55 protein-coding genes and 1 pseudogene (1 of these 56 running past the window's edge) are annotated in these 57671 nt (G+C 72.1%); 33 read left to right on the forward strand and 23 right to left on the reverse strand.

From position 1 onward, the window contains the following. The 10 genes from eccCa to JEK78_RS14995 form a co-directional block, all read right to left on the reverse strand. Positions 1-2767, reverse strand: the 5' portion of a protein-coding gene (gene eccCa, locus JEK78_RS14950) for a type VII secretion protein EccCa (RefSeq protein ID WP_200259338.1). It extends 1232 nt beyond the left edge of the window; the window shows 2767 of its 3999 coding nt (coding positions 1-2767); its start codon is at positions 2765-2767; its stop codon lies beyond the left edge, outside the window. Beyond that, on the reverse strand, positions 2764-3879 hold the full coding sequence (locus JEK78_RS14955) for a MinD/ParA family protein (RefSeq protein ID WP_200259340.1): 1116 nt from the start codon (positions 3877-3879) through the stop codon (positions 2764-2766). Before JEK78_RS14955 ends, eccCa begins: the two co-directional genes overlap by 4 nt. 10 nt (positions 3880-3889) lie before the next feature. Then, positions 3890-5254 carry an EsaB/YukD family protein gene (locus JEK78_RS14960; protein WP_200259342.1) on the reverse strand — a complete coding sequence of 455 codons (1365 nt, stop codon included), beginning with the start codon at positions 5252-5254 and terminating at the stop codon, positions 3890-3892. 13 nt (positions 5255-5267) lie between these two features. Then, complete coding sequence (locus tag JEK78_RS14965) at positions 5268-5540, reverse strand: hypothetical protein (RefSeq protein WP_200259344.1); 273 nt, start codon at positions 5538-5540, stop codon at positions 5268-5270. A 30-nt stretch (positions 5541-5570) separates the two neighbouring features. Further along, positions 5571-6431 carry an immunity 49 family protein gene (locus JEK78_RS14970; RefSeq protein ID WP_200259346.1) on the reverse strand — a complete coding sequence of 287 codons (861 nt, stop codon included), beginning with the start codon at positions 6429-6431 and terminating at the stop codon, positions 5571-5573. Positions 6432-6443: 12 nt separating this feature from the next. Beyond that, positions 6444-8930 (reverse strand): hypothetical protein, encoded by a 2487-nt coding sequence (locus JEK78_RS14975; protein ID WP_200259349.1) that lies wholly within the window; start codon positions 8928-8930, stop codon positions 6444-6446. Then, on the reverse strand, positions 8927-9316 hold the full coding sequence (locus tag JEK78_RS14980) for a DUF6507 family protein (RefSeq protein WP_200259351.1): 390 nt from the start codon (positions 9314-9316) through the stop codon (positions 8927-8929). Before JEK78_RS14980 ends, JEK78_RS14975 begins: the two co-directional genes overlap by 4 nt. 51 nt (positions 9317-9367) lie before the next feature. Continuing rightward, positions 9368-9679 (reverse strand): pore-forming ESAT-6 family protein, encoded by a 312-nt coding sequence (locus JEK78_RS14985; protein ID WP_200259352.1) that lies wholly within the window; start codon positions 9677-9679, stop codon positions 9368-9370. Positions 9680-9702: 23 nt separating this feature from the next. Then, positions 9703-10035, reverse strand: a complete 333-nt coding sequence (locus tag JEK78_RS14990) for a hypothetical protein (RefSeq protein WP_200259354.1) — start codon at positions 10033-10035, stop codon at positions 9703-9705. 588 nt (positions 10036-10623) lie between these two features. After that, a complete protein-coding gene (locus JEK78_RS14995) occupies positions 10624-11823 on the reverse strand; it encodes a hypothetical protein (protein ID WP_200259356.1) in 1200 nt (399 codons plus the stop codon). An 88-nt stretch (positions 11824-11911) separates the two neighbouring features. Here JEK78_RS14995 and JEK78_RS15000 point away from each other — a divergent pair, with 88 nt between their 5' ends. The 11 genes from JEK78_RS15000 to JEK78_RS15045 all read left to right on the forward strand — a co-directional run bounded on the left by JEK78_RS15000 (position 11912) and on the right by JEK78_RS15045 (position 24742). Then, the gene (locus tag JEK78_RS15000) at positions 11912-12889 is read left to right on the forward strand and encodes an ABC transporter substrate-binding protein (RefSeq protein ID WP_200259359.1); all 978 of its coding nucleotides are present in this window, start codon (positions 11912-11914) and stop codon (positions 12887-12889) included. A gap of 89 nt (positions 12890-12978) precedes the next feature. After that, positions 12979-14166 carry an iron ABC transporter permease gene (locus JEK78_RS15005; protein WP_242483084.1) on the forward strand — a complete coding sequence of 396 codons (1188 nt, stop codon included), beginning with the start codon at positions 12979-12981 and terminating at the stop codon, positions 14164-14166. Next, positions 14163-15170, forward strand: a complete 1008-nt coding sequence (locus JEK78_RS15010) for an iron ABC transporter permease (RefSeq protein WP_200259362.1) — start codon at positions 14163-14165, stop codon at positions 15168-15170. Before JEK78_RS15005 ends, JEK78_RS15010 begins: the two co-directional genes overlap by 4 nt. 19 nt (positions 15171-15189) lie before the next feature. After that, positions 15190-16011, forward strand: a complete 822-nt coding sequence (locus tag JEK78_RS15015; protein ID WP_200259365.1) for an ABC transporter ATP-binding protein — start codon at positions 15190-15192, stop codon at positions 16009-16011. A gap of 57 nt (positions 16012-16068) precedes the next feature. Then, the gene (gene amiA, locus JEK78_RS23420) at positions 16069-16182 is read left to right on the forward strand and encodes a streptamidine family RiPP (RefSeq protein ID WP_242483085.1); all 114 of its coding nucleotides are present in this window, start codon (positions 16069-16071) and stop codon (positions 16180-16182) included. Between the two features lie 87 nt (positions 16183-16269). Beyond that, positions 16270-17124, forward strand: a complete 855-nt coding sequence (locus JEK78_RS15020) for a hypothetical protein (RefSeq protein ID WP_200259368.1) — start codon at positions 16270-16272, stop codon at positions 17122-17124. After that, positions 17121-18602, forward strand: coding sequence for a CocE/NonD family hydrolase (locus tag JEK78_RS15025; protein WP_200259370.1), 1482 nt, complete (start codon positions 17121-17123; stop codon positions 18600-18602). The genes JEK78_RS15020 and JEK78_RS15025 overlap by 4 nt, the downstream gene beginning before the upstream one ends. Next, entirely contained in the window at positions 18599-19978 is a 1380-nt protein-coding gene (locus JEK78_RS15030) for a YcaO-like family protein (RefSeq protein WP_200259373.1), read from the forward strand. Before JEK78_RS15025 ends, JEK78_RS15030 begins: the two co-directional genes overlap by 4 nt. An 8-nt stretch (positions 19979-19986) precedes the next feature. Further along, positions 19987-21183, forward strand: a complete 1197-nt coding sequence (locus JEK78_RS15035; protein WP_242483086.1) for a SagB/ThcOx family dehydrogenase — start codon at positions 19987-19989, stop codon at positions 21181-21183. Beyond that, positions 21180-22946, forward strand: coding sequence for an ATP-binding cassette domain-containing protein (locus JEK78_RS15040; protein ID WP_200259376.1), 1767 nt, complete (start codon positions 21180-21182; stop codon positions 22944-22946). The genes JEK78_RS15035 and JEK78_RS15040 overlap by 4 nt, the downstream gene beginning before the upstream one ends. An 89-nt stretch (positions 22947-23035) precedes the next feature. Further along, positions 23036-24742, forward strand: a complete 1707-nt coding sequence (locus JEK78_RS15045) for an ABC transporter ATP-binding protein (RefSeq protein ID WP_242483412.1) — start codon at positions 23036-23038, stop codon at positions 24740-24742. A gap of 73 nt (positions 24743-24815) precedes the next feature. Here the strand turns inward: JEK78_RS15045 and JEK78_RS15050 are convergent, their stop codons facing one another. From JEK78_RS15050 to sigK, 7 genes are all read right to left on the reverse strand, one after another. Further along, positions 24816-25415 (reverse strand): dihydrofolate reductase family protein, encoded by a 600-nt coding sequence (locus tag JEK78_RS15050; RefSeq protein WP_200259379.1) that lies wholly within the window; start codon positions 25413-25415, stop codon positions 24816-24818. A gap of 273 nt (positions 25416-25688) precedes the next feature. Then, complete coding sequence (locus tag JEK78_RS15055; RefSeq protein WP_200259382.1) at positions 25689-26591, reverse strand: ribokinase; 903 nt, start codon at positions 26589-26591, stop codon at positions 25689-25691. 174 nt (positions 26592-26765) lie between these two features. Further along, positions 26766-28727: a substrate-binding domain-containing protein gene (locus JEK78_RS15060; RefSeq protein ID WP_200259385.1), complete on the reverse strand. Its 1962-nt coding sequence runs from the start codon at positions 28725-28727 to the stop codon at positions 26766-26768. Beyond that, positions 28717-30240: a sugar ABC transporter ATP-binding protein gene (locus tag JEK78_RS15065; protein ID WP_200259388.1), complete on the reverse strand. Its 1524-nt coding sequence runs from the start codon at positions 30238-30240 to the stop codon at positions 28717-28719. The genes JEK78_RS15060 and JEK78_RS15065 overlap by 11 nt, the downstream gene beginning before the upstream one ends. Then, the gene (locus JEK78_RS15070) at positions 30237-31289 is read right to left on the reverse strand and encodes a LacI family DNA-binding transcriptional regulator (protein ID WP_200264187.1); all 1053 of its coding nucleotides are present in this window, start codon (positions 31287-31289) and stop codon (positions 30237-30239) included. Before JEK78_RS15070 ends, JEK78_RS15065 begins: the two co-directional genes overlap by 4 nt. A gap of 334 nt (positions 31290-31623) precedes the next feature. Next, positions 31624-32373 carry an anti-sigma factor gene (locus JEK78_RS15075; RefSeq protein WP_242483087.1) on the reverse strand — a complete coding sequence of 250 codons (750 nt, stop codon included), beginning with the start codon at positions 32371-32373 and terminating at the stop codon, positions 31624-31626. Then, on the reverse strand, positions 32370-32960 hold the full coding sequence (gene sigK, locus JEK78_RS15080) for an ECF RNA polymerase sigma factor SigK (RefSeq protein WP_200259391.1): 591 nt from the start codon (positions 32958-32960) through the stop codon (positions 32370-32372). The genes JEK78_RS15075 and sigK overlap by 4 nt, the downstream gene beginning before the upstream one ends. Before the next feature lie 346 nt (positions 32961-33306). On the opposite strand from sigK, the gene JEK78_RS15085 reads away from it, so the two are divergent. Next, entirely contained in the window at positions 33307-34869 is a 1563-nt protein-coding gene (locus tag JEK78_RS15085) for a molybdopterin-dependent oxidoreductase (protein WP_242483088.1), read from the forward strand. Positions 34870-35055: 186 nt separating this feature from the next. Continuing rightward, a complete protein-coding gene (locus JEK78_RS15090; protein ID WP_200259397.1) occupies positions 35056-35700 on the forward strand; it encodes a fasciclin domain-containing protein in 645 nt (214 codons plus the stop codon). A 237-nt stretch (positions 35701-35937) separates the two neighbouring features. Here the strand turns inward: JEK78_RS15090 and JEK78_RS15095 are convergent, their stop codons facing one another. Beyond that, the gene (locus JEK78_RS15095; RefSeq protein ID WP_200259400.1) at positions 35938-36252 is read right to left on the reverse strand and encodes a hypothetical protein; all 315 of its coding nucleotides are present in this window, start codon (positions 36250-36252) and stop codon (positions 35938-35940) included. A 384-nt stretch (positions 36253-36636) separates the two neighbouring features. Between JEK78_RS15095 and JEK78_RS15100 the strand changes: the two genes are divergently transcribed. The 3 genes from JEK78_RS15100 (at position 36637) to JEK78_RS15110 (ending at position 40793) form a co-directional block, all read left to right on the forward strand. Next, on the forward strand, positions 36637-36882 hold the full coding sequence (locus tag JEK78_RS15100) for a hypothetical protein (RefSeq protein ID WP_200264189.1): 246 nt from the start codon (positions 36637-36639) through the stop codon (positions 36880-36882). Positions 36883-36981: 99 nt separating this feature from the next. Next, positions 36982-39276 (forward strand): ATP-dependent RecD-like DNA helicase, encoded by a 2295-nt coding sequence (locus tag JEK78_RS15105; protein ID WP_200259403.1) that lies wholly within the window; start codon positions 36982-36984, stop codon positions 39274-39276. A 227-nt stretch (positions 39277-39503) separates the two neighbouring features. Beyond that, positions 39504-40793, forward strand: a complete 1290-nt coding sequence (locus tag JEK78_RS15110) for a citrate synthase (protein ID WP_200259406.1) — start codon at positions 39504-39506, stop codon at positions 40791-40793. Positions 40794-41532: 739 nt separating this feature from the next. On the opposite strand, the gene JEK78_RS15115 is transcribed toward JEK78_RS15110, so the two are convergent. Together JEK78_RS15115 and JEK78_RS15120 are read right to left on the reverse strand one after the other, a co-directional pair. Next, positions 41533-41778: a heavy-metal-associated domain-containing protein gene (locus JEK78_RS15115; protein ID WP_200259409.1), complete on the reverse strand. Its 246-nt coding sequence runs from the start codon at positions 41776-41778 to the stop codon at positions 41533-41535. Positions 41779-41912: 134 nt separating this feature from the next. Beyond that, positions 41913-42110, reverse strand: a complete 198-nt coding sequence (locus tag JEK78_RS15120) for a MerR family transcriptional regulator (protein ID WP_200259412.1) — start codon at positions 42108-42110, stop codon at positions 41913-41915. Between the two features lie 445 nt (positions 42111-42555). Here JEK78_RS15120 and JEK78_RS15125 point away from each other — a divergent pair, with 445 nt between their 5' ends. Together JEK78_RS15125 and JEK78_RS15130 are read left to right on the forward strand one after the other, a co-directional pair. Next, on the forward strand, positions 42556-45213 hold the full coding sequence (locus JEK78_RS15125) for an alpha/beta fold hydrolase (RefSeq protein WP_200259415.1): 2658 nt from the start codon (positions 42556-42558) through the stop codon (positions 45211-45213). A 242-nt stretch (positions 45214-45455) separates the two neighbouring features. After that, the gene (locus JEK78_RS15130) at positions 45456-46319 is read left to right on the forward strand and encodes an ABC transporter permease (RefSeq protein WP_200264190.1); all 864 of its coding nucleotides are present in this window, start codon (positions 45456-45458) and stop codon (positions 46317-46319) included. Positions 46320-46472: 153 nt separating this feature from the next. Here the strand turns inward: JEK78_RS15130 and JEK78_RS15135 are convergent, their stop codons facing one another. Next, a complete protein-coding gene (locus JEK78_RS15135; RefSeq protein ID WP_200259418.1) occupies positions 46473-46865 on the reverse strand; it encodes a rodlin in 393 nt (130 codons plus the stop codon). Positions 46866-47110: 245 nt separating this feature from the next. Between JEK78_RS15135 and rdlA the strand changes: the two genes are divergently transcribed. The 12 genes from rdlA to JEK78_RS15195 all read left to right on the forward strand — a co-directional run bounded on the left by rdlA (position 47111) and on the right by JEK78_RS15195 (position 55068). Then, positions 47111-47500 (forward strand): rodlin RdlA, encoded by a 390-nt coding sequence (gene rdlA, locus JEK78_RS15140; RefSeq protein WP_200259421.1) that lies wholly within the window; start codon positions 47111-47113, stop codon positions 47498-47500. Between the two features lie 280 nt (positions 47501-47780). Beyond that, positions 47781-48008: a chaplin ChpD gene (gene chpD / locus JEK78_RS15145; RefSeq protein WP_200264191.1), complete on the forward strand. Its 228-nt coding sequence runs from the start codon at positions 47781-47783 to the stop codon at positions 48006-48008. 106 nt (positions 48009-48114) lie between these two features. Beyond that, the gene (locus JEK78_RS15150; protein WP_242483089.1) at positions 48115-48825 is read left to right on the forward strand and encodes a chaplin; all 711 of its coding nucleotides are present in this window, start codon (positions 48115-48117) and stop codon (positions 48823-48825) included. Positions 48826-49220: 395 nt separating this feature from the next. Beyond that, positions 49221-49460, forward strand: a complete 240-nt coding sequence (gene chpG, locus JEK78_RS15155) for a chaplin ChpG (RefSeq protein ID WP_200259424.1) — start codon at positions 49221-49223, stop codon at positions 49458-49460. 335 nt (positions 49461-49795) lie between these two features. Next, complete coding sequence (locus tag JEK78_RS15160) at positions 49796-50383, forward strand: hypothetical protein (protein WP_200259427.1); 588 nt, start codon at positions 49796-49798, stop codon at positions 50381-50383. A gap of 228 nt (positions 50384-50611) precedes the next feature. Beyond that, on the forward strand, positions 50612-50893 hold the full coding sequence (locus JEK78_RS15165; RefSeq protein WP_200259430.1) for a hypothetical protein: 282 nt from the start codon (positions 50612-50614) through the stop codon (positions 50891-50893). A gap of 490 nt (positions 50894-51383) precedes the next feature. Next, positions 51384-51677, forward strand: coding sequence for a LuxR C-terminal-related transcriptional regulator (locus tag JEK78_RS15170; protein WP_200259433.1), 294 nt, complete (start codon positions 51384-51386; stop codon positions 51675-51677). Between the two features lie 7 nt (positions 51678-51684). Then, complete coding sequence (locus tag JEK78_RS15175; protein ID WP_200259435.1) at positions 51685-51951, forward strand: hypothetical protein; 267 nt, start codon at positions 51685-51687, stop codon at positions 51949-51951. A 122-nt stretch (positions 51952-52073) separates the two neighbouring features. Further along, on the forward strand, positions 52074-52790 hold the full coding sequence (locus JEK78_RS15180; protein WP_200259438.1) for an ABC transporter ATP-binding protein: 717 nt from the start codon (positions 52074-52076) through the stop codon (positions 52788-52790). Continuing rightward, positions 52787-54313 carry a hypothetical protein gene (locus tag JEK78_RS15185; RefSeq protein ID WP_200259441.1) on the forward strand — a complete coding sequence of 509 codons (1527 nt, stop codon included), beginning with the start codon at positions 52787-52789 and terminating at the stop codon, positions 54311-54313. Before JEK78_RS15180 ends, JEK78_RS15185 begins: the two co-directional genes overlap by 4 nt. Continuing rightward, positions 54264-54530, forward strand: coding sequence for a hypothetical protein (locus JEK78_RS15190; protein WP_200259443.1), 267 nt, complete (start codon positions 54264-54266; stop codon positions 54528-54530). Before JEK78_RS15185 ends, JEK78_RS15190 begins: the two co-directional genes overlap by 50 nt. Next, entirely contained in the window at positions 54496-55068 is a 573-nt protein-coding gene (locus JEK78_RS15195; RefSeq protein ID WP_200259446.1) for a hypothetical protein, read from the forward strand. The genes JEK78_RS15190 and JEK78_RS15195 overlap by 35 nt, the downstream gene beginning before the upstream one ends. A 7-nt stretch (positions 55069-55075) precedes the next feature. On the opposite strand, the gene JEK78_RS15200 is transcribed toward JEK78_RS15195, so the two are convergent. Together JEK78_RS15200 and JEK78_RS15205 are read right to left on the reverse strand one after the other, a co-directional pair. Further along, a complete protein-coding gene (locus JEK78_RS15200) occupies positions 55076-55315 on the reverse strand; it encodes a hypothetical protein (protein ID WP_200259449.1) in 240 nt (79 codons plus the stop codon). Beyond that, a complete protein-coding gene (locus JEK78_RS15205) occupies positions 55315-55512 on the reverse strand; it encodes a hypothetical protein (protein WP_200259452.1) in 198 nt (65 codons plus the stop codon). The genes JEK78_RS15200 and JEK78_RS15205 overlap by 1 nt, the downstream gene beginning before the upstream one ends. Before the next feature lie 453 nt (positions 55513-55965). On the opposite strand from JEK78_RS15205, the gene JEK78_RS15210 reads away from it, so the two are divergent. The 3 genes and pseudogenes from JEK78_RS15210 to JEK78_RS15220 all read left to right on the forward strand — a co-directional run. After that, positions 55966-56196, forward strand: coding sequence for a winged helix-turn-helix domain-containing protein (locus JEK78_RS15210; protein WP_200259455.1), 231 nt, complete (start codon positions 55966-55968; stop codon positions 56194-56196). Positions 56197-56942: 746 nt separating this feature from the next. Continuing rightward, the gene (locus JEK78_RS15215; RefSeq protein WP_200259458.1) at positions 56943-57392 is read left to right on the forward strand and encodes a hypothetical protein; all 450 of its coding nucleotides are present in this window, start codon (positions 56943-56945) and stop codon (positions 57390-57392) included. 25 nt (positions 57393-57417) lie between these two features. Then, positions 57418-57573 (forward strand): annotated as a pseudogene (locus JEK78_RS15220) (IS5/IS1182 family transposase); the annotation flags it as partial. Between the last annotated feature and the right edge of the window lie 98 nt (positions 57574-57671).

Here is a 57671-nt window from a genome sequence, read left to right on the forward strand (position 1 = left end):
AGTCGATGCCGTGCTCGCGGAAGAGTTCCTCGCGTTCGGCCAGCATGGCGCGTACCTCGGCCACTGTGCGGGCGGCCCGTTCGTGGTCGGCGCGCCCGGCGATCCCGCCGACGTTCGGTAGTCCGGCCAGCGCGGACAGTCCGCCGCCGACCAGGTCCAGGCCGTAGACGGCGACGTCGTACGGGGTGTGTGTGAGGGCCAGGGAGAGGGCGAGGGTGCGCAGCAGCGTGGTCTTGCCGGACTGGGGGCCGCCGATGACGGCCATGTGGCCGCCGGCGACGGTCAGATCGAGTAGCCATGGTCGCTGCCACTGTCTCGCCGGGTCGTCCAGGATGCCCAGGGGGATGCGCATGGGGCCGTCGAGGTGGGTGAGGCGGAGGCCTTCGGTGTCGGCGTGGAGAGGCCCGGCGGCGGTGTCCAGGGTGACGGCGTTGGACAGGGGCGGTAGCCAGACGCGGCGCACGGGGGCGGCGGCGGTGGCGAGTTGGCCGACGATCACGGACATGATGGTGGGCCCGGTTTCCCGTTTGGTGGCGGCGGGTGCCTCTGTCGCGTCAGTCTGTGGCGACTGCGGTGTGTTGAACGTCGGGTAGGGCCGGGCGAGTGGCTCGTTGACCTTGTCTTCCTCGCGGAGTGTGGGAGCGCGGTAGGCGCCCGAGACGTACCCTGCCTTGAAGCGCTCGTATGTCGAGGTGTCGACCTTCAGATAGCCGAAGCCCGGCAGCGGTGGCAGGTGGAAGGCATCAGTGCTGTCCAGTACCGTGCGTGATTCGTCGGCGGAGAAGGTGCGTAGACCCAGTCGGTACGACAGGTAGGTGTCCAGGCCCTTGAGTTTGCCGCCCTCGATGCGCTGACTGGACAGCAGCAGGTGGACGCCGATGGAGCGCCCGATGCGGCCGATCGACAGGAACAGATCGATGAATTCCGGCTTGGCGGTCAGCAGTTCACCGAACTCGTCGATGACGACGAACAAGTGCGGCAGCGGCTGGAGATCAGGGCGTTCGGTGGCGCGCAGGGCGGCATAGTGCCCGATGTCGGCGACGTTTCCCGCGTTCATCAATACCCGCTGGCGGCGCTCGACCTCCCCGGCGAGGCTGGTGTGGACCCGCTCGACGAGCCCGGCCTGGTTCTCCAGGTTGGTGATCACGCCGGCCACGTGAGGCAGATCCGCGAAGGGGGCGAAGGTGGCGCCACCCTTGTAGTCCACCAGGACCAGTGCCAGGTCCTCGGGGGAATGGGTGGTGGCGAGGGCGAGCACGAGGGTACGCAGCAGTTCACTCTTGCCGGAGCCGGTCGCGCCCACGCACAGCCCGTGCGGGCCCATGCCCAGTTCGGAGGACTCCTTGAGGTCCAGCAGCACCGGCTGGTTGCGGTCGGTCAGCCCGATGGGAACGCGAAGGAAGTCACGCTCGCCTCGGGGTGCCCAGAGCCGGGACACATCGAGTGCGGCCGGGTCCTCTATGCCCAGCAGCGCGGGGTAATCGACGGGGCCGGCCGCGGTCCCGCCCTCGGCGGCGGACTCGGCTGACAGCCGCAGGGGAGCCAGCATCCGAGCCAGCCCCTCCGCACCGGAGGCGCTCACAGAGTCACCGGTGCCGTGCGCCAGTCGGCCGTCCGACGTGCGTAGATCCTCGACACCGACCCGTTCGCCGTCGACGGTGATGCGGACGCTGACCTGGTCCGGCTCGTGGACCCGCCGCTCCAGCAGATGCAGCACGGTCACGCCCATCTCCGTCAGGCCGACGGCCGTGTCCGGGCGCGGCAGTTCGGCGGCCGTTCCGCCGTACGCGTCACTGACGACGAGGAGCCGGTCGGTCATGCGCAACGCGTCCTTGCCGGACAGACCTCTGCGGACTTCCGCGGCGTACGAGGCACGACGTCGCAGGTCCCGGCGCAGCAGCCGGCCCAGCCGAGCCAGGCTCGGAGCGACCCGACGGGCGGCGACCGGGCCGTCCCGCTCGACCGGATCGAGTGCGTGAGGCAGCCACTTCACCCACTCCCACTCCACGAGGCTCTCGCCGGGCACGCTGACGGCGATGGAGACATCGTCCGGCGCGTGCGTGATCGCGGCCTGGACGAGCAGTGCACGGGCCACGCGCAGCACTCCGTCCCGGTCGCCGACGACGCTGACGTTCCCCGCCCGGTCGAGCGGCACGGTCAGCGGGAATTCCGTCGACGTGGCGAACCGGCTCTGAAGGGCGCGGGCCTCGTTGAGCATGAAGGGGTCCGGCGGGGTCATCACGCCACCGGGGTTCTGCCCGATCACGAGGTCCCCTACCGGCACGTCGCCGACTCCCACACGCACCCGCAGGAAGTCCGCGTCCAGGCGGCGTCGCTCCCACAGCCGGGCCGGGTCGCGCACCACGTCGTACAGTGCCTCGGGCGCCGGGCCGAGGAGCCGCGCCTGCTCACGCCGCTCCCGTTCACCGGCCCCGAGTTCCTCGCGCAGTTCCTCCAGGTACTCCAGATAGCGCTCGCGCTGAGTGCGCCGGGTGCGCTGGGCCTTGCCCCGCTGGGAGAGGAACAGCGCGACGGCGCCCAGCAGTGCGAAGACGAGCACGACGGCGCCGACGACGGCGAACCGGCTGTTGCGGACGACGGTCATCATCACGACCGAACCCATCACCCCCGCCATGGGCAGCAGCGCGGTGGCCGCGTTGCCGATCTTTCCCTCGGGCAGGTTGGGCGGGGCCTCGATCGTACGCGGCTCCGGGGAGGCGAGCGGGCGGGTGGAGCGCGCGGGCCGGTGGATCAGCCGCTGGGTCATCGCACCCGCACCGCCCGGTGGAGCGCTTCGGCCGCCAGCCGGATGGCGGCATCGCGGGTGGCCCGGCCGAGCACAGCGGTGTGGATGGGGCCTCCCTGGGCCAGATGGCGGTCGTAGGGCAGAGCGACGACGGGTACCCCGGTCTCGCGCAGGTGCGCGCTCGCCGCCTCCAGGTCGAGGGTGGCATCGGGGGAGTGCGCGGTGAGCGCCACCACGGCGGTGGCCAGTGCGGAGTGCGGCAGTCGAGCGAGCCAGTCCAGGACGACGCGGGTGCCGTTGACGCCCTCCGCGGTCATGGGGGCGACCACCACGCGAGCGTGCGCGGTGTCCATCGCGGTGCGTGCGACCTCGCCCGGCAGGGTCTCGCAGTCGACGACGGTCACCGCGAAGTACCTGCGCAGTGCCAGAGTCACCGTGCGGTACGTCCGCATGTCCAGTGGCGCTCCGACCCGGCCCCGGCTCGCGGGCAGCAGCCAGCCGCCGTCCACCACGGGTACCAAGTAGCCGGTGATGTCGGTCAACCGCATGTCGGGAGTGAGGATGTGGGCGAGATCGGAGCAGGACCAGCGCACCGACTCCGCTCCCATCCGCACGGGCAGCGTACCCAACGCGGCATCGGCCTCCAGGGTCAACACCGGGTCGTGCCGGTAGTGGTTGAAGACGCGGCCGAGCAGGGCGGACATCGTGGTCTTTCCCACGCCGCCCCGGATGGAGGTGACGGCGACGACGCGCCCGGTGGTGACCGGCTGCTGCAACTCCTGGACCAGCCGGGTCTGGTCGGCGACCTCCTGCCCGACCGAAGTGGTGAGCTTGCGCAGCGCCCGCCCGGTGCGCCGGGCCACCGAGTCTCCGTGCCGCGGGGGGCCGAGGGCCAGCGCGAGCCGCGGGTCCACAGTGGGCACCGACTCCGGTGTCGGGACGGGGGCACGTGGATTCCGCACGCCCCGGGGCGTCGGTGGCGTGCTCGGTGCGGACTCCCGGGGCGGGTCGCGGTGTTCCGCGGGCGGTTCGGGGCGTGCTGCGGGCGGCGTTGCCGGCTGGTCCGTCTCGGCATTGGGAGTCCCGGCCAACTCCCGCAGTACGTCCTGCTGCCAGTCCTTTCCGTGGCCCATGCCGCAGGGCCTACGCGAAGGTGTCGAGCAGGCGACCGTACACACCGAACACCCCGAGGACCAGCGGGAACAGGGCGATGACGCCTATCGACTCGAGGAAGTCTCCGGCGCGGCGCAGCCGCACCCGCACATGCTCGGCCGGTTCCACCGCGAGGACCACCACGGGCCCCGCTGTCAGCACGCCGAGCGCCACCAGCGGTCCTGTGGTGCCCCCGTGCTCGAGCCACATCATGATCAGCTGGACGGTCACCGCCGCCGAGGCCAGCAGCAGAGCCAGGACTTCGGCTACCAGGGGAAAGGCCCGGGCCCGCAGCGCGAGCACCATCGCGGTGACGACCGCGAGCAGGACAGCCCACACCGAAGGCACCCGCGACACGAGCACGCCCGCCACTGCCGCTGAAACGGCCAGAAAGACTGTCGCCAAGGCCAGCCCTCGATGCGTGGCCGTCAGTGCGGTGGTCACCTGATAGCGGCTCACGGACACCCCGCCCGTCCGACGGTCGTCCAGCCCGGACAGCCCCGACGTCATCATCGCCAGCCGGGGCAGCAGGCCCAGCGACACGACCGAGACGACCGCGAGAAGCGCCCCGGTGCGCCCCAGCTCGACCAGGGTGCCCGCACCCAGCTGCTGCCAGGCGGTCACTTCCCACAGGGCGACGCATCCACCGGCCGCCGCCGCACCGATCAACGCGCCCCGACCCAGCGGGGAGAACCACCCCAGGAGCAGCAGCACCAGCACCACGACGGCCGCCACGCCCGCCAGCCGTACCGAGATCGGCCACACGTAGGCGTCCGCCGATGTCCACATCCCCAGGCCACCCAGCATCCCGCCCGCGACGATCAGCGTGGCGGCGAGCCCGTGCTGCCGCGCCCGGCCGCACAACACGGCAACGAACGCCGAAACGACGGCGATGGCGAGAAGGACGCTCCCCGCGTGCGACGAGTCGAAGTGCCCCCGTACCAGGACCCCGGTGACGAGCGCCCAGCCGACGGTCGTCGCGCCCGCGACGACACGCCGCGCCGCCGGCCTCCACCGCCACGCCCGTAGGTCCAGATCGTCGGCGACCTCGTCGGTGACGTCATGCACGACCGGCGCGGACGGCGCATCCTCCAACCTCACCAGCCGCAGCACCGCACCGTCCGGCACACCCGCCGACTCCAACGTGCTGTCGTGTGCGAGTGCCGAACCATCCGCCGCCACCAGGTGCCGCAGCTCCGGCCGAGCCGACACTCGGTCGTCCAACAGCCGCATCACTGCCGGCAGAAGGAGACCCACCGGCTCCTGGGACGGGAGAACGAGGTCGACCCGCCGCCGCTCACCGACGAGAGTGACTCGGCTCAACGCCGTACGGCTCACAGACCCCGCGGATGTCACGCGTTCGAACCTATCATCGAACCGAAGGCGCTACGGAAGGCGACGAAGAGGGCTGTACCGAAGAGCCGTACGGGCTCTGCCCGATCAACCGGTGGGAAACGAACGACCAGCCCACGCAGCCCGCGCACAGAACGGCCGCGATCACCACCCCGGCGAACACCTTCCCCAACCGCTCGTCCAGCGAACGCCGCTGCCGCTGGGTGCCGAACACCAGGGCGTCCCTCAACCGACGGCGCCGTACCGACACCGACTCCAGCAGCTGACTGTCGTAGTCCTGTGCCCCCATACCCGCCATCCCCTACGTGTGCACGCCCCGTCATGTCTCGAATTCGCCCAGCCAGGCGCGGTTGAGCAACTCACCAGGCAGGTAGTCCGACTCGACGCCGATCGGGAAGCCCGCGTCGTAGGCCAGGCAAGCGATGGCGAGAGGCCCGAGAGCGAGATAGCCCTCAACGCTCTCATCCCGTTCATCTGTGGCGGTCCAGTACGCCTTGTGCAGTTGAAGGGATTCCACCAAGGCCTGATTGAATCCGTCGTGGTCTTGACGTAGGAATCGGTGAAAGAGATTGATCGGCTGGTAGAGGATCTTCTCCAGAAGATCCCTTTCAGTGATCCGCGCCACCTCAGGATAGGACGACTCGATCGCCGCGGTCAGCTTGTCGACCAGTCCGGGCCGCTCCAGCCAGTACGCCTGCAGGGCATCCACCCAGTGGTAGATGTATTCGTCGTACTCAGCGCCCGAGGCGCGTAGTAGATCGAGTGGGATTTCGCACAGTTGAGTCATGCGGTGCTGATCGCGGCATACGATGGCAAGCCAGAATGCGGTGATCCAGTTGCCCGCGTCCGTGTGCGACTGGGGACCGGTGGCCGGGATGGTGCGCAGTTCGTGGTTGACACGGCACTGGACGGTTCCCTCGTCCTTGGTGGCCGCGGCGTACATGGCCGAGCCCACCTGCATCGCGGAGACGACGGCTTCCCAGGTGTCGATGCCGGAGGCCTCCGGGTCGACCGCCAGGCGTGCTTGCACGTGCAAGACGGCCTTAGTCAATGCGATGTCAAACATGCGAGGAGACTGCGCCAGCCTGCCGAGTGTCCTGACTACTCCTTCACCTAGGGACTGCGCATACGCCTCGTCATCAGGTCCAGGGCTGCCGTGTCGAGGCACCTTCACCGTCACCAGGTTCTCCCGTCACCCAATGTCGAACTTCTGCAGGGTGTAGCCAGCATACTGTCCGGCGTTGACGTTCCCCTTGACCAGAATGTAGTCCAGTTTGTCCAGGTCAAGGGCCTCCTCGAGTTCGTCGGCCAGCCTGGCCTCATTGGGGTTCTTTCGTCCTCGCTTGTGCATCTCCCGGATGATGTCTAGGAAGTACTCGCGGGTTCCCTGCGAGACGCGGCGGCCGTTCGGTAGATTCCGCGCCCCCAACTGCGTGCTGACGCTACTCTTTGCCTCGATCACGACATAGCCGCCGTCTTCGCGCCGCCATACCTGGTCGAATTGGTCGTTGCCGTTCGCCGGCCCGTCGAGCTTCTCTATCGTCGCATTCGGGTAGTGCTCGGGAACCACATGATACTCGGCTATGGCCTCTCCGTATGCTTCACCGGACTCCGACATCTGCTTGTGCAGTGGCTTGTGTGCGCTGTCTGCGGCGTCTACGGCAGCCTGGTTCGCCGGGGTGTCGTGGGCTGCGAGTGCATTCTGCGCGTCCTTCAGCTGGCCCTCAGCCAGTTGGTCGGCGGCGATAGCCCTGTGACGCCTTTGCGCCGCGTCGTCGAGCTTGGTGAGAGCATCCGGACTCGCGGCCGCCCGGGTACCGAGGACGGGGTCTCCGAGGAACTTCGGAGGAACGGGCGGCGGGGCCTCTGATGCCGCGATCCACTTCCCGGTCTCCGGGTCCTTCACCAGCTGAGGCGGAACGAACCCGCCCTCGTCGGTCACTCTCGTGCTGAGTCGGTTGCCGTTGACCTTGTAGTACTTCTCGAAGTACCCCGGCTCGGTATTGGCACGGTTGACCTGCTGTCGCATCACGTCTACGGGGTCGGTCGCGCCACTTCGCCCGCCGCCGGTCGGGCTGCTACCGCCACCACGCTGCTCAGGAACGTGTCCGCCGGAGCTCGTACCGCCGTGGCCGGCGCCGACAGGCTCGACATGGGACCTCGATGTGCCCGAGTCGGCAGCATGCCCAGCCCCGGTCCCGCCTGGGGCTGGACCCCGGCTGTGAGGCGCCGCGCCGCTTCCGTGGTTGGTTGGGGTCTCATGACCGGCTTGCGGGGGCAGGTTCTCGCCTGCGTGAGCGCCCACCCCGGGCATCCGGGAGCTCGCGCCGACTCCGGCGAGTTCGCGCTGCCTTGCCGGAGTCGGCTCCGGAGTCGGCTCCGGTGCGGTGCGCGTACTCGCCGATGCTTCCCGGCGTGGTGTGCCACCGATGGCGTTGCCGCGCTTGTCGACGGGGATGAACTGTCCGTCCTCGACGATGACCTTGGAGCCGTCGTCGAGTTCCAGCACGCTGTTGAGACGCTGCGAGTCACCCGCGCCGGCGAAGCCGGTGCGAATGTTCGCCGTCACGTCCGAGATCTTGGGGAGGGCGCCGACGGCCTTCCCCGATACCTTGAGCCCCGCCGCGACCGGATCGATGTACTCGCCGATCCTGGCCGCGGTGGCGGCGGTCCTCGCTCCCGCGCCGGCCCTGCCGCCCTTGGAGGCGGCGGCCAGTGGCCCGGCGCCGAGTGTGAGGACGTTGAAGACGACGGTCGCGGAAGCGCGGGCGGGGTTTTCACCCCACATGTCCCAGGCGACCAGGGACTTGCCGAAGTCCTTGGCGGCTTGCTTCTGTCGGGTCTCGGTGGCGCTCTCCTCGTCCGGGCCGATCGCCCGGTCCATGAAGGCGTCGTAGGGAGTGGTGGTGTACTGGCCGATGCCGCTGACGATGTCACCGAGGTGACTCCAGGCGTCCCCGGCCGCATCCGAGCCGTCCCAGCCGACCAGGGTGCCCAGCCCCTTGACACTGCCCACGATGTTGTCGATGACCAGGCCGTCCCAGAAGAAGCTCTTGGCCCAGTAGCCGACTTCCCACGCGTGGTGGGACTCGCTTTCCGGCGTTCCCCAGGGCAGTTCCTCGGCCTGCTGGAGTACGTCGGCGTCGTAGCCGTACATCACGGTCTCGCCGTTCGAGGTGTGACTGCCGTCGTCGACCACGAACTCGGGCCCACCCACGATCGCCGAGATCTTGCCGGCGGCCCTGCGTTCGGCCTCCCGGAAGGCGCTCTCAGCGGCGGCCACGCCGTCCATGAGCTCCTGGTGCCGCTGGATCTTGCCCTCGTCGTACATCCACTCGTCGTCGCCCCGGACGCCGTCGACGAACGTGATCGCGTCCGACTTGAGCTGGGCCAGGCGCCGGGTGAGCGGGCGCGCCTCCACGGAGAACGTGTCCAGCGCGTCGGCGACCGTCTCCAGCTTCGCGGCGAAGGAGTCGGCCTGGTCCATCACCGGACGCGTCGTGGCGAACAGGTCGTCCGCCTCCGGCGCGGTGTAGAAGGCCTCCAGAGCCTGGAAGCGGGAGTGCGCGTCCATCCCGTCGCCGCGGATCCCGATGGCGTCGCCTCGCAACCCCGCGACGTCCCTCTCCAACTGGTCCAGATCGCCCGTGAACTGCGATATGCCGGATGGTTCGATCACCCGCCACCGTCCTGGCTGTCACCGGCTCCCGGAAGGTCGACCTTCGGCGCGGAAAGGGACCGGTGCTGACTGGTGGCGGCCATGTCCAGATCCCCGAGGACGTAGTACGCGGCGGCCTCCCGGGCCGCGTTCACGGACTTGGCCGCCCGCGCCCCGAGGAACATCACGTCCGGGGCGGTCCTCTCCACGAACAGCGCCAGTGCCGCCGCGATGGCGCCGGTCGGCGCGGCTCCGCTGTCCGTGCCGGCGATGGTGCCGGCCGACGCCGCCGCGCTCTCCACGTTTCTTCCGTACGACTCGACGTCCTTGGCCATGTCGTCCATCGCGTCCCGCACGAGCGAGACCACGAACTCGACGCCGGACGGCGAGATGTCCCACGCAGGCATGCCGATCCCCCGTTGCCACCTGGCACCCACCGCCGTTGCGGCGCGTGACCGTCAGCCGATGTTGTCGACCGCCGCACGGGCCCTGGCCAGTGTGGTCTGCGCGGTGCTGTCGTTTTCCTCCAGCGTGGCGCGCACCAGCCGGATGATGTCGCGGACCTCGTTGGCCGCGCTGCTCCAGCGCACCTCCTTGCCGTGGTACTCGTCCGACACGCCGTCGGCCTGGTAGTCGGCCATCGCGGCCCTCACCGCTCGGTCACGGTCGCCGAGTACCCGCTCCAGGTTCCCGATCACGGTCCGCAAGCTTGCCTGAACGTCGGCCGAGGCACCTGTGTCGTAGGAGCGGCGGTCCTGGTTCTGTCCCATCGCGAAGCGTCCCCCTCGTCGCGTCAGCGTGCGCCGAATCGGGCGGCGTCGAAGTTGGCGGCGCCCATGTTCTTGTTGGCGTTGTCCTGCTGCTCCAGGTCACCGCTGCCGAATGCCTCGTCCATCCCCGCCTGACCGCCCAGGATCGATCTCAACGAACCGTTCAGCGCGTCCGTGATCTCGTCCGCACGCATCTTGAACGAGTCGAACGCGGCCTTCCCCGCGCCGTTGAACTTCCCCTCCAGCGGTTCCGCGGCAGCGATCAGCCACTGGATGAGTGTGCCGAGGTCGTCACTCGACCCCATCGTGCTCTTGCCGAGATTCGCCAGGGTCGTCGACCCCATGTCGAACTTCACGCACCGCCCCCGTGTCAATAGTGTCGTGCGCCGGGCCAGTTCGGTCCTGGAGCGTCACACGGTTCCCGTGTTCACCAGCTACCACAGCGATTCGAACATTCTCTCCCATGGTGCGTCGTGGCGACAACGCGAACGGTGCCGAGATGGCGTGATCCATGCCGTGGCTCGGGTTCGCATGGCGCGGGCCGCGAACGGTCCGCGTGTGGGTGGACCCCCTGATGCCATGCCGTGGGGGCGTGCCCTCGGGTCGGCTTTCATGCTGGTAGGAGCGGTGTGGTGAGTTCGGTGGCTTTCCCGGGTGCGGCGATTCCGAGGGCGCTGAGGATGTCGCGCCGGGACTTGGCGGGCCCGGTGGTCTCGCGGGGGGTGCTCCCGGGGGCCGGTGAGGATGGCGGATTGCGAACGCCGGGGTTCGACGCGCGGGCCTTCGGTCTCGTCGTCCCCGGTCGCTTGGCCGCGCCGAGAGCGGGAAGCGCTCGCGACGCGGCCAAGCGTGGGGACGCGGAGGCGGCGGGAGAGAGGAACAGGCCGGCGGAGCAGCGCCGAAGGTGTCGGTGCCGGGTCGTGTGCTCGGCGACCGAGCACCGCCTACCTGCCCACGGGGTCACCGTCCGCCCCGTCGTCCCGACTGCGCAGCGCCAGGTGGCCACCGTGGTGCAGGGGGGTTCCCGGTCGCGGACGAGCGGCCTCGTGTCCGGTCACGGCGTCGACGATGTGGACCTCTCCGTGGCCGCCGCGGGTCACGGCGATCCAGTCGGAGGCCGGGGAGGCGGCGATGGCGCGCCGTTGGACACCTTCCCACGGGGTGGTGCCCCGGCGCGGCGCGCCGTCCATCGCGGGCAGGGGAACCCGGCGGACGGTGTCGTCGGGGGAGAGGAGGATCAACTCGTCGCCGTCGGGGTGGACACGGGTGAATGCGGTGTGGCGCCGGGCGAGGGCGAGCCGGAAGACGAGTCCTGGGCCGAGGTCGACGTGGTCCGTGTGGCCGGTGTCGAGGCCGTGGCGCCAGGCGTGGTTGGTCCATTCCGGCCAGAGCCGGGGGTCGGGGTCACCGCCGCGCAGCGTGCTCCACAGGGCCCGTCGCCGGGTGTCGAGCCGGAGATACCAGCCCCGGGACCGTGATCCCCAGGGGATGGGTGTTTCCGCGGCGAGTGCGCCGCCTCGCCGGCGGGCGCGGTGCACACCCCTGCTCGTGGCGGCGAAGACGTGCCCGGTGTCGGGAAGTTGTGCGTCCCCGTGTCCGTCGTCGGGCAGGGGCAGGACGGACCGAGGCGTGGCCGGGGGGCAGCCTGGGGGAGCCGCCAGCAGGTCGGCGAAGTGGTGGGCGGCCCACTGGCCCGGCTCCCGGTGCCGCAGTACGACGAGGGGGTCCTCGCCTCCCAGCACGGTGACCCCGGGTTCGCCGACGCGGGTGCGCACCGTCGAGGTGTCGCCGGTGGTCAGGTCGATCACGGTGAGCAGGTCCGACCAGGGTGTCTCGTTGGCGCCCAGGCCGGTGGTGACGGCCAGATGGCGACCGGACGGGTCGCATGCGAGGTGCTCGGCCGGCACGGCGACGGGGAACGCGCGCTCCACGAGTCGCTCGGCGTGGGGATCGAGGATCAGGAGTTCGCCTCGTCGATCGTCGACGCACGCGGTACGGCCGCCGGGGAGTGCCAAGAATCCCGCGTGCTCTGAGATATGACGGCTGCTCAGGCGTCCGACGGGCGTGCCGTCCGGCACGGTCAGCACGTGGACGGCTCCCGCCAGGTGGTCGGAGACGAACAGGACGGGGGGGTCAAGGGACATGGGTCCTCTTTCGGGAAACCACTCGGCTGAAAACGATTATCATGTATCTTCGATGCGTTCCCGGCACCTAGGAAGAGCGAGGACGCGGATGACGCGCGCACCGTCGAGACTTGTCCGTGGTTGGGTCGCCGCGGCCCTGGTGGGGTCCGTCCTGGTGGGTTGCGGTTCCTCGTCGGATGGATCGGCGAACGGCGAGGCCGACCCGACGGCGACGACCGATGTCGCGGTCGAGCCCATCACGGCCACCACGGCGCTGACCGACACCAACGGCGTCGAGGTCTCCCTGGCGGAGGAGCCCGAGCGGATCGTCTGCCTGGTCGCCCTCTGCGACGACATGCTGACCGAGTTGGGCATGGTCCCGACGGCCACCAACAGCGCGCTGCTGGCGCACCCGGACTTCCTCGGGGAGGAGAAGGCCGCGGAGGTGGACGTGATCCCCGGGGGGTTCCTCGCCCCGGAGGTGGAGGCGATCCTCTCCCACAAGCCCGACCTGGTCATCGGTCTGGAGGACACCCACGGCAAGCTCGCGCCGGCGCTGGAGGGTGCCACGACCTTCTGGGCCGTGCAACCCGCGACGTGGGAGGACAGCGTCGGATACCTGCGCGACCTCGCCGCGCTGACCGGCCGGACCGATCAGGGCGAGAAGGCCGAGGAGGCGTTCCGGACCAAGCTCGCCGCGGCCGAGAAGGCTCCCAGCGACCGGACCGCGCTGGTCATCTACGGCAGTGACGAGAACTTCGGCGTCGCGGCACCGGAGTCGGACGTGGCCGCCGGCCTCTTCCCCAGGATCGCCGACTACCCCTGGGAGTCCCGCGGCGTGGAGGGGAGTTACAGCCTGGAGGAGATCCTGGCCGGCGACGTCGAGGTGTTGTTCGTCGAGACCCTGAGCTTCGGTGACGCGGACGCCGAGCTCTCCGAGACACTGGCCGAGAACCCTCTGTGGGGCAAGATCCCGGCCGTGCGGAACGGTGACGTGCACGAGGTGGACTCCGAGGTGTGGGCCAAGGGGCGTGGTACCCGCTCGCTGGGTATCGTCCTCGACGAGGCCACGGCCGCGCTGCGGTGAGAACGCCCCGCTCGGTGCTCGCCCCGGCCCCCCCACCACCGAGGGGAGGTCGGGGGGCGTCGAAGGGGGCACGGAGGGGGCAACCCCTCTTGGTCGCCGGACTGTTGGCCGCCGCCTCGGTCTGCGCGCTCGTCCTCGGCACCCCCTACGTGCCGCCGCACCGGCTGGTCGCGACGGTGCTGGAGGGGGACACCACGCTCGCCGGGATCGTCGTCACGGAACTCCGCGTACCGAGGCTGGTGCTGGCGCTCGTCGCCGGAGCCTGCCTGGGCGCGGCCGGGCTGGTCCTTCAGGAGGCGCTCCGCAATCCGCTGGCGGTGCCGGAGATGCTCGGTGTGTCGTCCGGCGCCGCGCTGGGGGTCGCCGCCCCCCTGGTGCTGAGCCTTTCCCTGCCGGCCGTCGTCCAGCCCCTGACCGCCCTCGCCGGGGCCGTGGTCGGTGGCGGGCTCACGCTGTTGGCCGCCGGCCTCGGCCGTGGTCCTTCCGCGGTGTTGTTGACGGGCGCGGCGGTGGCCGCCGCGATGCAGGCGGCGCTGCTCGTGCTGATGGTCATGGCCGATCAGTTGGACCTTCAGCTGATCTACCGGTACCTGCTCGGCTCCCTGTCCGCCCGGACCTGGGACGACGTGGCGGGCCTGTGGCCCTGGCCGCTGGTCGCGGTCCCCGCCCTGGTGCTCTGCGCGCCCGTCCTCTCGGTGATGCGTATGGGCGACGAGGACGCGGAGGCCCTGGGCGTGCGCGTCCGGCGTGCGCGGTTGGCGGCGCTGGCCATCGCGGTGGTGTTGATCGCCCCGGTGACGGCCGTGTGCGGCCCCGTGGCATGGGTGGGGTTTCTCGCCCCGCATCTGGCCCGGTGGTTCGACCCCGCCGCCGGGGCCGTGCGTTGGCTTCCCTGGTCCGCCGCCTGGGGTGCCGTCGTGGTGGCCGTCGCCGATCTCCCGGCCCGGCTGGCGCTGGCACCGGTGGAGACGCCGGCCGGGGCGTGGACGGCTCTGCTGGGGGTGCCCGCCGGGGTGGTGTTGATGCGGGCGGGCGGTCGTGGCCGCGCGGCCCGGAACCGCCTGCCGGCGGCCTCGGCGACGGCGGACACGCCCGTGTCCGAGCAGCGGATCGCGTCCTTGGGGGCCGAGGACGTCACGCTGGGGGCCGGGGTGTTCGGCGCCCCGCCCGGTGCGGGTGGGGCCGAGAACGTCGTCGGAGTGAAGCCCGGGGGTGGTGGGGTCGTCCGCGGACAGGCGTCGTCCTCCGGTGACGGCGGGACAAGGGGTGCGGGGTGAAACGGCGGTTCGCGGTTCTCGTGGCGCTGGTCGTGGCGTGCGCCGGTGCGGAGTTGGTGGTGGGACGCGGCATGTCTCCCGGTGTCGCCTGGGACGTCCTGGGCGGCGGCGGAGACGCGACGGAGCGCCACATCCTGTTCCGACTCCGCGTGCCCAGGATGTTGGTGACCCTCTGCGCGGGCGCGTGTCTCGCCGTGGCCGGGCTGGTCCTGCAATCCGCGCTTCGCAACCCGCTGGCGGGGCCGGAGGTGACGGGGGTGACCCCGGGCGCGGTGCTCGGTGCCGTGACCGCGACGGCCCTGGGGCTCGCCGGGTGGGAGTCGCCCCTGGCCGTCGTCCTCGCCGCGTGCGCGGGCGGGTTCGTCGGGGCGGGGCTGCTGTGGCTCCTGGCCGGCCGGGGCGGTGGCGACCCCGCGCGGACGGCCGTGCACGGGGTGCTGGTGTCCGCGGTGCTCGGCGGGTTCACGGCCATGGTGCTCCTGGTGGAGCCAGGGGAACTCGGCAGCGTCGTGCAGTGGTTGGTCGGCACGACGGAGGGTCGGGTGTGGGAGCACTGGCACCTGTTGTGGCCGTGGGCCCTGCTCTGGGTGGCGGTCGCCTGGTCGATGGCGGGTCCCTTGACGCTGCTGCGCTGTGGGGACGACATCGCCCTGGCGGCCGGCCTCTCCGTCCACCGGGCCCGTTCTCTCGCCCTGCTGTGCGCGGTGGCGTTGACGGCCGGGGCGGTGGCCGCCGTCGGGGCGTTGGGTTTCGTGGGGTTGCTCGTGCCCCACTTGGCGGTGGCCGTCTTCGGCGCGGACCTGCGGGCGAGCCTTCCCGGCGCGGCACTGGCGGGCGCGGTGGTGGTCGGAGTGGCGGACGTCGCGGCGCAGTCCTCCGCCCGGCTGGTGGCGTGGCTGCTGGACGCCGAGCGGTTGACGGTGCCGGTCGGGGCCCTCACCGCCTGCCTCGGAGCGGCGTCGCTGCTGGTCGTGGTACGCCGCACGCCGAGTCGTTCCTTCTGACGTCGAATCGAGGACACGCATGACCGAGTCCCTGGGGATCCATCTGGAGGGGGTCCACTTCGGCTACCCCGGACGACCGGTGCTACGGGGCGTCGACCTGAGCGTGCGGCCCGGTGAACTGACCGCCCTCGTCGGTCTGAACGGCTGCGGCAAGTCGACCCTGCTGCGGCTGGCCGCCGGGTTGCTCCGACCGACCGAGGGGCGCGTGCTGTTGGGCGGTGACGACCTCGCCCGGTTGTCCCGGCGCGCCACGGCCCGCAGGGCGGCCCTGCTCCACCAGGCCGCCCCGTCGGTGCCGGACATGACGGTACGTCAACTCGTGCGTCAGGGTCGCTACGCGGCGCGCGGACCGCTGGGCATGCTGCGCGAGGACGACGACCCCGTCGCGTGCCGGGCCCTGCGCGACGTCGGAGTGGAGGGGTGGGCCGACCGTGCCGTCGACGCGCTGTCGGGGGGCGAGCGTCAGCGCGTCCGTCTGGCGATGGCGCTGGCCCAGGACACCCGGGTTCTGCTGTTGGACGAGCCGACCACCTACCTGGACCTGCACCACCAACTCGACGTGCTGCGAACGGTGGTCCGCTTGCGCGAGGAGCGCGGACTGACCGTGGTCATGGTGCTGCACGACCTGGCCCACGCGGCCCGGTTCGCCGAGCGCGTCGTCGCCCTCCGCGACGGCCGTGTGGCGGCCGACGGGGCGCCGGGCGATGTGGTCACCCCGGGGTTGCTCGCGGATGTCCTGAGGGTGTCCGGCCGGGTCGGCCGGGACCCCGAGGGGGGGTGGCCGGTGTGTTACCCAGATCACCCTCTCCCAGCACTAGATTATGAAAATCGTATTCACTAGTGTGGCGGTGCGGTGATCAACCGAACACCGCATCTCCCTTTCTGTGAAGGAGAGTTCATGGAGAACGAGCAGATCTTCACGCCGATCGCCGACCCGGGCACCCTGGCTCACGCTTCCGCCACCCACTCCAACGCGCTCGTCGAGAACCCCTTCGACGACAACGAGGAGTAAGAGGGAGCCGACCCTCGATCGTGGGCCCGCCCGTCGCCTTCGGGTGGGCCCACACCCATCCCAGGACCAGATTCCAGGAGGTTCTCCGTGTCCCGAAGCCGACTCGTGCCCGGTGCCGAGGTCGTCGCCGTCCCCGGGCGGGGCGTCGCCCTTCGCACCCCGGAAGGCGATTTCCTGCGCGTGTGGACGCCGGAGGGCGGCGAGCCGGCCCTGCTGGACCGCCTCGCGGGCCTGCCGACGAGCCGGACGGACGAGGAGACGGACCGCGTGCTCGCGGCGTTCGAGAACGCCGGGTACCTGGCGGACGCGCCAGAGCCCCCGGAGTGGCCCGAGGCCCGCGGCGACGTCCGACTGGTCGGGGACGCCACGCTGATCGACCCCCTCGCCGCGCAACTGACCGCGCTGGGGGCCCGGCCCCGCCTCGCCGGGCCCGCCACCTCAACGACCGCGGCGACCGAGCTGATCGGCGACCTGACCCGGGCGGCGCCCGCCGCCGTCGTCTGGTGCCTCGACGGCCCCGTGCCCGACGGCCTGTGGGACGCCGCCGACCGGCTCCCCGAGCGCGGCATCGCCTGGCTGCGATGCCACCGCGAGGGCCGGCAGGCGTACGCCGAACCCCTGGCCGTCGGCCCCCGGGACGTCACCTCCGCCCACGTCCGCGGCCGTCGACTCGCCGCCACCGCCGCCCACCGCGAACTCGCCGCCTACTGGAGCGGCCCCCGGACCACCGGCGCGCCCGTCCGGATCACGGCGCCCGCCGCGGCCCTGCTCGCCGCGCTCCTGGCGGACGACCTCCACCGGTGGGCCACCGACACCCCCCGCCGCACCGGCCTTCCCGCCCGACGTCGCCTGCGCCGCGTGGACCTGGACACCCTGACCGTCACCGAACACCCCGTCCTGCCGGTGCCCCCCGTCGCCGCCCCGCCGAAGCAGGGCGGATGACGCCCCGCACGACGGTCGTCGACGGGCTGGCCACCGAACTCCACCGGCCCGACGGGGACGGGCCCTTCCCGGCCGTCCTGGTCCGCACCCCCTACGACCGCGAACGCCACCGGGCCGAGGCGCGCGGCTGGGCCCGCCGAGGGTTCGCCGCCGTCACCCAGGACGTCCGGGGCCGCTTCGCGTCGCCCGGGCGGTGGCGTCCGTACCAAGACGAGGCCGCCGACGGAGTCGCTACCGTCCGCTGGATACGACGACAGCCCTGGAGCGACGGCCGGGTCCTGGCGGCCGGCGCCTCCTACGCCGCCCACTGCGCCCTCGTCCTCGCCCTCGCCGATACCCGCGAGGAGCGCCCCGACGCCGTCCTCGCGGCGGTGCCGGCCCTGGGAGCGGCCGAGACGGCACGCGAACCCTCCGGCGTCGAACGATTGCTGTCCCGCGTCGGATGGTGGGCCGCCCACGGAGACCGGTCCGACTGCGACGAGGCCGCTCTGGACAGCGCCCTCGCCGCCGACCCCGACCTCCTCGCCCACCTGCCGCCGATCGACATCCCCGACCGCCTGGGTCGACGCATGCCCTCCTGGGCCGACCTCTGGCGCCGCCACGACCGGGGCGAACTGCTCGCGCGAGCGACACGGGCCCGCGTACCGCTGCTCGCGGTGGGCGGCCACCACGACCACTTCACCGAGGACACACGCGCGCTGTGGCGCGCCTGGGGCGGCCCTTCCGCGAGACTGCTGATGGGCCCCTGGGGCCACGGTCTGATCGCCGAACCCGGCGCCGACGCGCGACCCGCCCACCGGGTCGACCTCGGCGACCTGTACGTGCGCTGGGCGCGCCGCGCCCTCGCCGGCGAACTCGCGCCCGGTCGTCGCGGCGCTCTCGCCCTGGGCGGCGCCGACCTGTGGCTGCCCGCCGACACCGCCGGCGCACCCCGGTCGTACCGCACACGGTCGGCGCGAGGCCCCGACTTCACCGCCGACCCGGATCGCCCCGCCCGGTCCGACGACCTGGCCGTGCCCACCGACGGACCTCCCGACCGCTGCGTGCTGGTCACCTCGCCGCTGCCACGCCCGCTGGACGTGGTCGGCTCCGCGCGCGTGAGACTGCGGGCCACCGCCGACACCCCGTGCGCGGACTGGTTCGCTCGGCTCGTCGCCCTCGCCCCGGACGGCACCGCCGAGCGCCTCGCCGTCGGATCCGTCCGCCGGACGGCCCCGAGAGGACGGGAGGCCGAATTCACCATCGACCTCGGCGAGCCGGCGCGCCGGCTAGCGCCCGGCACGCGACTGCGCCTGGAGATCGCCGGGCACCACTTCCCCGCCCACGCCCGCAATCCCCACACCGGGGAGGACCCCATGACCGCGACGCGTCCGGTCGCCTCCCGGCGTCGGGTCGACACCGACAGCGTGAGGCTCGGCCTCGCCGCGCTCGCCTCCCGCCCCCTTCCCACCCACCCCGCCGAGGAGATCCCGCGATGACGGCGCTGCCCCTGGAAGCACTGGTCGATCCCGTCTGCGGCGTCGTCCGCGAGGTGGGGCCCGTCGCCACCCCTCCGGGCGCGCCCGCCCGCTACACCGCGCTCACCGCCGAGATGTCCGACGCCCGCAGACTCGGACTGTGGCCCGCCGACCGCGTCTCCCTCGGCACCACCTTCGGCGACCCGGGGCAAGCCCGGACGGCGGCGATAGCCGAGGGCGTGGAGCGCTACTGCGGCAACCGCGTGCCGCCGCCCGGCCACCCCGACGCCCCTGTGCGGGCCACCGCGGCCGAACTGGCGGCGAAGGGCCTGCGGCTCTACGGCCCGGGCGAACTGCCCGCCTACGCGCCCTGGCAGTACGCGCGCGAGAAGTTCCCCTACCGCCCGCTCCTGCCCGACACCCCGGCCCTGTGGACCCGCGGCACCGAACTCCTGCCCGACGCGACGACGGAGGAGGTCTGGGCGCCGGTCGCCCTCACCCACCTCAACTGGCGCCAGGGCGAGCTACGTGGGCTGCCCCGCACCCATCACCTCAACTACGCGGGCATCGCCACCGGCCAGGGCCTGGACGACGCCGTGGAGCGGGGCCTGTCGGAGGTCGTGGAACGCGACGCCCTGGAACTGTGGTGGCACCTGGACGGACCGGCGCGCGGCATCGACCCGGCCACCGTTCCCGGCCTCACCGACGACCTGGCCGGGTCCGCGCTCGACGTGCACATCGTCGAGATGCCCTCGGAGTTCGCCCCCTGCATGGCCGCGCTCGTCCACGACCCCCGTCTCGGTGTGTACGCCGCCGGGTTCGCCTGCAAGTACGACCCGGCCGAGGCCGCCCGCAAGGCGGTCCTCGAAGCCGTCCACACCTGGGTGTTCACCCAGGGTCTGACGGACTCGGACGGCTGGGTCTTCCAGGCCGTCGAGGCCGGTTTGCTCGCCCGGGGCCTCTACCTGGACCACCGCCCGGACGGCCGCTACCTCGACGCGTGCGGGGAACGGTTCGCACACGTACGGGATCTCGGGGCCCACGTGCAGGTGTGGTTGGACGAACGGATGGCGCCCGAGGCGCGCCGGTTCACGGATCCCGCTCTCGGCACCGTCTCCGTCCAAGACGTCGCCCCCGGCCACCGAGAGCGCGTGACGGGCGCCCTCCACGAACGCGGCCACCGGATCATGACGTTCGACCTCACCACCGAGGACGTGGCCGAGACGCCCCTGCGGGTGGCCCGGGTCCTGGTCTCCGGACTCCTCCCCAACGCCCCTGCGGCCTTCGGGTACTTCGGATGCCCGCGTCTGGCCGAGGCCGCCGTCGAACGCGGATGGCGCACGACCGCGCCGAGCGCGCCGGAGGACTTCACCCTGGCGCCTCCGCCGCACATGTGAGGCCGGCCGTGGACGACTCTCGCGCGGACCACCGGCGCGCCGACGACGAGGAGACCACCGCGCGGGCCTCCCGCCGCGACGAGTGCGGCGACGAGGACGCCTCCGTCGACCTCGTCGCCGCACTGGCCCGCGCCCGCTCCCCGGAGGTCCCCGGCCCCGCCACATCGGCGGGGCCCCCGGGCCGGAGACTGCCGGGGCCCCCGCGCTCTCTTGCGCCGGGCGCGGGCGCGGGCCTCGACCTGGGCACGTTGCTGCGCCTCTCGCTCGCCGCGTCGGACGCGTCGGGACGGCTGCGTCCCACCCCCTCCGCCGGGGCGCTGCACCCGGTGGACGCCGAACTCCTCGTGGGCGCCGATTGCTCCCTCCCGGCCGGTCGCTACGCCTACGACCCCCTGCGCCACCGTGCCCACCGGCTCGGTCGGTGCCCGGACCCCACCTCGCGGGGCGTGCGGGTCGAACTCACCGTCACCGCGCGGCGTACCGTCTCCCACTACGGCCACCGAGCCTGGCCGCTCCTGCTGTTGGACACCGGGCACGCCGCGGCGGCGCTGCTGCTCGCGGCGCGGGCGACGGGCGCGGGCGAGCCCGAGGTAGACCTGGACACCGGCGCCGAGCGTCCGCTCGCCGTCGTGCGCGTCCCGCCGCCGGAAGACTCGGGCCCGCGGGACGGCGCACCGCGCTCGCGCCCCACGCCCCGGGAACTGCTGGGGCGCCGCAGCGCCCCGCCGCCGCTGCTCGGGAGCCCGCCCCCCGAGGCGCTGCGGGAGATCCTCGCCACCGCCGCGGAGGCCGGCGGCTCCACGCTGCGCTGGTGTGTCGCCGTGGGCGGGGACCGGCCGGGACTGCTCGAACCCGCCGCCGACGGAGGGGCCCCGCGCCGGCGCGCCACCGGCGAGGCCCGTCCCACCCTGGCCGTCTGGGCGGCCGGGCAGGCGTGGCTGAGGGACGCGGGCGCCGTCCTCCTCGCCCACGGCTGCCCCGACGACGCGGACGCGCCGCACATCCGCCGCGCCCACCTGCGGGCGGGGTTCGCCGTCCACCAGGCCCATGTCGCCGCCCGACGCCACGGGGCGGCGGCACGGCCCGTCGGCTCCTGGCAGGGGGCGGACCTGGGCGCCGCCCTGGGTGCCGCGCCGGGCCGGGACCGGATCGTCCACGGACTGGCCCTCGGCACCCGACACGCCCACGAGGAGAGCATCACGTGATCGTCCATCCTGAGCTGCGCCGGGCGGCCCGCCCCGCGCGGCGCCTCCTGCTCGCGGCCACCGTCCTCCAGGGCGTTGTCACCCTGACCCACCTGGCGCAGGCGGCGCTCCTCGCCTTGGCCCTGGCCGCCCTGGCCCGCGGCGAGACCTCCGGGCTCGCGGCGCCACTGGTCGGGGTGCTCGTCGTCGTGGCCGCCCGCGCCGCGCTCACCGCCTGGCAACGCGGCACCGCCACCCGTGCGGGAGCCCTGGTCAGGGTCGCCCTCCGTGACGAACTCCTCGCCCACCTCGGCCGCCTCGGCCCCGCCCACGCCGCCTCCGCCGCCCACTCGCCCGGCCAGGCCGCCGCCCGCGCCGGCGCGGTCCGGACGACTCTCGTCGACGGTGTCGAGGGTGTCGACGCCTACGTCTCCCGCTACCTCCCGCAGCTCCTGATCACTCTCACCGTGCCGCCGCTGGTGCTCGCGGGGCTGGCCGCCGTCGAACCCCTCGCCCTGCTCTGCCTGGTGCCCGCCATCGCGCTGGCCCTCGCGGGCCCCCGCGCCTGGGACCGTCTCCTGGCCCGGCGCGGAAGGGAACACTGGGACACCTACGAGGAGCTGGGTGCCGACTACCTGGAGGCCCTCCAGGGGATGCCCACCCTGCGGGCCGCCGGGGCCGTCGGTCGAACCCGACGGCGGCTGGAGGAACGGTCGGCGGCGCTGCACAGGGCGACGGTCGCGAAGCTGAGGGTGTCCCTCGTCGACACCGGCATCACGGACCTCGCCGTCCAGGGCGGCACCGTGGCCGCCGCTCTCCTCGCGAGCTGGTCGGCCGTCGGCGGGTCCACCACCGCCACCGGCACCTACCTGTTGCTGCTGGGCGCCTCGGAGTGTTTCCGACCGGTGCGCGACCTCGCGCGCGAGTGGCACGCCGGATACCTGGGCGTGTCCGCCGCCGAGGGAATCGCGGCGCTGCGCACCGCCGAACCCGCCGTCGACGACACGGGACGGATACCCGGCGGCTGGGCCGCGCCGCCCGAACTGCGCTTCGAGAACGTCACCTTCGCCTACGCCGGCGCGACCACGCCTGTCCTGCGCGGGGTCTCCTTCACCGCTCGCGCCGGACACACGACCGCGATCGTGGGCCCCTCCGGCGCGGGCAAGTCGACGCTCGTCCACCTGCTCCTGCGCCACCACGACCCACGGGAGGGGCACATCGCCCTCGACGGCCACCCCACCACCGACCACGCGCCGGGCTCCCTGCGAGAGGGCATCGCGGTGGTCTCGCAGGAGACCTACCTCTTCCACGCCACCATCGCCGACAACCTGCGCATGGCCCGCCCCGACGCCACGGACGAAGACCTGACCCACGCCGCCCGGACCGCCGGGATCCACGACGAGATCGCCGCGCTGCCCGACGGCTACGCCACCGTCGTCGGCGAACGCGGCTCCACCCTCTCCGGCGGCCAACGGCAGCGACTCGCCCTCGCGAGGGCCCTGCTGGCGGACGCCTCCGTGCTCGTCCTCGACGAGGCCACCAGCTCCGTCGACGAACGCCGCGAGGCGGACATCGTCGGCGAACTGGCCCGAGCGGCGGCCGGCCGGACCGTCCTGGTGGTCGCCCACCGCCTGGCGGCCGTCCGGGGAGCGGACCACATCGTCGTCCTCGACGGTGGACGCGTGGACGCCGAGGGCGGGCACGCCGACCTTGTCGAGGCCGGAGGCGTCTACGCGCGACTGGTCGAGGCCGGTCGGGGACCCGCCCGGGGAGTCGCGGCGTGAGCGGCTCCGTCGACACCACGACCACCACGACCACCGCGGCCTCTGGCGCCCAGGACGTCTCCGGGGGCGCCGTTCCCCCTGGCGGGGCGCTGCGGGCCCTGTTGCCCGCCCTCGCCGGTCACCGCGCCATGATGGCGCGCACCTGTGCCGCGGCCGTCCTCGAACAGGGCTCCCTCGTCGCCCTGGTGACGCTCGCCGCGCACATCGTGGGAACGGCCGTCATCGAGGGGCGCGCCCCCTCGGCCGGCCCGGTGGTGGCGCTCGTCGCCCTCGTGGTCGTCCGTGTCCTGACGACCTGGCGCGAGATGGACCTCTCCCACGACCTGGCCTACCGGGTCCTTGCCACCCTGCGAGTGCGGATCTTCGACGGGCTGGCCCGAGGGGCGCCGGCCCGGGTCGCCGGGCGCCGCAGCGGCGACCTGGCGGCCACCGCCATGGCCGACGTCGAGGCCCTGGAGTTCTTCTACGCCCACACCACCGCACAAATCCTGGCCACCGTCGTGGTGTTCGGCGGGTCCTCGGCGGTGCTGACGGGGGTGGGGCCCTGGCTGACGGCGGTGGTGGCGGCCGTCGCCGCGCTGCTCGCCGCGGCCCCCTTCGCCGAAGCGCGGGCCCGGGCGGAGCGCGGTGCCCGCACGCGGGCGGCCACCGCGCGGTTGTCGGCCGACACCGTCGAGGCCGTCGACGGACTGCGCGAGTTGCTCGCCTTCGGCCGACTGGCCGACCGGCGCCGGTCGCTCGCCGAGCGGGGCCGACAGGTGGGAGCGGCGCAGCGGGCTGAGGCGGTCCGGGAGTCGGTCGCCGCCGGGGTCCGGGACGTCCTCATCGTGCTCGCGATCCTCGGCGTGGTCGTGGCGGCGGCCCAGTCCGTCGCCGCCGGACGTTCGCACGGCGCCTGGGCGCCGGCGGCGATGGCTCTGGCCCTGTCCGTCCTCGGCCTCGTCGCGGAGTCGGCCCGGTCCTTCGGCCAGGCCGTCTCCCTGCGTGCCGCCGCCGCCCGCGTTCGGACCGCCGTCGAGGCTCCCGCGATGGCCCCGCCGCCCACCGTGCCCCGGCCGCTGCCTCCCGGCCCGCTCGGTCTGCGGCTGAGCGGGGTGACGTTCGACTACGGCGGCGAACCCGTGCTGAACGGCGTCGATCTGACCGTCGCCGCGGGCGAGACCCTCGCCCTGGTCGGCGTCTCGGGGGCGGGCAAGTCGACCTGCGCCCACCTGATGGCCCGCTTCTGGGACCCGTCCGCCGGCGCCGTCCTGCTCCTGCCCGCCGACGGCGATCCCGTGGACGTGCGCGACGTGGACGACGCCGAGCTGCGTCGGGCCGTGGCGCTGGTGGGACAGGAAGCCCCGCTCTTCCACGGCACGCTCGCCGAGAACCTGCGGCTCGGCGCGCCGGAGGCGGGCGACGAGCTGCTCGCGGCGACGGCGAGGCTGTGCGGTGTGGACCGGGTCGCGCCGATGGACGCCCCGGTCGGCGAGCGCGGTGCCACGCTGTCCGGAGGACAACGGGCCCGCGTGGCCCTCGCCCGCGCCCTGTTGGTCCGGCCGAGGGTCCTCGTGCTCGACGAGTCCACCGCCCATCTGGACAACACCTCAGACGCCCAGGTGGCCGCCGCGCTTCGTGGGGAGGGCCGCGCCACCGTGGTGATCGCCCATCGACCGGCCACCATCCGCCGGGCCGACCGCGTCGCCGTGCTGGAGGCCGGTCGGGTCGTGGAGCAGGGGACCTGGGACGAACTCGCCAGGCGGCCCGACAGCGCTTTGACGCGGGTGTTGACCACGGTTCCCTCACCGGCCTGAGCGGCCGTGCCCCCGGCCCGGGGCTCGTGTCGAGCCGGGGGCAGGGGGCATCTCCTCGAAAGGGAGCCCCGGGTCAGCTCTCGGCGCGGGCGGCCCGGTAGACGCACACCTGGGCTCCGGTGGGCGCCGACTCGGTGGACACCAGCTCGAAGGCGCGCATGCCCCCGTCCACCGGGAAGAGGGACTTGCCGCCGCCCAGGATCACCGGCATCCGCATCAGCCGCACCTCGTCGACGAGGCCCTCGCCGAGCAGGGTGCGGGCCAGGGTCGGGCTGCCCATGACGAGCAGGGTGCCCTCGCCGCCGGCCTCCCGCAGCCCTCGGACCAGGGCGAGCGCTTCCGACCCGGGAACCCGGGTGGTGTTCCAGGGGAGTTCCTCGCCGGTGAGCGAATCCGAGACCACGTACTTGGGCATCGCGTTGATCCGGTCGGCGAAGGGGTCGCCGGCGCGCTCGGGCCAGGCCTGGGACATGGTCTGCCAGGTCCGGCGGCCGAGGAGAAGCGCCTCGGCCGGCTCGACCGCGTCGTCGAAGGCGCCGCCGACGACGTCGGCGTCGAAGAACGGGTGTGTCCAACCGCCGTGCGCGAAACCGCCGTCGGTGTCCTCCTCGGCGCCTCCCGGGGCCTGCACGACGCCGTCCAGGCTGATGAATTCGGTGATCACGAGGCGCATGGCGCGTACTCCATTCGTGTGGCGAGGGTGGTCGCCAGGGGTAGACGGCCGCCGCCCGGGAAACTCATCGGTGCCGGTCTCGGAGCACCGTCGATCGCCCGACCCCTCCCCGTCCACCCGCCCCGAGAGCGGTGCGTGTCGCGAGAGCCCCGCCCGCCCGGCGCCGTCCGGCAAGCGACACCGGCCGCGTTGTGGCGATCGCACCGACACCGCCCGCATGGGGGCCGTCCCCCGCCTCGCGATCGCACGCACCGGACGCCGTCGCCACGCCCGTCAACCCGCCTCGATCTCCCGGGCGCTCGGGTACGACGCCTGCGCTCCCGCCCGGGTCACCGCCCACGCCCCGACACGCGCCGCGTACGCGGCGGCCTCCTCCAGGCGGGCCCCCGCGCTCAGGCGCCAGGCCAGGGCCGCGGTGAAGGCGTCGCCGGCGCCGGTGGTGTCCACGGCGGCCACCCTCACCGGAGGGATCCGTGTCACGCCGTCGGGCGTCGCGACCAGCGCGCCCTCGGCGCCCAGAGTCACCACCACCGAGCGGGCGCCGGTCCCGAGCAGCCCCCGGGCCCACGCTTCGGGGCCCTCCCCCGCCCGGGCGTCGCCCAGGAGGACCCTCGCCTCGTGTTCGTTGACGATGAGCGGGTCGCAGGCGGCCGACACCTCGCGGGGCAGCGGGTGGGGAGGAGACGGGTTGAGGACGAACCTGCCCCCGGGTGGCAGCTTCCGCACCACCTCCAGGACCGTCTCCGGCGGGATCTCCGACTGCGCCGAGACCACCCGCGAGGTGCCCAGGAGCCGGGACGCCTCCCGCACGTCACCCGGGGTGAGCCGCGCGTTGGCGCCGGGGGACACCACGATGCTGTTGTCCCCGGACGGGTCGACGGTGATCAGGGCCACGCCGGTCGGGGCCCCGCCGACCAGGACCCCCTCCGTGTCGACCCCCGCGGACCGCAGGGAGTCCAGCAGCATCCCGCCGTGGTCGTCGTCGCCGACCCGTGCCAGCAGGGCCGTCCGGGCCCCGAGACGGGCGGCGGCCACCGCCTGGTTGGCCCCCTTGCCGCCCGGGTGGACGACCAGATCGGAGCCGAGGACCGTCTCCCCGGCGGCCGGTCGCCGCTCGACGCCAACCACCAGATCGGCGTTGGCCGACCCCACGACCAACAGGTCGTACGCGTACATGGATTGTCTTCCCGCTTCCCGTCTCGCTCCGAATCCGCCTCCGCCCGGGGCGGTGCGCGGTCCTCCCGCCTTCGCCGCCCCGGCGACGAGCCCGACGCCGACCCCGGGCCGGCCCCGAGTCGTCGGTCGGGGTGCCGGCGGCCTTCCCCGGCCTCCGGCACCCCGGGGGTGGGATCAGCCGTCGAACCCGGCCACGTTGTCGCGCGTGACCACCTTCACCGGCACCATCACCGTCTCCTCCGTCTGACGACCCTCCGCGGCCCGCAGCGCGTTCTCCACGGCCATCCTGCCCAGCTCCTTCGGCTGTTGCGCCACCGACGCGTACAAGGTGCCCTCCTCGACGGCCTCCAGGCCGTCCGGGGTGCCGTCGAACCCGACCACCTGGACCGAGGAACCGGCCTTGGAGCCCAGCGCCTTGACCGCGCCCAGAGCCATCTCGTCGTTCTCGGCGAACACGCCGTCGACGTCCGGGTGCGCCTGGAGCAGATTGGTCATCACGTCCAGCCCCTTGGCCCGATCGAAGTCCGCGGGCTGGGAGGCCACGACCTCGATCCCCGGGTACTCCTCCAGACCCTCGGTGAAGCCGGCACCGCGCTCCCTGCTCGCGGAGGTGCCCGGCTGCCCCTGAAGGACGACGATCTTGCCGGTGCCGCCGAGCCTCTCGGCCAGCACACGGGCGCCCTCGGCACCGCCGGCCACGTTGTCGGAGGCGACCAACGCGGTCGGCTCGGCCCCGTTGACCCCCCGGTCGACGGCGATGACCGGGATCTCGGCCCGCACGGCGGCCTGGACGGACGGCCCGGCGGCGTCCGAGTCCACCGGGTTGACGACCACGGCGGACAGGCCCCCCGCAGTGAAGTTCTGCAACTGGTCGGCCTGCCGGGAGGCGTCGTTCTGCGCGTCCGTCACGGTCAACTCGACCCCGAGTTCGCGCGCGCGTTCCTCCGCCCCGGCGCGGATCTGCACGAAGAAGGGGTTGTTGAGGGTGGACAAGGACAACCCGACACGCCGCGGCTTCGCCTCCGAGGAACCACCGTGCAGCAGCGAGGTCGCTCCGACCACCGCCACCGCGACCACCCCGGCGAGCACGTAGGTGACCATGCGCCGGCCGCCCCCGCCCGAGGCCCCCGCCGCGCCCGAGGCCGACCCGCCGGCCCCGGCCTTGCGTCGCACGGTGTCCAGCAGGACCGCCAGGGCGATGACCACACCGATGACGACCTGCTGCCAGAACGCGGACACCGACAGCAGGTTCAGGCCGTTGCGGAGCACCGCCAGGATCAACGCGCCGACCAGGGTCCCCGACGCCCTGCCGGTGCCCCCGGCGAGCGACGCGCCACCGATGACCACCGCCGCGATGGCGTCCAGTTCGTACCCCTGCGCCGCCTGCGGCTGCGCCGAGGACAGGCGGGCCGCGAGCACCACGCCCGCGACCGCCGCGAAGAGCCCGGAGAAGGCGTAGACCGCGAGCTTCTGCCGCCGCACCCGGAGGCCCGACAACCGCGCGGCCTCCTCGTTGCCGCCGATCGCGTACAGGGACCGGCCGATGTAGGTGCGTCCCAGCACGAACGCCGTCAGGAGCCCCATCACCACCATCACCAGCACCGGCACCGGCAGCCACCCGCCGAGCGTGTCACCCAGGTGGGACACCGAGTCCGGCATCCCGATGGGCGATCCCTGCGACACGACCAGGGACAACCCTCGGGCCACCGACAGCATGGCCAGCGTGGCGATGAAGGGCGGAAGCTTCCCGTAGGAGATGAGGAAGCCGTTGACCAGACCACAGCCGATGCCGGTCGCCACCGCCAACACCACGGCGACCGGCACCGGTATGCCCGCCTCCGTGGCGCTCCACGCCAGGACGGTGGCCGACAGGGCCGCCACCGAGCCGACGGACAGATCGATCCCCGCCGAGACGATCACGAAGGTGACGCCGAAGGCGAGGATGGCCGTCACGGCCGCCTGCACACCGACGTTCAGCAGGTTGTCGGCGGTCAGGAAGTCCCCGGACAGCGCCGACATGGCGACGACGAGGACGATCAGCGCGGTCAACGCGCCGTTGTCGAGCAGCAGGCGACGCAGACCGCCGGTGGCGCCGCCGCCTCCGCCCGGCTTGCTCGTGAGGGTGTCAGCGGCCACCGAGGGCCTCCGTTCCGTTGCTGGTGTGGTTGCCGAGTGCGAGCGCCATGACGGCGTCCTGGGTGGCCTCCTCGGCGGGGAGTTCGCCCGCGACGCGGCCCTGTGCCATCACCAGCACCCGATCGCTCATGCCGAGCACTTCGGGCAGATCGCTGGAGATCATCAGGACGGCGGCACCGGCGGCCGTCAACTCGTTGATCAGTTGGTAGATCTCGACCTTCGCGCCGACGTCGATGCCGCGAGTCGGCTCGTCGAGGATCAACACCCGGGCGTCCGCCAGCAGCCACTTGCCGATGACGACCTTCTGCTGGTTGCCGCCCGAGAGCGTCCGCGCAGGCTGGTCCAGACCGGCCATGCGGATCCCGAGTCGCCCGGCGACCCGGTCCGCGGCGGCCCGCTGGCCCTTGTGGTCGACCAGGCCCGCACGCGTCGCCGAGCGCAGCGTCACCAGGCCGAGGTTCTCCCCGACGGACGCGTCGAGCACGAGCCCCTGTCCCTTGCGGTCCTCCGGCACGAGCCCCATGCCCGCCGCCATCGCCGCGCCCACGTCGTGCCGCCGCACCCCGACCCCGCCGACGGTGACGCTGCCCCCGTCGTACGGGTCGGCGCCGAAGACCGCCCGGACCACCTCGGTGCGCCCGGAGCCGACGAGCCCCGCGACCCCGACGACCTCGCCGGCCCGCACCTCGAACCCGACGTCGTGGAAGACGCCGTCCCGGGTCAGTCCCTCGACGGTGAGCAGGGGTTCGCCCCGAGGCGTGGGCCGGCGGGGGTACTGCTGCTCGATCGACCGACCGACCATGAGTCGGACCAGTTCCTCCTCGGGTGTCGAGGCGGGCACGTGGCCGACGCTCCGACCGTCGCGGATGACGGTGACCCGGTCTCCGAGCGCGGCGATCTCCTCCAGGTGGTGGGTGATGAAGACGATCCCCACGCCGTCGGCCCGCAGCCGACGGACGATGGCGAAGAGCCGGTCGACCTCGTCGGAGGTGAGCACGGCGGTCGGCTCGTCCATGATCAGGACACGGGCGTCAAGGCTCAGTGCCTTGGCGATCTCCACCATCTGGAGTTGGGCGACACCGAGTTCCCGCACCCGGGTCCCGGGCGGCACGGTCAGGCCGACCCGCCGGAGCAGGATCTCGGCCTCCGCGTCCATCCTCCGGCGGTCGATCATGCCGAACCGTCGCGGCTGTCGGCCGAGGAAGACGTTCTCCGCGACGGTCAGCTCCGGAACCAGGTTGAACTCCTGGTAGATGGTGGCGATGCCCAGCCGCTCGGAGTCCTGCGCGCCGCTGACGCGCACTTCCTCGCCGTCGACCAGGATCCGGCCGGCGTCGGGGGAGTGGGCGCCGGAGAGCGTCTTGATCAGCGTGCTCTTGCCGGCGCCGTTCTCGCCGAGCAGGACGTGCACCTCGCCCCGGCGCACCGCGAAGTCCACGCCGTCCAGCGCCACCACGCCGGGAAAGGTCTTGCGCACGCCCTCGACGCGCAGCAGTTCGTCCGGATCGCTCACGGCGTGCTCCTTCGTGCGGGGGAGAGGTTCGGGGAGAGTGGGCCCGCGTCCGGCGCGGGCGGCGGTTGCCCGCACGAGCGGCGGACGACCAGCCGGGCGGAGAGGGTGACGGACCGGCCCGGCCGCCCCTCGATGCGTTCCACCAGCGCCCGCACCGCCGCTCGTCCCAGGTCGGCGGTCGGTTGCGCCACGGCCGTGACCGGCGGATCGGTGTGGGTGAACCACGGGATGTCGTCGAAGGCGACGAGCGCCAGGTCCTCGGGCACCCGCAGGCCCCGTGCCCGCACGGCGTCCAGTGCGCCCAGCGCCATCAGGTTGTCCGCGGCGAAGACCGCGTCCGGGGGATCGGGGAGGTCGAGGAACCCCTCCGTCACCCTCCGGCCGCTCTCCGCCTGGAAGTCGCCTTGTCCGACGTGGTGGTCGGGCAGGGCGAGGCCGTGCTCGGCGAGGGCCTCCCGGAAGGCGTCGACCCGTTCGCGCCCGGTGGTGGTCGCCGCCGGCCCGGCGATGATGGCCAGGCGTCGGTGTCCCAGCCGGCACAGGTGGGCCACGAGATCGCGGACGGCGGCCCGGCCGTCCGCGCGGACGACCGGCACGTCCACGCCGGGGAGCCACCGGTCCACGAACACCATCGGTGTCCCGTTTCGCACGGCGTCCGACATCCGCGGGGAGCCGCCGTCGGTGGGGGAGACCAACAGGCCGTCTATCCGCCGGTCCAACAGAGTCGTGACGTGGTGGTCCTGGAGGTCGGGGCGCTCGTCGGCGTTGCCGATCACGACGCTGTAGCCGAGGGCGCGGGCCTCCGCCTCGACGGAGCGGGCCAGTTCGGTGAAGTACGGGTTCATCACGTCGCCGATGATCAGACCCAGGGTTCGGGTCTGGTCGGTGCGCAGGGATCTGGCGACGGCGTTCGGCCGGTACCCGAGCGCCTCGACGGCGGCCGACACCCGCCCGCGTGCCGCGGCGCTGACCGACGGGTGTCCGTTCAGAACCCGCGACACGGTCGCGACGGACACCCCGGCGCGGGACGCGACATCCTTGATACCGATGCTCGACAAGCCCGACCCACCTCCTCGTGGAATCGATTACACGGGGGATTGGAATCGATTACACGGGTGGATGGCAAGGGGGTGCGCGGTGGCCGAAACGCAACCGTGACCCGAAGGCGCCCGGAGGTCGACCCTCGGCTTTCACCCCGTTCACGGGCGGGCGACCCGCTCCGGACCGACGGCGGACGACGACGACACTCGGCCACGGCGGTCGCCGCGGCGCCGGAAGGGCAACCTCGTTCGACCGTGATGCCGCGGGTGACCGGGACCGGCCAGGACCCGGCGGGACCCCCGAGGGCGTCCCCAGGGCCCTCGCGTCGGAGGACGACGGGTGTCAGGTGGGAAAGGCCAGGGTCAGGATCGGCTCGGTGGTAGGTGCGGCGGAGCCGCCCGCCGGCTCGACGGTGAGCCCCACACCGGCCGCCGCACGGATCGGGCCCCGCAGGAGAACGGCCCCGTCGCGCTCGTCGTCTGTCATGATCCCGGCGGGGCGCATCGCGTCGGGGTCGGCGAACCAGAGCTGGTAGACCTCCCCCTCCCCCAACGGCGGGAGGGCCGCGGAGACGAACACCGCTCGGTCGCGCTCCCGGGAGACGACGACCGAGCCCGCGACCCCGTCGTCCGTCCGACGCGTCCCGATCGCGGCGTCGGGAGCGGCGAGCACCTCGGCGAGATCGGCCGCCCTCGCCTCCGCCCGTTCGACTCGGAGGGCGTCTCCTCGCCACTGCCGGTGTTGCCACAGGGCGGCACCGCTCACCGTGCCGAGGACGACGGCGGCTGCCAGCCCGAGGGGCGCCAGGCGGCGAAGTGGGTGCGGGCCCTTGTGGCGGGTCGCCCGGGGTGGATCCTGCCGCACGTGCCGGACGCGTTCCATGGTGCGCTCCTTGACCTCGGGAGCGGGGCGCGTCGTCGTGGCCAGGGCCAGCCGCGCGGCGGTGGCCTGTAGTTCACGTGTCTCCCTGTCGCAGGTCGCGCACGCGGCGAGGTGGCGTTCCATCTCGGCGCGCTCGTCCTCAGGGAGCGCGTGCAGGGCGTACGCGCCCGTGCCGATGTGCGGTTCGACGCGGTCGCCGTGCCGGTTCAAGCCTCCACCCCCATGCAGTCGCGGAGTCGGATGAGCCCGTCACGAAGGCGTGTCTTCACCGTTCCGACGGGAGTTTCGAGGAGTACGGCGACCTCGCGACAGGTCAGCCCCCGGTAGTAGGCCAGGGTGACGGCCTCTCGCTGGAGTCGGGTGAGCGTCCGCAGGCACCGGCGGGTCTGTTGGTGTTCGAGCCGGGCCTCCACCTGCTCCGTGACGTGGTCGTAGTCGGGCGTGTGGTCGAGTCGGGCCGCTCTCCGGTCGCGGTCGGCTCCGGCCTGTTCGGAACGGACCCGGTCGACGGCGCGGCGATGGGCGAGGGTGAGCACCCAGCTCATCGCGCCGCCCCTGTCGGCCCGGAACCGCGCCGCCTTCTGCCAGATCTGCACCATCACCTCCTGGACGACCTCCTCCGACTGCGCGTGGTCGCGGACCACACTCCGCACGACGCCGAAGACCGGGCCGCAGACCGCGTCGTACAGGATTCCGAAGGCGGCTTGGTCGCCACGGGCGACCCGGGCGAGGACGGTCTCCAACGAGGCGTCCTCCCGGCCGCCCGTCCGGGACTGCGCTGCCGGCGGCACGGGCATGAGGCTCCTCGGTGTCGATCGGTCACGGCGGTGCTCACCGCTTGATTCGCGGCGGCGGGCGCCCCGGATTGGTCCGAATCGGCTCGGGTCGATTCGCCCCGAGCCCGAACGGACCGGTCCCCGGCCGGTCTCGTGGCGGCGAACCGCCGGGCTCTCGGCCGGTCCAGCGTCGCGCGGCTGTGCGGTCGGTGCGTACGCCTTGGCGGCTTCTTCACACCTATGGGTGAAGTGCGTCAGGTGCGGCACTCCAGGTGCCCTCGGCGCCCGAAGTAGGGGTGATCGCGGCCCCGAGCGCCGCGCGGTGTCTCTGTGGTGGGTGGGATGTGTGACGGTCTGTCGAGCAACCGTGAAGCGGGTGTCCCTCGCCGGGCTCGCCGGCCTGGTGTCGGGGGGCGCGGCGCTGGTCGCGGCCGAGACGACGGCCGTGGTTCTCCACCCCGGGTCCGGCCCACTCGCGGCGGTCGGGGGCGCCGTGATCGACGCTACGCCGACCGCGGTGAAGACCTGGGCGATCCGGCGGTTCGGCACCGACGACAAGGCGGTGCTCCTCGTCGGGATGCTGCTCGTCCTGGCGCTGTGCGCCTTCTGCTGGGGGGCGTTGGGCCTGCGGCGTCGATGGGCGGCCCCCGCCGGCGCGCTGCTCCTCGCCGCCCTCGGCATGATCGCCGCGCTGACCCGCCCGGACTCGCGGTCGGTCGCGGAGGCCGTTCCCTCGCTCGTCGGAGGGGCCGTCGGGACCTGGCTCCTCCTCCACCTGATCGGCCGGCTGGACGGGCCGCGAGGAACCCCGGTGTCGCCGGGGAGCGGGAGCGAGGCGCACTGGGACCGGAGGGGCTTCGTGGCCTCCGCGACCGTCGCCGCCGCCGCGTCGGTCGGGGCCTCGGTCCTGGCCAGGTCCCTCGGCGAGGCCCGCGCGGGAGACGCGCTGGCGTCACGGGCCGCGCTGGAGCTGCCGGCGGCGGGTTCGCCCGCGAAACCGGTCGCCGAGGGCGTCGAGCGGCGCGTCCCCGGCACGAAGCCCTTCCTCACCCCGACCCGCGACTTCTACCGTGTGGACACCGCTCTGGTCGTCCCGAGGGTGGACGCCGGCACCTGGCGGTTGCGTCTGCGCGGAACGGGCGTGCGACGCCCGCTGCGGCTGTCGTTCGCCGACCTCCTCGACCGTGAACTGGTCGAACGGGACATCACGTTGACCTGCGTGTCCAACGAGATCGGCGGCCCCTACGTCGGCAACGCGCGATGGATCGGCGTCCGCCTGGCCGACCTGCTGCGCGAGGCGGGCGTGGCCCCGCCTTCCCGAGGCGGGCCCGCGGATCAGCTGGTGTCCCGGTCCGTCGACGGGATGACGCTGGGCACCCCCCTGGAGGACGTCATGGACGGCCGTGACGCCCTGCTCGCCGTCGGCATGAACGGCGAACCGCTCCCGTTCGCACACGGCTTTCCCGCCCGCATGGTGGTCCCGGGGCTGTACGGCTACGTGTCCGCGTGCAAGTGGGTCACCGATCTCGAACTGACCACCTTCGCCGACTACGACCCGTACTGGGTGAAACGCGGATGGGCTCGCCGAGCCCCCGTCAAGACCCAGTCGCGCATCGACACCCCCAAGCCCTTCGCTCGCCCCCGGTCCGGGACCGTGATGGTCGCCGGAGTCGCCTGGGCCCAGCGCCGGGGAGTCGAGCGTGTCGAACTCCGCGTCGACGACGGCCCCTGGAGGACGGTCGACCTCGCCGAGGAGCACACGCGGGACACCTGGCGGCAGTGGTCGTTCCCCTGGGCCGCCACCCCCGGGAACCACACCCTGACCGTCCGCGCCACCGACGGCACAGGGGAGAGACAGACACGCCGGCGTGCCCCCACGGTCCCGGACGGTGCGAGCGGATGGCACTCCGTGATCGTCACCGTCGACTAGCGCTCCCCGACACGCCTCCCGCCCCGGCCGCGACACGCACGACGTCGCCCACGACCGACCGGGGCGGGTGCGACCGACCGGATGCCGACGACCCGTCGGATCCGTGCGACATCCGAGCGGTTCGGGCCCACCCGAACCGAGTCCGAGGCACGCCTGCCGGCGTGTCGATCAGCCAAGGAGAAGAACATGAACAGCCCCCGCGTTCGCCGCCACGCCGTCGCCCTGGCCACGGCCGCCCTCCTGCCGCTCGCGCTGGCCGCCTGCGGCAGCGAGGACGGGTCCGAATCGGCCGCGGACAAGGCGGGTTCGGCATCGGCCGAGCGGGAGTCGTCGCCCGCCAGGAGCGCCGCTGCGGGCGAGGGCCCCTTCGGCCCGGCGTGCGCTTCGGTGCCGCAGGACGGTGCCGGGTCCTTCGACGGCATGGCCCAGGACCCCGTCGCCACCGCCGCGTCGAACAACCCCGCCCTGTCCACGCTGGTCACGGCGGTCGAGAAAGCGGGCTTGGTGGACACTCTCAACAACGCCGAGGACATCACCGTCTTCGCTCCCACGAACGACGCCTTCGAGAAGATCCCGGCGGCCGACCTGGAGAAGGTCCTCAACGACGAGGAGGCGCTGACGGACATCCTCACCTACCACGTCGTCGGCGAGCGCCTGACTCCTCGGCAGTTGGAGAGCGGTTCCTTCGAGACCCTGCAGAAGGGCATGGTCACCACGGCGGGCTCGGGCGAGTCCTACACGGTCAACGACACCGCGACCGTGGTCTGCGGAAGTGTGACCACGGCCAACGCGACCGTCCACATCATCGACACGGTCCTGATGCCGAACTAGCGAGAGTGCCGGTCGGGCGACCGGGTACCCGGCGTGGCCCTCGCGGCACGAGGGCCACGCCGGGGACGTCTCGCCGTTCGGCGGGACCGGGGCCGCCTTCGGCGCGCGAGGGCGGGCGCCGCCGGCCGGGGAGGGGTTCTCCGCAGGTCCGGCGAGAACGCCGGTGGGCGGCGGTCCCCACCCATCGGGTGGCGACCGCCGCCCACCGGCGCTCGTCCGACGAAGCCGCTTCCTCTCTCAGCCGAGCAACCCGCCCAGCCCGAGGAACCCGCCACCGAGTCCGGTGCTCGGGGAGGTGCCCGTGCCGCCCGTGGCGACGCTCTGGACGCCCGTGCTCATCGCGCCGTCCGGGCCGGCCATGCTGTCGCGCTGGACGAAGTAGGCACCCCCGTCGGCCGTGGTACCGCTCATGACGTGACTGGAGGCGGCCCCGTCGGGGCCCGCGGAGGCGCTGTGCCAGTCGTAGCTGTCCGCGCAGGCGATTCCCACCGACGCGGCACCGAAGGGGACGAGTGCCGCGGCGATCACGACGCCGCGTAGAAATCCACGCATCACGGAGACTCTCTTCCTCTGACCTGTTCGCCCGTTTCGGGCCTGGCATGGGTCATTCGGACCCCGCCCGGGTCCGGCTTGCCCGATGGCTCGGCGGTGGCCCTACGGCCGGGGAGATTCCGCAGCTCAGGGAGTTTCGACAGGAGTGTGCCACCACCCGGGTGGGCCAACGGGCGCTCACCCGGACGGGCGCGCGAGGCGATGCGGGAGACGCCGGACGAACGCCCGGAGCGCCTCGCCGAGTGCCGCGAGGGCGGGCGGCCTCGCCGCCTGATCCGATGCCGCGGGCGTCGCCGTCCGCGGCCGTCGCGGTTCGCGATTGCGGGGCCGGTGCCGGGGTGCCACGGTGGTCGGGTACCGTCCGCCCTCGTGGACAGGAGCGCCATGATCGTCAAGATGTTGCACGAGAAGGGCCTGACGGCCGAGCACGCCTACGCCGCGGGGTTCGCCTCGATCGGCCTCTCCGTCCTCTCCTGGATCGGATCCAGGAAGGCCGAGTCGGCCGACACCGCCCGGGCCGACAGATGGGGCATCTTCATCGGCGAGTGGGCGCCCACCTTCTTCGGCCTGGGCTTGGCCCTGGCTCACTACGAACGGGAGCACGACATGCTCCACCCGCACACCCACTGACCCCCCGCCCCGACCGGTCGCGGCAAGCGGAGAGCTTCCCGGCGCGGGCTTCCCCAGGTCCGGCCCCCGGCCGTCGCCCGTCGGGGGTACCGTCGGTTCATGCCCCATCAGTCCCCGTCGGAGCCCGGTGAGCGGCCTCGGGCCGTGTTGGAGGGTGTCCTGGAGCGCGTCACCTACGCCAACGAGGAGAACGGCTACACCGTCGCCCGTGTCGACACCGGCCGGGGTGCCGGCGATCTGCTCACCGTGGTCGGTGCCCTGCTCGGCGCGCAGGTCGGAGAGTCCCTGCGGATGGAGGGGCGTTGGGGGTCGCATCCGCAGTACGGCAAGCAGTTCCAGGTGGACAACTACACGACCGTGCTGCCCGCGACCGTGCAGGGCATCCGTCGGTATCTCGGCTCCGGGCTGGTGAAGGGGATCGGCCCGGTCTTCGCCGACCGGATCACCCGGCACTTCGGGCTCGACACGCTCGCGATCATCGAGGAGGAGCCGAAGCGGCTGATCGAGGTCCCCGGTCTCGGGCCCAAGCGGACGCGGAAGATCTCCGACGCCTGGGAGGAGCAGAAGGCGATCAAGGAGGTCATGCTCTTCCTCCAGTCCGTGGAGGTGTCGACCTCCGTCGCCGTGCGGATCTACAAGAAATACGGGGACGCCTCGATCTCCGTCGTGAAGAACCGCCCCTACCGGCTCGCGGCCGACGTGTGGGGCATCGGTTTCCTCACCGCCGACCGCATCGCCCGGTCCGTCGGCATCCCGCACGACAGTCCGGAACGGGTCAAGGCCGGTCTCCAGTACGCCCTGTCGCAGGCCACCGACCAGGGGAACTGTTTCCTCCCTGAGGAGCGCCTGATCGCCGACGCCGTCAAGCTGCTCCAGGTCGACACCGGCCTCGTCATCGAGTGCCTCGCCGAACTGGCCCGGCCGGGGGAGGAGGACGAGGAGCCGGGTGTCGTGCGCGAGCGGGTGCCCGGCCCGGACGGTGGGGAACCCGTCACCGCCGTGTACCTCGTCCCCTTCCACCGTGCGGAGCTGTCCCTGTCCGGCCAGTTGCTGAGGCTGTTGCGCGCGGAGGAGGATCGGATGCCGGCCTTCCGGGACGTCGACTGGGAGCGCGCGATGGGGTGGCTCAAGGGGCGCACGGGGGTGGAGCTGGCGCCCGAGCAGGAGGCGGCGGTCCGACTCGCGCTGAGCGAGAAGGTGGCGGTCCTGACCGGTGGTCCGGGCTGTGGCAAGTCCTTCACCGTCCGCTCGATCGTGGAGTTGGCCCGTGCCAAGCGGGCCAAGGTCGTCCTCGCCGCGCCGACGGGCCGTGCGGCCAAGCGGCTGGCCGAGCTGACCGGCGCGGAGGCGTCCACCGTCCACCGGCTGTTGGAGCTCAGGCCCGGCGGCGACGCCGCCTACGACCGGGACCGGCCCTTGGAGGCCGACCTCGTGGTGGTGGACGAGGCGTCCATGCTGGACCTGTTGCTCGCCAACAAGCTGGCCAAGGCGGTGCCGCCCGGCGCCCACCTGCTCTTCGTCGGCGACGTGGACCAGCTGCCCAGCGTCGGCGCGGGGGAGGTGCTGCGCGACCTGTTGGCCGAGGCCGGGCCGATTCCCGCCGTCCGACTCACGCGGGTGTTCCGGCAGGCCCAGCAGTCCGGTGTGGTCACCAACGCGCACCGGATCAACGCGGGCCGACCCCCCGTGACCGAGGGCATGAAGGACTTCTTCCTCTTCGTCGAGGACGACACCGAGGAGACCGGGCGCCTCACCGTGGACGTGGCGGCCCGCCGTGTCCCGGCCAAGTTCGGGCTCGATCCCCGACGGGACGTCCAGGTCCTGGCGCCCATGCACCGCGGCCCGGCGGGCGCCGGAACGCTCAACGGGCTGCTCCAACAGGCGATCACTCCCGGCCGGCCGGACATCCCCGAGAAGCGCTTCGGCGGGCGGGTCTTCCGGGTCGGGGACAAGGTCACCCAGATCCGCAACAACTACGAGAAGGGCGAGAACGGTGTCTTCAACGGCACCGTGGGCGTCGTCGTCTCGCTGGACCCGGTCGAGCAGCGCCTGACGGTCCGGACGGACGAGGACGAGGAGGTGCCCTACGACTTCGACGAGCTGGACGAGTTGGCGCATGCCTACGCCGTGACCATCCACCGCTCCCAGGGCAGCGAGTACCCGGCGGTGGTGATCCCGGTGACGACGGGGGCCTGGATGATGCTTCAGCGCAACCTCCTGTACACGGCGGTCACCCGGGCCAAGGGGCTGGTGGTCCTGGTCGGCTCGCGCAGAGCGATCGGGCAGGCGGTGCGTACGGTGTCGGCGGGCAGGCGCTGCACGGCGCTGGCCTTCCGGCTGGCCGGTGCGCGCGGCGGCGCCGACGTCGGGGAGATCTCCGCCGGCACGCCGTGAGGGTGACCCGCCCAGGCACCGATCAATGATCGATCAAACGAGTCACGAAGGTCACAGACCCCTTTCGCGTCGGGGGGGAAGCGGGCAGGATGGCCGGGTTGGGCGGCACTGAGTGCCGCCAATGGGCTCGATGGTCGACCCCGAGTGCACTCTCCTCAGCCGAGTGGGGGATGGTAGAGACAGTCAGGGCACCTCGAAGATGAGGCACTATGTCGGTGAGGGAAGACGTGAGCGACAACTCTGTAGTACTGCGGTACGGCGACGGCGAGTACACCTACCCGGTGGTCGACAGCACCGTGGGTGACCAGGGCTTCGACATCGGGAAGCTCCGTGCCCAGACGGGCCTGGTGACCCTGGACAGCGGGTACGGCAACACCGCCGCCTACAAGTCCGCCATCACGTACCTGGACGGCGAGCAGGGCATCCTGCGGTACCGCGGCTATCCCATCGAGCAACTGGCCGAGCGTTCCACCTTCCTGGAGGTCGCCTACCTGCTGATCGACGGCGAGCTGCCCACCGCCGAGCAGCTGACCGGCTTCCAGAACGACGTCACGCAGCACACCCTGCTGCACGAGGACGTCAAGAACTTCTACCGGGGCTTCCCGCGTGACGCGCACCCGATGGCCATGCTGTCGTCGGTCGTCTCCGCACTGTCCACCTTCTACCAGGACAGTCACAACCCGTTCGACGAGCGGCAGCGCGGCCTCTCGACGATCAGGCTGCTCGCCAAGCTCCCGACGATCGCCGCGTACGCCTACAAGAAGTCGATCGGCCACCCCTTCGTCTACCCGCGCAACGACCTCGGGTACGTCGAGAACTTCCTGCGGATGACCTTCTCGGTGCCGGCGCAGGAGTACGAGCTGGACCCGGTCGTCGTCGCGGCCCTCGACAAGCTGTTGATCCTGCACGCGGACCACGAGCAGAACTGCTCGACGTCCACGGTGCGGCTGGTCGGCTCCTCGCAGGCGAACATGTTCGCCTCCATCTCCGCCGGCATCAACGCGCTCTGGGGCCCGCTGCACGGCGGTGCCAACCAGTCCGTGTTGGAGATGCTGGAGGGCATTCGCGACTCGGGCGGCGACGTCGACACCTTCATCCGCAAGGTGAAGAACAAGGAGGACGGCGTCCGCCTGATGGGCTTCGGCCACCGGGTCTACAAGAACTTCGACCCCAGAGCCAAGATCATCAAGGCCGCCGCCCACGATGTGCTCGGCGCTCTCGGCAAGTCCGACGAACTGCTGGACATCGCCCTGAAGCTGGAGGAGCACGCCCTCAGCGACGACTACTTCGTCTCGCGGAGCCTCTACCCGAACGTCGACTTCTACACCGGTCTGATCTACCGGGCCATGGGCTTCCCCACCGAGATGTTCACGGTCCTGTTCGCCATGGGGCGCCTCCCGGGCTGGATCGCCCAGTGGCACGAGATGATCAAGGAGCCGGGCTCTCGGATCGGCCGGCCCCGTCAGATCTACACCGGCGTCGTCGAGCGCGATTTCGTGCCCGTCGGCGAGCGCTGAGCGGCAGCACGGCGAAAGCCCCGGGTTCGCCCCGGGGTTTCCTCGTGTTCGGGGCAGTCGAACTCGCCTGCCCCCGGCGACACCCATGACAGCAGAAGGCGCCCTGGCGCCGGTCCCCCCACGGGCCGGCGACCAGGGCGCCTTCCCGTGCCCCGGTACGGATTCCCCCCACGGGATCCGGCCGGGCGCCTGAGAGGGCAGCGCCTGAATCGCTGCGCGAGCACGGCGGGTGAATCCGCTGTGCTCTTCCTTTCTCTGTTGTCGCCTCGCGTGTTCCTGCCGTGCCTACGGCGGTCTGCCGGGACAGCGCACACCCGGGAGGGCCGCTCAAAGCCCCCGGAGTACGTGCCCCGGCAACGCGTGTCGAAGGTGTCCCCCAAGACACCCTCGGCCGCCGAGTCGCGCCCCCCAAGACGCTTCCCGACATCGCCAAACTAGACCGTCGAAGCCCTTCGATGGTTACCTTCACCGCACTGTGATCCGCGTCTCTCCCGCCACACGTGCGCGGCACGGGGGAGACCGGATACAGCGAGCGAGGCCCGGCGTGAGAACGGTGCGCGAGCCTTGTGAAGAGCTTATGTGAGGCGCGTGCCGGACTCCAGAGGGATGCCGGCTTCCGACATGGCGAACATCTATGCGAATCGGGGGCGTTCCGCCCGCTCGACGCGCGGGTGCCGGGAAAGTGTCCCGCCCGGGCGGCGGCAGTCGCGCGGCCGGCAGGCGCTCCCGGCCGCGCCTCTCACGAGGCGGCGGCGTCCACCAATTCGTACCCCGCCTCCTCGACGGCCGCCCGAACGGCCTCCCGGTCCAGCGGCGCGGCCGAGACGACGGTGACCTCCCCGGAGGAGGCGGCGGCCCGGACCGAGTCGACGCCCGAGATCCCCGCGATCTCCTCCGAGACGGCGCCTTCACAGTGGGCGCAGGTCATCCCGCTCACCCGGTAGACGGTGGTGACGGAACCCGAGGTGTCGGTCTGGGTGGTCAAGAGATCTCCTCGCGTGTGAAGGGGCGAGACCCGGGCGGGTCGCGACCCATGATACCCCTAGGGGGTAAGGAGGAGCTCAAGGGGCCGACCGCACGTGGGCGCTTCGCCCTCCGGGGCGGCCCCGGGGCATCGCCTCAATCCCGTCTCCGGCGGTTCCCCGGGCGCGAGGCGACCCATGCCCGGATGGTGTCGGCGTACCAGTACGGCTTCCCCGACTCGACGTGGTCCGGAGGAGGCAACAGTCCGTGCTTGCGGTACGAGCGCACGGTGTCCGGCCTGACCCGGATGTGCGCGGCGATGTCCTGGTAGGACCAGAGTCGGCGGTCGATCACGTGTCGCACCTCCCCGCGCGCACCGCGGCGGCGGCCGGGCCGGCCGTCCGGAGGGCCGGGCGCGGCGCCGGCGATCACCCATCAGGTGTTCCGTGTGAACGACGCGACGGTCTCCCCGGAGAACGCCTGTACGTGGAGTGTGACGGAGTGCTCACGAATCCGTGACATCGGTGACCGTGCGCTCGCGTCGGTGACGCCGACGGAACACGACGGGGTCGGTGGCGCGAGCGTGTCGACTCGACCGCGGCGCCGGCACACCGCTAGTCGTGCCGGATCCACCTCGGCCGCCCCGCGCCGGCGCCGGCCCGCACCGACACGCGTCCGCCGAGTCCGGTGCCGCGTACCGCGTTCGTGGTGCGCACCCGGCGCCGCTCCGACTGCGGCAGGGGCGCCACCTCGCCCGCCGGACGACCGAGGGGCCCGGCACTGGCTCTACCGTGTACGCATGGATCTTCGACTGCCCGGTCCGCCCCGAACACGCGGGCCCCGACGGCGCCCCTGGCGGATCGTCACCGCCCTGGCCGCACTCGCCGTGCTGGTCGGGGCCGGTACCTGGACGACCGGCGCCGCGGCGGAAGAGGCGGCGGTGAGCCGCGCCGATCGGGTCGTGACCATGCCCGACGGAGTCCGCCTGGACACCTCCTACTTCACCGCGGGCCCTCCCGACCGCAGACCGGCCGTGCTGCTGGCCCACGGCTTCGGCGGGGACAAGGAGGACATGACCGGCCGCGCGGAGGAACTCGCCAGGGCCGGTTACGCGGTCCTCACCTGGTCCGCGCGCGGTTTCGGGGCTTCCACCGGGCGCATCGGGCTCAACGACCCCGACACGGAGGTCGCCGACGTCTCCCGGCTGATCGACTGGCTCGCCGACCGCCCCGAGGTCCTCCTCGACGACGGGAGGGACCCCCGCGTGGGCATCGCCGGCGCCTCCTACGGCGGCGCCGTGGCCCTCCTCGCCGCCGGGCACGACGACCGGGTGGACGCCATCGCCCCCGCCCTCACCTACTGGGACCTGGCCGACGCGCTCTTCCCCGACGGCGTCTTCAAGAAGCTCTGGGCAGGCGTCTTCGTCAACACCGGTGGCGGGTGCGAGGCGTTCCAGGAGCCCCTCTGCCGGATGTACGAGAGGGTCGCCGCCTCGGGCGTCCCGGACCAGGAGGCCGTCGACCTCCTCCGGCGACGCAGCCCGGTGGCCGTCGCCGACTCCATCGACGTTCCGACCCTGCTGGTCCAGGGCCAGTCCGACTCGCTCTTCCCGCTCGACCAGGCCGACTCCGCCGCGGCGGCCATCGAGTCCAACGGGGCACCCGTCCACGTCGACTGGGTCGCCGGCGGACACGACGGCGGCGACCGGGAGTCGGCCCGGATCGACGCCCGCGTCACCGCGTGGTTCGACCGTCACCTGAAGGGCGACCCCGGCGCGGACACCGGTCCGGTGTTCCGGGTCAGCCGTTCCGGGGGCGTCGACTCCACCGACGGCGAGGCCCGCTTGCGCGGCGCGGCGGCGGACGCCTACCCGGGGCTCACCGGCGACCCCGAACCCGTGCCGTTGACCGGGGAGGAACAGACCTTCGCCAATCCGGCCGGCGCCAACCCCCCCGCCGTCTCGGGCCTGCCCGGCCTCGGCGGCGGCGCCCTGTCCCGACTCTCCGCCCTGGGCGTCGGCGTCGCGCTGGACTTCCCCGGGCAACACGCGACCTTCACCTCGGATCCCCTCGCCGACGACCTCCGCGTCACCGGAGCGCCCGAGGTGACCGTCCGGGTGCGGTCCACCGGCGAGGACGCCGTGCTCTTCGCCAAGTTCTACGACGTCGCCCCCGACGGCGCCGGCCAGGTGCTGCCGTCCCAACTGGTCGCTCCCGTGCGGCTGGAGGGCACGGGATCGGGGCGCGAGGCCACTCTCACCCTCCCGGCGATCGACCACGAGATCGAGCGCGGCCACCGAATCCGTCTCGTCCTGGCGGCCACCGACCTCGCCTACGCCTCGCCGCTCGCCCCGGCCAGGTACACCGTCTCCCTGGCCGGTGACCTGCTCGTGCCCACCGCGCCCGGGATCACGACGGCCGCCGCCACCCTTCCGTCGTGGGTCTGGTGGCTGCCGCCGGCCGGAGCGGCGCTCGCGCTGTCCCTGGTGCTGACGGTGCGCCGGCGCGGCGCCACCCCCGCCCCGGACCTCGCCTCGGCCGAGGTCCCCTTGGAGATCACCGGGTTGAGCAAGCGCTACGCCGGCTCCGCCGACCGCTACGCGGTACGGGACCTGTCCTTCCGGGTGGATCGCGGGCAGGTGCTCGGCCTGCTCGGGCCGAACGGCGCCGGCAAGACCACGACCCTGCGCATGCTGATGGGCCTGATCCGTCCGGACGAGGGCGAGATCAGGGTCTTCGGGCACGCCGTTCGCCCCGGGGCCCCGGTGCTCTCCCGGGTCGGCGCCTTCGTCGAGGGCGCCGGCTTCCTGCCCCATCTGTCCGGCCGGGAGAACCTGGAGCTGTACTGGCGGGCGACCGGCAGGCCCGCCGAGGACGCCCATCTGACGGAGGCCTTGGAGATCGCGGGGCTCGGCGACGCCCTTGCCCGGGCCGTCCGGACGTACTCGCAGGGTATGCGGCAACGCCTGGCCATCGCCCAGGCCATGCTGGGTATGCCCGACCTGCTGATCCTCGACGAGCCCACCAACGGACTGGACCCGCCGCAGATCCGGGAGATGCGCGAGGTGATGGTCCGGTACGCGGCGGCGGGGCGCACCGTCATCGTCTCCAGCCACCTGCTGTCCGAGGTCGAGCAGTCCTGTACCCACCTGGTGGTCATGGACAGGGGCCGTCTCGTGCGGACCGGGCCGGTCGAGGAGATCGTCGGATCGGGGGACACGTTGGCGGTGCGGACGGGACGGGTCGTCGACGACGCGCTCGTGGAGGCGGTGGCCGGGCTTCCCGGTGTGGCGTCCGCCGTCGCCTCGGAGGACGGGTTGGTGGTCCGGCTCGGCGCCGACGGCTCCGCCTCCCCGCTGGTGGCCGAACTGGTTCGGCTGGGCGTGCCGGTCGAGTCGGTGGGGCCGCATCGCCGACTGGAAGACGCGTTCCTCACCCTGATCGGAGGCCCCTCATGAGCCCGCCCACCGGACGTACCGGTTCACCGGACGGCACGCGTCCCCCGGCGGACAGCGGTACCGCCGCCACCGCCGTGCCCCGGGCCGAGGGGCCGGTGTCCGCCGGCACTTCGGCCGAGGGGGCCGCAGAGTCCGGCTCCGCGGGCGCCGTGCCCTCCGGGGTCGAGGACGCCCCGGGGCGGCCCCGGCGTGTGGGCTCCACCGGTTGCGGCGAGGGTTCGGCGGTGGCCGGCTCCGGCGCGGTGGAAGGTGCCGCTCCGCCGCGGTCGGCGGCGCCCGGCTACCGACCGGCGCGGACGCTTCCCCTTCGGGTGGAGGCGGTCCGTCAGCTCAAGAGACGCCGCACCCTGGTGATGGGCGCGGTGCTCGCCGCTCTGCCCTTCGTCCTGGTGGCCGCCTTCGCGATCGGCGGAGACCCGGGGGGCCGGGGCGACCGGATCACGCTGATGGACACGGCCACCGCCTCGGGAGCCAACTTCGCCGCGGTGACCCTGTTCGTCTCGGCCGGGTTCCTGCTCGTCATCCCGGTGGCGCTGTTCTGCGGCGACACCGTGGCCTCCGAGGCGAGCTGGTCCTCGCTGCGCTATCTGCTGGCCGCCCCGGTGCCACGTGCCCGACTGCTGGCCTCCAAGCTGATCGTCGGCCTGGGGTCGAGTCTTGCCGCCATCGTGCTGCTGCCGTCGGTCGCCCTCGCCGTGGGCACCCTCGCCTACGGCTGGGGTCCCCTGGCGCTCCCCACCGGCGGCTCGCTCGACGCGGCCACGGCGGTGGGACGGCTCGCCGTCGCCGTCGGCTACGTCCTGGTGTCCCAGCTGGTGACCGCCGGGCTTGCCTTCTGGCTGTCGACCAGGACGGACGCGCCGCTGGGGGCGGTCGGTGGCGCCGTGGGCCTGACCATCGTCGGCAATGTGCTCGACGCGGTGACGGCGCTCGGGGACTGGCGTCATTTCCTGCCCGCGCACTGGCAGTTCGCGTGGGCCGACGCCCTGCAGCCCCGGCCGGAGTGGTCCGGAATGATCCAGGGTTCCGTGCTCTCCTCGACCTATGCCCTGGTGTTGTTCGCCCTGGCCTTCCGGGGTTTCGCCAGGAAGGACGTCGTGTCCTAGCGTCGGGCGTCGTCGAGGTCGCGGGCGGCCGCGACGCGGCCCCCGCCGTGTGCTCGTCCGCCGGGTTCCGCGGGGCCCCGATCCCGGGGCGGACGAACGAGGGGCGGGCCACCGGTGATTCCGGCGACCCGCCCCTCGTCGTGTTCCGCCCGCTCAGCCCTCGGTGTTCGAGGAGAGGATCGAGACGTCCTCCAGCAGGTGGGCCAGCGCGCCGTCCCGCTTGGCCTGGGTGGAGTTCTCGGTGCACTGCTGGTTCAGGTCGTCCGAGAGAATCGGGATGTCCTGGACCGGGATGAGCGCGCCGGCCGCGACCGGGATGTCCGACACCGCGATGCAGGGCTTGTTGAAGGATCCCTGGATGAGGGCCATCTGCGGGCTCATGTGGCCGTACGTGGTGGAGTTGCCGAAGTACTGCTGGGCGCCGTCGCCGTTCGCGACCGTCGGGCCGCTGTCGTCGCCGATCGCGAGCGCCTGCGGAGCCGCGGCGGCGGAGGCGCCGACGACGGAGGCGGCGATCGCCGTGGTGGCAACAAGCTTCTTGATCATTCGCCAGTCCTTTCAGAGAAACCCCGACCACCGGAGCGCTCTGGACAACTCCACCCCCTGTCCCGGGTTTCTCCCGTTCACTCGGTCGGCCTACGGCGGGGCAGGTGTGCGAGACCGTCCGGAGGGCACTTTCCCTGGCCCGCGAGGTGCGTGTGGGCCAACCGGGTGAACGCCCGCAACTATTCATCAGGCATCCGGTTGATGAGGCCGTAGGGCATGCGTCGCTACGAGGAAAGGAAAGCGAAGTGCTCAAGAAGGCAATGGTCGGCGCGGCAGCCGCGGCTTCCGTCATCGGAATGTCGGTGGCGGCTGCTCCGACGGCGCTTGCCGTCGGGGACGACAACGGTCCGACGGTGGCCAACGGCAACAGTGCCACCTCGGCGTTCGGGAACTCGTCGACCAGCGGTGACATGAGCCCGCAGATGTCACTGGTGGACGGCTCGCTGAACAAGCCGTGCCTCGGTGTCGAGGACGTCAACGCCGCTGTGGTCAACCTCGTTCCGGTCCAGGACGTGAACGTCCTCTCGGACGACCTGAGCCAGCAGTGCGCCGACAACTCGACCCAGGCCAAGCGCGACGGTGCGCTGTCGCACATCCTGGAGGACCTCTCGGTCCTGTCGGCCAACACCGGCTGATCAGGCCTCCGCTCGCTTTGGGGGGTCCGCCCGAGATCCTCGTCGACGGCCGAGGTCGTCGCGTCAGGGTCGGGCGGACCATCGCCAGCGCTCTGATGGACGCACGGCAATCGAACGGACTTCCGGGGCATTCGAGTGAAGTTCCCGAAGGTGCCCGTTCCACGGTTGCTTCGGTGGTCATTTCCTCGTTTGCAGGCCGCAGGTCATGGTGCGAGCCCCAAAGCTGTGCTCGCTCGGCTTCGGCCGGCATTCGGACATGACCGCGAAGAAGGGAAAGTTCATGAAGAAGAGCGCTGCTGTCGTCGCGGGCGCGATCATGGCACTGGGCATGGCGTCCCCGGCCTTCGCCGACGCAGGTGCCGAGGGTTCCGCTGTGGGGTCCCCGGGTGTCCTGTCCGGCAACGTCATCCAGATCCCCGTGCACGTTCCCGTCAACGCGTGCGGGAACTCGGTGAACGTCATCGGCTTGCTCAACCCGGCGTTCGGCAACACCTGCGTCAACGGCTGACGCCGTCCGCGCACCAGCCGTACGGCTGCGTCACGGCCGGCCCCGGCCAACTCGTTTGGTACCGGGGCCGGCTTTTCCCACTTCTTCAGGCAGGAGAACAACGACAGTGCGACAGACTCTGAGCAGGGGGGCGGTCGTGGCAGCCGCCGCGACCGGCGTCCTTTCCCTGTGCGGCAGCCCGGCGATGGCCGACGCGCAGGCGGAAGGAGGAGCCGCGAACTCCCCGGGCGTCCTGTCAGGCAACACCGTGCAGGCCCCGGTCCACGTTCCGGTCAACGCCTGCGGCAACACCGTCAACGTGGCCGCCGCGCTGAACCCGGCGTTCGGCAACACCTGCGCCAACATCTCCGGCGGCGCCGACGGCTCGACCGCCTCCGGTGCCTCCGCCGAGGCGATCACCGAGGGCTCGCCCGGCGTGCTCTCCGGGAACACCGTGCAGGCACCGATCGACGTTCCGGTGAACGCCTGCGGCAACAGCGTGAACGTGGTCGGCGCGTTGAACCCCGCCTTCGGGAACTCCTGCGAGAACGTCGAGGGGACGCCGACCACCACGACCACCACCGTCGAGGAGGAGCCGACGCCTCTGGAGGAGACGGCGGAGCCCCTGGAGGGGACCCCGGAGCCCGTCGAGGAGCCCGCCGAGACGCCGGTGACCGTCACCGACGGTCCGCAGACCATGCAGGAGAGCGAGCCCCAGCCCGCTCTCGCCGAGACCGGCTCCATGGAGGAGGCCGGTGGCATCGCGGCCGCCGGCGCGGCGATGGTCGCGGCCGGCGCGATGCTCTACCGCCGCTCCCGGGCGACCGCTCGCGGCTGATCTCTCGCACCTCGGGGTGCCGTCCCGCGCGATCGGCGGGGCGGCACCCCGCGCGCGCGTTCCCGCGGCGCGTCGGCCGTCGTCCCCGTCCCTCCCTCGCCGGGTGTCTCGTCGGCCTCGCGGGCCCGAGGCAGGCCCCCTGGGGCTTCCGCACGCCCCCGTGTCCTCGGGACCCACTCCATCCGGCCGCCGGGGCGAGTCGTCCGGCTCGCCGCGCGGCCGGACGCCCCGGCGGTGTGCGTCCGAGGCCGCGGCGCGTCCTGTCCGGGGGCGCTTCGCAGGCCATGACCTGGCACATCACCCGTTCGGCGGCACAACTCCCGTGGCCACGGTGCGTTGACACTGCGCCGGGCATTCGCCCGGATGTTGTATCCAACTTCAAGGAGCATTTCTCGATGTCGCGTATCGCGAAGGGCCTGGCCCTGACCTCTGTCGCCGCTGCCGCTGTGACGGGCGCCGCCGGTGTCGCCGCTGCCGACAGCGGCGCGCAGGCCGCCGCCGCCAACTCCCCCGGCGTGCTGTCGGGCAACGTGGTCCAGGTTCCGGTCCACGTTCCGGTCAACCTCTGCGGAAACTCGGTCGACGTCGTCGGTCTGCTGAACCCGGCCTTCGGCAACCAGTGCGGGAACCTCTGAGTCGTCCGCGCCTGACGTCGGCTCCGTGCCCGTACCGGCCGTCCGCTCGTGGTTCCTCCGCGAGCGGGCGGCCGGTCCGTCGTGGGCGTCCGTCACGGGCCACCGTGGCCCCGGGGCGCGTCCGTGTGGGTGCCTCGGGCGGAGGAAGCCGCCCCGGACGGAGGACGTGGGCCAAGACGACCCGTACAGCCGTCGATGCCCACGCTGAGCAGGGCCGCCCCCCCTCCGAGTCGTGGCGTCGGGCGGTCGTGGGGAGATCCGCCGGGTTGCGGGAGCGGATGACCGACAAGACGGTGGCGGCATCCGTTCTGACGACTCCGCGAAGGGAACCCCCCATGCGTCTGCCCGCACGGCCACTCGCCACCTCCGTACTCTGCGCCGGCATGCTGCTCGGCATCTCCGGGCCCACGGCCCTGGCGGTCGACGGCGGGCTCGCCGAGCAGCGCACCGTCACGGCGTCCTCGGTCGCCCTCCCCGCGGACGATCAGAGCGACATCCTCGCCACCGCCGCGGCCCTGGTGGAGGCCTTCACCGCGGCCGACCAAGGCGGACTCTCCAGCGCCGAGGCGGCGGAGTTGAACGCGCTCGCCGCCGAGACCCTGGTCGAGGCACAGGGCACGGACGCGGACCCGGAGACCCTGGTCGTGCTCTCCGAGCCGCCCGCCCTGTCCTCGACCGGCGCCGCCGGACCCGTCACACTCCCGGCCTCTCTCGACGACGCCTCCCTCACCATGGTCGACCCTCAGGTCGCCCTTGAGCAGGCGGTCGCCGCCCTGGTGGCGGCCATCGCGTCCGGAGACCCCGAGCAGGTGGCCATGGCCGTCCAAGCCGTGGTGGCCGCGCTGCAGAACCTCATCGACTCCTCCGGTGGGGGTCTTCCCGTCGCCGGGACCATGGCGACGTCCGTGCTGCCGATCAACTGACGGCTCGCCTTCCCGGTCCGAGCGGACCGTAGCCGGCGGGTCCGACCGCCTCTTCACGCCCCCGCGCTCCGGTGCGGGGGCGTGACTCCGTCTGTCGTCCGCGTGGGCGCGATGCCGTGGCGGACGTGTGGACGATCCCCACCGGTGGGTTTCCCACCTCACCGGGCCTCGTTAGGCACTGCGCCAACCCCGACCCGGGCGCCCGGGTCGCCGAGAACGAGGAGCACCATGAAATCCCTGAAGGCCGCAGCCGTCGTCGCCGGATCGCTCGCCGTCGCCGGAGGAATCGCCGCGCCCGCGAGCGCGCAGGACACCGCGGACCTCGCGCCGACCAGCCTCAACGGCGCCTTCAACTCGCTGACCAAGGGGCCCATCGACATCATGCCGCTGCGTCAGCAGTCGGACGCCCTCGACACCGAGAAGGCCGGATCGCCCCTGCACACCGTCACGGGCGCGACCGACCGGCTGAACGCCGGCGGCCTGCTCGGCGGCCTTCCGCTGGGTGGCTGACGCCCGGGGCTGACGGAAGCCCGCCCAGGGCATCGGACTGTCCTGGGCGGGCGGGGAGGGACGGGGCGGCCGGCCCGGCGGGGCCGTGGGTCGGCCCCTCCGGCGGGCGGGGCCTGTCCCGGGAGAGGGGTGGCTCGGCCGCTCCAGGTCAAGGTCGAGGAAGATCCGAGCCCCTTGTGTGATGTTCATCGCAGCGCCGGGAGTTTGGTGCTGATTGGGTAGTCGATGACTGGTCATGACGTGATCAGTAGATTCGTCGGATACGGCCTGGTCGCCTCGCTCCGTACGGGCCGTGATCGCCGCGATGACGAGTCGATCGGGCCCCCGCGCCGCCCGAGGTTTCGACCGAATCCCGCCCCGCCGCCGCGGGGTCCGAGGAGAGAGAGGGTGGGCCACCTCGTCGCGGGGACGGAGGTCGATCGCCATACACGGCAATGCTGACGAGGAAGACGGCCTCACCGGTCGTGGCGAGGTCGACGTGCCGTCGTGGGTGCGCGAGGCGGACCTTTCCCTTCTGAGCAAGCGCGAACTACAGGTGCTGGCCGCGCTCGGGGAATGCCAGTCGAACACGGCCATCGCGCGCCGTCTCTTCATTACCGAGAGAACGGTGAAGAAGCACGTCGCGAGCGTCTTCCGCAAACTGCGTGTGGCCTGTCGAACACAGGCGGCCGTCATCGCGATACTCAAGGGTCGCGCGGTGCAGCGGGGTGTCCTTTCGGACACTGTTGGCGATGTCGGGCGCATGGCATCTTCGGACGTGTCGCGATCACGTCGAACGGAGTGAGAAGTTCATGTCCGGCAACACCCTGGTGCCTCGATCCCTCGTCTATGCCCGTCACGTCGGCACGCGTGCGGTCGACTCGGTCAGTACGCGGATCGACAGGGGGCTTGTCCGCTACGACGCCTGGTTCTTGGTGTTCACCGCGGTGATCCTCGCGTTGGGCGCCACCATCATCTCCGGATTGGCCATCTGGTGCGTGGTGAAGCAGAACAAGTCGTTCACCGGAAACTGGGCGTTCAAGGATTTCGGGCTCAAGGTGCGGTTCGAGTGCAAGTGACGTCCCCCGGCTACTAGTCGTCGGGCGACATGCCCGCACGGTGTCCAGGCGCGCCCCGTGGCCGAGCCGGTCCGCCTGGACGCCGCCCCCGTGGGCCGACTCGGCAAAGGATCGATGCGACAGTGACGCTTCTGGACGTCAACGACGTCAGCTATTCCTACGACGGCATCGTCAACGTCCTCCTGGACGTGTCCCTCACCGTGGAGGAGGGCTCGATCGTCGGTCTTGTGGGGCCCAACGGCTCCGGCAAGTCGACCCTGATCAAGAACATCTTCGATCTGGTGCGTCTCCAGACGGGGTCCGTTCGGCTCGGCGGGTACGAACACACTCGACCGGAGGCCAAGAAGGCGGCCATGTACCTGTCCGGGAACGACTACCTCCCCGAGTTCCTGACCGCCCGTGAGTACGTCTCCATGATGGGCCGACTCTTCGATGTCGACATCGACCACGACGCGGGCCTTTCCCTGTTCCGGCGTTTCTCGATGGACGGCCGCTACGACCACCTCGTCGCGGACTACTCCCATGGCATGCGCAAGAAGACACAACTCGTCTCCTCCCTCGTCGTCCGCCGGCCGCTGACCGTGGTCGACGAGACGCTCAACGGAATCGACCTGGAGGCGCTCCAACTCTGCGAGGAGGAGTTCCGACGGGTGCGCGAGGAGGGCCGCTCCGTACTGCTGTGCACGCACGACTTCGCAGTCCTGGAACGCCTGGCCGACCGCACCGTCTTCCTCGACCTGGGGAACGTGGTGTACGACGCGCCGACACCCGAACTGATCGCGGACCACGGTTCCCTTTCCGCCATGGTGTTCGACTACCTTGAGTCGAAGTCGCGATGACGATACGACTGACGCATGCCGTAGTTCTGGCCCGCATGCTCCTCGTCTTCTTCCGTCGCAGAGTGCTCGGTGTCGGCGCCCTCGATTCCCGACCCGTCAGAGCACTCCTCGCGGTGGCGGTCGTTCTGCTCCTGGGCATACTGTGCGCCACCGCCTACCTCTTCCTCAGGCCCCTGGCCGACGACGCGGCGGTGTGGCGCCTGATGTTCGACACCGCGACCGTCTCCGTCGTCCTCTGGGTCCAGATCGCGTTCCTCCTGGTGAAGGTCCTCTTCGTCAACGCCGAGGGTCTGCTCGGGCTCAGCTACCAGTTGCCTGTCACCAACCGAGAGCGCGCGGCGGCGTTCCTCGTCTACGAGGTCACCATGACCGCCATCGTCGCCGGCGCGGGCGCGGTCTCCCTTGTGGCGGTCGCGCCGGCCCTCCTCGGTCCCTCCGCCGTCGGGTACATCACGGCGTCGCTCGTCCTGCCGGTGCTCCTGACCTACCTGGTCCTCTCCGTCCTGTACCAGGCGCTGACCAGGCTGTGGATGTTGGTCGGGTTCGGCCGAACGGCGGGCCTCCTGAACATCCTGGCCCTCTTCCTGGCGGCCGTGCTGTACTCGACCCGGGTGACCCCGATGATCCGCGAGAGCGCCGACGCCTACCTGGAGCACCGGACCTCTCACGCGTGGGTGTCGTCGGTGTCCTGGGCCTGGCACACGTACGGGCCTTGGCCGACCCTCGCGGTCTCGGCGGTCGTCGCGTTCGGTCTGACGGCCCTCGCGCTCGGACTCACCCCGAACCAACACGTGCGCCAGTCCCGCTTCCTGAACATCCCCGGAGGCCGTCGGCTTCGGGGCCTGCTGGGCCCGTACGACTGGTGCCTGCTGCGCGCCTCGCAGACCGCCGTCTCCGCCGCGATGGCCGTCGCGGTCTTCGTGTACCTGCTGCTCAGGCCGACGGTCAATCCGATGTGGAGCTTGGCCGCGCTGTCCTTCGGGGGCCTCTACCATTTCACCGCCACCCAGCCGCTACGGATGATGCCCGGAGCCAGGGTGTCCGCCTGGCGGGTCTACGGCCGGCTCATCAGGGCCCAGCTGCTCCTGCTCGCCGCCTTCGCCGTACCCGGGCTCGCCCTCACCCTCGCGCTCGGTGTGGGCGGCCTGGCCCCGAGCGCGGCTGCCCTGGCCGGCTGTGTCGGCGGGGCCGTGGTGACCACGTGCGTCGGCATCGTGTTCCCGGCCGAGAGGGACAACCCGTTCTCGGTGTTCCTGGGGCTCTGCGTGGCCACGATCACCCTGGCCCTGTTCATGATCGGACTGGGCCTGCTCGGTCTTCCGCCCTGGGCGGTGACGGGCGGCCTCGTCGGAGCGTCGGCCCTGTTCGTCCGGTCCGCGGTGAGAAGCATCCACACAAGCGAGTCCAGGAGGAGAAATGATCAAGGCACGGTCGGTCGGGAAGGCCGCTCTCGGCGCAGCCCTGTTGACATCGGTGACCGTGACGCTGGCCCTGCTCGTGCTGATGTTCTCGACCGGAACTGACGAGATCGTCCGCCGAGAGACGTTCTTCGGATCGCTGTTCTTCGAGACACGGGACAAGTCCGACGGCGCGATCGACGTCACCATGGGGGTGGCCGACCCCATGCCGCTGTTTTTTCTCTTCGTCTTCCTCACCGCCATGCTGATCATGGTCCAGATCACCTACCGGGGGTTGAGGCAGCGCCGTGAGCGGCTCCTCGAAGAGATATCCGGCCACTGAGCTGAGACCGCGCACCGTGGTCGGGGCGGTCGCCGCCCAGGTGTGGCCGCTGTCGGCCTTCCTCGGTGCTCTGATGGCGGCGGCCCTGGTCTGGTTCGCTCGCTCGGGCGATCGGGGGCCGGTCGAGCTGACCTGGGCCCTGTCGCTCAAGCCGGCGACCCTGGGTCTGATCGCCTCGTTCGCCCTGCACGAGGTGGCGCACGTCGTCGTCCTGAAGCGGGTACGCACGGTGACCCACATCGTCATCGAACGCGGGGCGTGGCGCACCTCGGTGATACCGGAGGGCGGCATGACGGCCCGACAGGCGGCGGTGGTGGCCCTGGCCGGGCCGCTCTCCTGCGTGGTGGTCGGCGCCCTCCTCACGATCACCGGCGTGGATCGCTCCCTGGCCTGGTGGTACCTCGCGCATGCCGCCTTCCTGCTGCCGTTCTTCGGCGACGGAAGGGCCCTTCTGGGCGGACTTCGCGCCGGCGGGCGCGGCCACCCGGGAGGCGTCGGGGGTGATGTCGACGACGCTCCCGGCGGCAGGTGCGCATGAGCACCGGTCACGGCGACCATGCCTCGCGGGTCACGCGCGCGTGGTCGGTCGCCACTCGTCGGAACAGGTCGTGGCCCGTGCGGCCCGTGTGCCGCAGCGCCCAGTCCTGGGCGGCATCCTGCTCACCCCGCGGGCCGGAGTCCTCGCCGCACTCGTGGGCGGTGCAGAAGATCGCGAACGTGTACCCATCCTCGGGCGCGTGCCGGATCGTGTGGTCGACGAACCTCGTCACCGTACGGACGGCCATCAGTGCCCCTCCGGGTGCCGCGCCATCAGGACGTTGCAGTCGGTGATGGTCGTGTAGTCGCCGCCCGCTCGTGCCCAGTCCCGCACCTTCGCCAGCTCCAGGCAGCCTAGGCAGCCGTCGACCGGCGTGGGCTCCCGCTCGTCCGTCCGGTCCGGCAGCACCACCGGCGCGCTCGGGTAGGTCTTGGGGTCGGTCATGCCGTCGCTCCGTGCGGGTCGATGCCGAGAGTCGGGAGGGCGGCGGCGGTTCGCCCGTTCCTCTGCCGTCGCTGTTCCCGCTCTCGCTCCCAGGCGATGAGGTACGGGCGGATGAGCGCCAGGTCCTCGCCCGGCAGGGGCTCAGGGGTTGGGCGTCCGTCCGTTGTCTGCCGACGCCGGCAAGCTCCGGAGCAGGTGATCGCCGGGGGCGTACCGATCCGCCGCCGCGTCGGCGCCGCTGCCGCTTCCTGTCGGGGCGCACGTCGCTTGCCCCGAGCGGGCATGACCCACGAGAGGATGAGGGCCAGTAGAGTTCGCACGTCTGCACTCCTTGTCAGTGCGGGCCATGCCCCGGGGCCGCTTGCATCGGTCGCCGGGGTCTTCTGTCGTCGTTGTACTCACGGACAAGCATACGCGGTCGCGTGATTGCGGAGATATGCGGATGCTCGGGCTATGGACCTTGATCGTGGGAAGCCGGTATGGCCCCAGGTTGCGGAGGAGCTACGTCGCCGCCTGGATGTTGGGCAGTACCCAGTGGGTGAGCGTTTCCCGGCTGTCGTGGATCTCGCCGCTGAGCTGGACGTGTCTCCCTCGACTGTGCAGAAGGCAGTGGCGGCCTTGAGGGCAGAGGGGCGGCTCTACACGATCCTCGGTCAAGGCTCGTTCGTGAAGGGCGACGTGTAGCGAGGCCGAGCGGCGGACCGACGGGGTGGTGTGGAACACGTGCCGGTTCCGTCACCGAGCCGGCGCGCTGTCGCGTGAGCGCGGGAACCGGCCATGCTCGCCGCGTAACACCTGACCATCGAGGACTCCTTCCGTTGGGAGGGAGACCCGCGAGAGCGAGGCGGGCGTCCAGCGGCCCGTGCCCCCGGCGTTCACCGGAGGGCCGGGCGAAACGAAGAACGCGCGGGCCGCACAAGGGCGAGGCGCCGAACACGGACTGCTTCCCCACCATCCCGCAGCTCGCGGTGCGTACCCACGCCGGGCAACGGCGGCTGCACCGGTTCCTCCAGGGCGCGACCTACCCCACACTGGTGGCGTTCTGCCGCGCGGCCGACATCCGTCCCTCCACGCTGACCTCGCAGCTCCAGCACCTGGAACAAGATCTACAGGGGCAACTGTTGATCCGCGGCCAGCACGAGCATCGGACGCGCTCACCGACCTCGGTGAGAAAGTCCTGGCCTTTGCCTCGCCGTACGCCGACCAACTCGGTGCCTGTGACGCCCACGGGCACCGGAGCAGCAGGAAGACGGGGCGCCCTCCCTATCGCGAAATCGCAAAAATGATCGAACGTCACGAGCGTGCAGTGATAGCGTTCCGAGAGCCTGCGAACGGCCAGCATGGAGCGCGCGGGTTTGGCGACTGGGCTGCCCAGTCGCCTGATCAGGTCTCCGATGGACCTTCGGTGCGCCGGACAGGGGAGGAGCACTTTGAAGCTCATCTCGCTACGCGCGAAGACCGCCGCAGGGGCATTCGCCGTCACCACGGCGGCCCTGCTCGCCACCGCCACACCCGCCCAGGCGGCCACCTACAACGTCAGTGAAAACTGTGACGTTTCGTGGATCACCTGCTCGGACGGGGATCTGTGGCTGTTCTCCAACTCGAAGGACATTGCCAGCCAGGATGGCTACATCAAGTCGGCGTACACGAAGTTCTACAGCAACGTGCACGACCACTGGGGTACCAGCCAGTACCAGGGATCGTCTCTGACGACCTACCGGTACGTCTTCGGAGGCGGCGGCAACGGCAACGGCCAGTACATGAAGAACAAGGCGGCGTCCGTGCGGAACCGCGCCCCGGACGACAGCTACCACGTGTACTTCAACTCCGGCTACGGCGGCACCTCTCAGTCACCCGGCCAAGAAGCCCTTGAGCGGTGAACTCGCCACGCGTGAGAACGAGGTCAACGCCGTGATCCGAGGCGTCCACGCTGTCGCCGAACGTGCCAACGCCCGGCTGAAGGTCACCTTCAAGGCCCTGCGCAGGGTCACCCTCGACCCCGCGGTCATCGCCCGAGCCGCCCTCGTCCTGCTCCAACTCGAACACGTTCGCAACGCCTGAACGAGGATCACGAACCGTCACGAGACCCGAGAGAGGTTCACTGCCGTCGTCGTCTCTCCACCACGAGTGGACTTCGGTCCTCGACCCGATGATCCTCA

Source organism: Streptomyces sp. HSG2 (assembly GCF_016598575.1).
Lineage (GTDB): Bacteria > Actinomycetota > Actinomycetes > Streptomycetales > Streptomycetaceae > Streptomyces.

What these genes read in the sequence shown, in the direction of transcription:
- JEK78_RS14980 (WP_200259351.1), bottom strand. Translation starts at nt 9,316, where the DNA reads ATGCCTGCGTGGGACATCTCGCCGTCCGGCGTCGAGTTCGTGGTCTCG.
- JEK78_RS15135 (WP_200259418.1), bottom strand. Translation starts at nt 46,865, where the DNA reads ATGATCAAGAAGCTTGTTGCCACCACGGCGATCGCCGCCTCCGTCGTC.
- JEK78_RS14955 (WP_200259340.1), bottom strand. Translation starts at nt 3,879, where the DNA reads ATGGGCCACGGAAAGGACTGGCAGCAGGACGTACTGCGGGAGTTGGCC.
- JEK78_RS15055 (WP_200259382.1), bottom strand. Translation starts at nt 26,591, where the DNA reads ATGTACGCGTACGACCTGTTGGTCGTGGGGTCGGCCAACGCCGATCTG.
- JEK78_RS15125 (WP_200259415.1), top strand. Translation starts at nt 42,556, where the DNA reads ATGGATCTTCGACTGCCCGGTCCGCCCCGAACACGCGGGCCCCGACGG.
- JEK78_RS15200 (WP_200259449.1), bottom strand. Translation starts at nt 55,315, where the DNA reads ATGGCCGTCCGTACGGTGACGAGGTTCGTCGACCACACGATCCGGCAC.
- JEK78_RS15205 (WP_200259452.1), bottom strand. Translation starts at nt 55,512, where the DNA reads ATGACCGACCCCAAGACCTACCCGAGCGCGCCGGTGGTGCTGCCGGAC.
- JEK78_RS15090 (WP_200259397.1), top strand. Translation starts at nt 35,056, where the DNA reads ATGAACAGCCCCCGCGTTCGCCGCCACGCCGTCGCCCTGGCCACGGCC.
- JEK78_RS15030 (WP_200259373.1), top strand. Translation starts at nt 18,599, where the DNA reads ATGACGGCGCTGCCCCTGGAAGCACTGGTCGATCCCGTCTGCGGCGTC.
- JEK78_RS15015 (WP_200259365.1), top strand. Translation starts at nt 15,190, where the DNA reads ATGACCGAGTCCCTGGGGATCCATCTGGAGGGGGTCCACTTCGGCTAC.
- JEK78_RS15160 (WP_200259427.1), top strand. Translation starts at nt 49,796, where the DNA reads ATGCGTCTGCCCGCACGGCCACTCGCCACCTCCGTACTCTGCGCCGGC.
- JEK78_RS15050 (WP_200259379.1), bottom strand. Translation starts at nt 25,415, where the DNA reads ATGCGCCTCGTGATCACCGAATTCATCAGCCTGGACGGCGTCGTGCAG.
- JEK78_RS14995 (WP_200259356.1), bottom strand. Translation starts at nt 11,823, where the DNA reads ATGTCCCTTGACCCCCCCGTCCTGTTCGTCTCCGACCACCTGGCGGGA.
- chpG (WP_200259424.1), top strand. Translation starts at nt 49,221, where the DNA reads ATGTCGCGTATCGCGAAGGGCCTGGCCCTGACCTCTGTCGCCGCTGCC.
- JEK78_RS15185 (WP_200259441.1), top strand. Translation starts at nt 52,787, where the DNA reads ATGACGATACGACTGACGCATGCCGTAGTTCTGGCCCGCATGCTCCTC.
- JEK78_RS15165 (WP_200259430.1), top strand. Translation starts at nt 50,612, where the DNA reads ATGAAATCCCTGAAGGCCGCAGCCGTCGTCGCCGGATCGCTCGCCGTC.
- chpD (WP_200264191.1), top strand. Translation starts at nt 47,781, where the DNA reads ATGAAGAAGAGCGCTGCTGTCGTCGCGGGCGCGATCATGGCACTGGGC.
- sigK (WP_200259391.1), bottom strand. Translation starts at nt 32,960, where the DNA reads ATGCCCGTGCCGCCGGCAGCGCAGTCCCGGACGGGCGGCCGGGAGGAC.
- amiA (WP_242483085.1), top strand. Translation starts at nt 16,069, where the DNA reads ATGGAGAACGAGCAGATCTTCACGCCGATCGCCGACCCGGGCACCCTG.
- JEK78_RS15025 (WP_200259370.1), top strand. Translation starts at nt 17,121, where the DNA reads ATGACGCCCCGCACGACGGTCGTCGACGGGCTGGCCACCGAACTCCAC.
- JEK78_RS15105 (WP_200259403.1), top strand. Translation starts at nt 36,982, where the DNA reads ATGCCCCATCAGTCCCCGTCGGAGCCCGGTGAGCGGCCTCGGGCCGTG.
- JEK78_RS15175 (WP_200259435.1), top strand. Translation starts at nt 51,685, where the DNA reads ATGTCCGGCAACACCCTGGTGCCTCGATCCCTCGTCTATGCCCGTCAC.
- JEK78_RS14985 (WP_200259352.1), bottom strand. Translation starts at nt 9,679, where the DNA reads ATGGGACAGAACCAGGACCGCCGCTCCTACGACACAGGTGCCTCGGCC.
- JEK78_RS15095 (WP_200259400.1), bottom strand. Translation starts at nt 36,252, where the DNA reads ATGCGTGGATTTCTACGCGGCGTCGTGATCGCCGCGGCACTCGTCCCC.
- JEK78_RS15210 (WP_200259455.1), top strand. Translation starts at nt 55,966, where the DNA reads ATGGACCTTGATCGTGGGAAGCCGGTATGGCCCCAGGTTGCGGAGGAG.
- JEK78_RS15100 (WP_200264189.1), top strand. Translation starts at nt 36,637, where the DNA reads ATGATCGTCAAGATGTTGCACGAGAAGGGCCTGACGGCCGAGCACGCC.
- JEK78_RS14965 (WP_200259344.1), bottom strand. Translation starts at nt 5,540, where the DNA reads ATGGGGGCACAGGACTACGACAGTCAGCTGCTGGAGTCGGTGTCGGTA.
- JEK78_RS15000 (WP_200259359.1), top strand. Translation starts at nt 11,912, where the DNA reads ATGACGCGCGCACCGTCGAGACTTGTCCGTGGTTGGGTCGCCGCGGCC.